At 44.9% G+C, this 57,671-nt stretch carries 53 protein-coding genes and 8 tRNA genes (1 of these 61 running past the window's edge); 37 read left to right on the top strand and 24 right to left on the bottom strand.

Annotated elements, in window-relative coordinates:
* The 10 genes from fabZ to AACT23_RS04510 form a co-directional block, all read left to right on the top strand.
* A protein-coding gene (fabZ, locus tag AACT23_RS04555) for a 3-hydroxyacyl-ACP dehydratase FabZ (RefSeq protein WP_026027636.1) crosses the window boundary here: on the top strand, nucleotides 1-430 show its 3' portion. The gene continues 2 nt to the left of window position 1, outside the view; only the last 430 of its 432 coding nucleotides appear in the window; the start codon is cut by the window's left edge — 1 of its three bases falls inside, at nucleotide 1; it ends in the stop codon at nucleotides 428-430.
* 1 nt (nucleotide 431) lies between these two features.
* Nucleotides 432-1,220: an acyl-ACP--UDP-N-acetylglucosamine O-acyltransferase gene (gene lpxA / locus AACT23_RS04550; protein WP_010320113.1), complete on the top strand. Its 789-nt coding sequence runs from the start codon at nucleotides 432-434 to the stop codon at nucleotides 1,218-1,220.
* 105 nt (nucleotides 1,221-1,325) lie between these two features.
* Nucleotides 1,326-2,474: a lipid-A-disaccharide synthase gene (lpxB, locus tag AACT23_RS04545; RefSeq protein WP_094129748.1), complete on the top strand. Its 1,149-nt coding sequence runs from the start codon at nucleotides 1,326-1,328 to the stop codon at nucleotides 2,472-2,474.
* A 43-nt stretch (nucleotides 2,475-2,517) separates the two neighbouring features.
* Nucleotides 2,518-3,129 carry a ribonuclease HII gene (rnhB, locus tag AACT23_RS04540; RefSeq protein ID WP_026027914.1) on the top strand — a complete coding sequence of 204 codons (612 nt, stop codon included), beginning with the start codon at nucleotides 2,518-2,520 and terminating at the stop codon, nucleotides 3,127-3,129.
* Between the two features lie 81 nt (nucleotides 3,130-3,210).
* Nucleotides 3,211-6,690 (top strand): DNA polymerase III subunit alpha, encoded by a 3,480-nt coding sequence (gene dnaE / locus AACT23_RS04535; RefSeq protein WP_094129745.1) that lies wholly within the window; start codon nucleotides 3,211-3,213, stop codon nucleotides 6,688-6,690.
* 47 nt (nucleotides 6,691-6,737) lie between these two features.
* Nucleotides 6,738-7,697, top strand: coding sequence for an acetyl-CoA carboxylase carboxyl transferase subunit alpha (gene accA / locus AACT23_RS04530; RefSeq protein WP_013856219.1), 960 nt, complete (start codon nucleotides 6,738-6,740; stop codon nucleotides 7,695-7,697).
* 132 nt (nucleotides 7,698-7,829) lie between these two features.
* Nucleotides 7,830-9,140, top strand: coding sequence for a tRNA lysidine(34) synthetase TilS (gene tilS, locus AACT23_RS04525; protein ID WP_094129742.1), 1,311 nt, complete (start codon nucleotides 7,830-7,832; stop codon nucleotides 9,138-9,140).
* Nucleotides 9,141-9,200: 60 nt separating this feature from the next.
* A complete protein-coding gene (locus tag AACT23_RS04520; protein ID WP_026028528.1) occupies nucleotides 9,201-9,512 on the top strand; it encodes a c-type cytochrome in 312 nt (103 codons plus the stop codon).
* A gap of 110 nt (nucleotides 9,513-9,622) precedes the next feature.
* Nucleotides 9,623-9,961 carry a nitrogen regulatory protein P-II gene (gene glnB / locus AACT23_RS04515; protein ID WP_010320105.1) on the top strand — a complete coding sequence of 113 codons (339 nt, stop codon included), beginning with the start codon at nucleotides 9,623-9,625 and terminating at the stop codon, nucleotides 9,959-9,961.
* A gap of 80 nt (nucleotides 9,962-10,041) precedes the next feature.
* Entirely contained in the window at nucleotides 10,042-10,884 is an 843-nt protein-coding gene (locus tag AACT23_RS04510) for an endonuclease/exonuclease/phosphatase family protein (protein ID WP_176428689.1), read from the top strand.
* Between the two features lie 7 nt (nucleotides 10,885-10,891).
* Here the strand turns inward: AACT23_RS04510 and AACT23_RS04505 are convergent, their stop codons facing one another.
* The 3 genes from AACT23_RS04505 to gloB all read right to left on the bottom strand — a co-directional run bounded on the left by AACT23_RS04505 (nucleotide 10,892) and on the right by gloB (nucleotide 13,977).
* Entirely contained in the window at nucleotides 10,892-11,578 is a 687-nt protein-coding gene (locus tag AACT23_RS04505) for a YIP1 family protein (protein WP_013856224.1), read from the bottom strand.
* Nucleotides 11,575-13,146, bottom strand: a complete 1,572-nt coding sequence (locus AACT23_RS04500; protein WP_064625806.1) for a lytic transglycosylase — start codon at nucleotides 13,144-13,146, stop codon at nucleotides 11,575-11,577. Before AACT23_RS04500 ends, AACT23_RS04505 begins: the two co-directional genes overlap by 4 nt.
* A gap of 72 nt (nucleotides 13,147-13,218) precedes the next feature.
* Nucleotides 13,219-13,977, bottom strand: a complete 759-nt coding sequence (gene gloB, locus AACT23_RS04495) for a hydroxyacylglutathione hydrolase (RefSeq protein WP_026027910.1) — start codon at nucleotides 13,975-13,977, stop codon at nucleotides 13,219-13,221.
* Between the two features lie 36 nt (nucleotides 13,978-14,013).
* Here gloB and AACT23_RS04490 point away from each other — a divergent pair, with 36 nt between their 5' ends.
* Complete coding sequence (locus AACT23_RS04490) at nucleotides 14,014-14,778, top strand: methyltransferase domain-containing protein (protein ID WP_013856227.1); 765 nt, start codon at nucleotides 14,014-14,016, stop codon at nucleotides 14,776-14,778.
* Here AACT23_RS04490 and rnhA read toward each other — a convergent pair.
* Complete coding sequence (gene rnhA, locus AACT23_RS04485) at nucleotides 14,763-15,230, bottom strand: ribonuclease HI (protein WP_013856228.1); 468 nt, start codon at nucleotides 15,228-15,230, stop codon at nucleotides 14,763-14,765. The two genes, AACT23_RS04490 and rnhA, sit on opposite strands and share 16 nt — an antisense overlap.
* Before the next feature lie 56 nt (nucleotides 15,231-15,286).
* Here rnhA and dnaQ point away from each other — a divergent pair, with 56 nt between their 5' ends.
* Complete coding sequence (gene dnaQ / locus AACT23_RS04480; protein WP_013856229.1) at nucleotides 15,287-16,030, top strand: DNA polymerase III subunit epsilon; 744 nt, start codon at nucleotides 15,287-15,289, stop codon at nucleotides 16,028-16,030.
* An 8-nt stretch (nucleotides 16,031-16,038) separates the two neighbouring features.
* Nucleotides 16,039-17,289, top strand: coding sequence for a TIGR03503 family protein (locus AACT23_RS04475; RefSeq protein WP_026029156.1), 1,251 nt, complete (start codon nucleotides 16,039-16,041; stop codon nucleotides 17,287-17,289).
* A 93-nt stretch (nucleotides 17,290-17,382) separates the two neighbouring features.
* Here AACT23_RS04475 and fadE read toward each other — a convergent pair whose 3' ends face one another.
* Nucleotides 17,383-19,827, bottom strand: a complete 2,445-nt coding sequence (gene fadE / locus AACT23_RS04470; RefSeq protein WP_094129736.1) for an acyl-CoA dehydrogenase FadE — start codon at nucleotides 19,825-19,827, stop codon at nucleotides 17,383-17,385.
* 347 nt (nucleotides 19,828-20,174) lie between these two features.
* Here fadE and lpcA point away from each other — a divergent pair, with 347 nt between their 5' ends.
* The gene (gene lpcA / locus AACT23_RS04465; protein WP_010320095.1) at nucleotides 20,175-20,750 is read left to right on the top strand and encodes a D-sedoheptulose 7-phosphate isomerase; all 576 of its coding nucleotides are present in this window, start codon (nucleotides 20,175-20,177) and stop codon (nucleotides 20,748-20,750) included.
* Nucleotides 20,751-20,813: 63 nt separating this feature from the next.
* Nucleotides 20,814-21,647, top strand: a complete 834-nt coding sequence (locus tag AACT23_RS04460; protein WP_010320094.1) for a class II glutamine amidotransferase — start codon at nucleotides 20,814-20,816, stop codon at nucleotides 21,645-21,647.
* Between the two features lie 111 nt (nucleotides 21,648-21,758).
* Here the strand turns inward: AACT23_RS04460 and purN are convergent, their stop codons facing one another.
* Both purN and purM read right to left on the bottom strand, forming a co-directional pair.
* The gene (gene purN / locus AACT23_RS04455) at nucleotides 21,759-22,400 is read right to left on the bottom strand and encodes a phosphoribosylglycinamide formyltransferase (RefSeq protein ID WP_013856233.1); all 642 of its coding nucleotides are present in this window, start codon (nucleotides 22,398-22,400) and stop codon (nucleotides 21,759-21,761) included.
* A 3-nt stretch (nucleotides 22,401-22,403) separates the two neighbouring features.
* Nucleotides 22,404-23,444: a phosphoribosylformylglycinamidine cyclo-ligase gene (purM, locus tag AACT23_RS04450; RefSeq protein WP_010320092.1), complete on the bottom strand. Its 1,041-nt coding sequence runs from the start codon at nucleotides 23,442-23,444 to the stop codon at nucleotides 22,404-22,406.
* A gap of 168 nt (nucleotides 23,445-23,612) precedes the next feature.
* On the opposite strand from purM, the gene upp reads away from it, so the two are divergent.
* The gene (gene upp / locus AACT23_RS04445; RefSeq protein ID WP_026027908.1) at nucleotides 23,613-24,239 is read left to right on the top strand and encodes a uracil phosphoribosyltransferase; all 627 of its coding nucleotides are present in this window, start codon (nucleotides 23,613-23,615) and stop codon (nucleotides 24,237-24,239) included.
* A gap of 138 nt (nucleotides 24,240-24,377) precedes the next feature.
* On the opposite strand, the gene rluF is transcribed toward upp, so the two are convergent.
* Nucleotides 24,378-25,355, bottom strand: coding sequence for a 23S rRNA pseudouridine(2604) synthase RluF (rluF, locus tag AACT23_RS04440; RefSeq protein ID WP_094129733.1), 978 nt, complete (start codon nucleotides 25,353-25,355; stop codon nucleotides 24,378-24,380).
* Between the two features lie 390 nt (nucleotides 25,356-25,745).
* Nucleotides 25,746-25,886, bottom strand: coding sequence for a DUF3149 domain-containing protein (locus AACT23_RS04435; protein WP_010319399.1), 141 nt, complete (start codon nucleotides 25,884-25,886; stop codon nucleotides 25,746-25,748).
* 275 nt (nucleotides 25,887-26,161) lie between these two features.
* Here AACT23_RS04435 and AACT23_RS04430 point away from each other — a divergent pair.
* Nucleotides 26,162-26,238: transfer RNA gene (locus tag AACT23_RS04430), tRNA-Pro, on the top strand.
* Nucleotides 26,239-26,271: 33 nt separating this feature from the next.
* Here the strand turns inward: AACT23_RS04430 and AACT23_RS04425 are convergent.
* The gene (locus AACT23_RS04425; RefSeq protein ID WP_176428688.1) at nucleotides 26,272-26,553 is read right to left on the bottom strand and encodes a hypothetical protein; all 282 of its coding nucleotides are present in this window, start codon (nucleotides 26,551-26,553) and stop codon (nucleotides 26,272-26,274) included.
* Nucleotides 26,554-27,064: 511 nt separating this feature from the next.
* Here AACT23_RS04425 and AACT23_RS04420 point away from each other — a divergent pair.
* Nucleotides 27,065-29,716 (top strand): beta-N-acetylhexosaminidase, encoded by a 2,652-nt coding sequence (locus tag AACT23_RS04420; RefSeq protein ID WP_094129727.1) that lies wholly within the window; start codon nucleotides 27,065-27,067, stop codon nucleotides 29,714-29,716.
* Nucleotides 29,717-29,782: 66 nt separating this feature from the next.
* Here AACT23_RS04420 and AACT23_RS04415 read toward each other — a convergent pair whose 3' ends face one another.
* Nucleotides 29,783-30,232: a DUF411 domain-containing protein gene (locus AACT23_RS04415; RefSeq protein ID WP_017049700.1), complete on the bottom strand. Its 450-nt coding sequence runs from the start codon at nucleotides 30,230-30,232 to the stop codon at nucleotides 29,783-29,785.
* A 13-nt stretch (nucleotides 30,233-30,245) separates the two neighbouring features.
* Nucleotides 30,246-32,771 (bottom strand): heavy metal translocating P-type ATPase, encoded by a 2,526-nt coding sequence (locus AACT23_RS04410; protein WP_176428687.1) that lies wholly within the window; start codon nucleotides 32,769-32,771, stop codon nucleotides 30,246-30,248.
* Between the two features lie 238 nt (nucleotides 32,772-33,009).
* On the opposite strand from AACT23_RS04410, the gene gltX reads away from it, so the two are divergent.
* Together gltX and AACT23_RS04400 are read left to right on the top strand one after the other, a co-directional pair.
* Entirely contained in the window at nucleotides 33,010-34,437 is a 1,428-nt protein-coding gene (gene gltX / locus AACT23_RS04405) for a glutamate--tRNA ligase (protein ID WP_017047302.1), read from the top strand.
* Nucleotides 34,438-34,696: 259 nt separating this feature from the next.
* Entirely contained in the window at nucleotides 34,697-35,683 is a 987-nt protein-coding gene (locus AACT23_RS04400) for an OmpA family protein (protein ID WP_026029039.1), read from the top strand.
* A 104-nt stretch (nucleotides 35,684-35,787) separates the two neighbouring features.
* Here the strand turns inward: AACT23_RS04400 and AACT23_RS04395 are convergent, their stop codons facing one another.
* From AACT23_RS04395 to AACT23_RS04385, 3 genes are all read right to left on the bottom strand, one after another.
* Nucleotides 35,788-36,294: a Fe3+-citrate ABC transporter substrate-binding protein gene (locus AACT23_RS04395; RefSeq protein ID WP_026027396.1), complete on the bottom strand. Its 507-nt coding sequence runs from the start codon at nucleotides 36,292-36,294 to the stop codon at nucleotides 35,788-35,790.
* A gap of 165 nt (nucleotides 36,295-36,459) precedes the next feature.
* Nucleotides 36,460-36,536 (bottom strand) — tRNA-Arg (locus AACT23_RS04390).
* A gap of 54 nt (nucleotides 36,537-36,590) precedes the next feature.
* Nucleotides 36,591-37,724, bottom strand: coding sequence for a flagellar assembly protein FlgT (locus tag AACT23_RS04385; RefSeq protein ID WP_094129721.1), 1,134 nt, complete (start codon nucleotides 37,722-37,724; stop codon nucleotides 36,591-36,593).
* Between the two features lie 161 nt (nucleotides 37,725-37,885).
* Between AACT23_RS04385 and AACT23_RS04380 the strand changes: the two genes are divergently transcribed.
* Both AACT23_RS04380 and flgP read left to right on the top strand, forming a co-directional pair.
* Nucleotides 37,886-38,521 (top strand): FlgO family outer membrane protein, encoded by a 636-nt coding sequence (locus tag AACT23_RS04380; protein ID WP_013856244.1) that lies wholly within the window; start codon nucleotides 37,886-37,888, stop codon nucleotides 38,519-38,521.
* Between the two features lie 9 nt (nucleotides 38,522-38,530).
* Complete coding sequence (flgP, locus tag AACT23_RS04375) at nucleotides 38,531-38,962, top strand: flagellar assembly lipoprotein FlgP (protein WP_017043110.1); 432 nt, start codon at nucleotides 38,531-38,533, stop codon at nucleotides 38,960-38,962.
* A gap of 97 nt (nucleotides 38,963-39,059) precedes the next feature.
* On the opposite strand, the gene AACT23_RS04370 is transcribed toward flgP, so the two are convergent.
* The 3 genes from AACT23_RS04370 to flgA all read right to left on the bottom strand — a co-directional run bounded on the left by AACT23_RS04370 (nucleotide 39,060) and on the right by flgA (nucleotide 40,712).
* On the bottom strand, nucleotides 39,060-39,485 hold the full coding sequence (locus AACT23_RS04370; RefSeq protein WP_013856246.1) for a flagella synthesis protein FlgN: 426 nt from the start codon (nucleotides 39,483-39,485) through the stop codon (nucleotides 39,060-39,062).
* A 31-nt stretch (nucleotides 39,486-39,516) separates the two neighbouring features.
* Nucleotides 39,517-39,837 (bottom strand): flagellar biosynthesis anti-sigma factor FlgM, encoded by a 321-nt coding sequence (gene flgM / locus AACT23_RS04365; RefSeq protein WP_013856247.1) that lies wholly within the window; start codon nucleotides 39,835-39,837, stop codon nucleotides 39,517-39,519.
* A 128-nt stretch (nucleotides 39,838-39,965) separates the two neighbouring features.
* Nucleotides 39,966-40,712, bottom strand: a complete 747-nt coding sequence (flgA, locus tag AACT23_RS04360) for a flagellar basal body P-ring formation chaperone FlgA (protein WP_013856248.1) — start codon at nucleotides 40,710-40,712, stop codon at nucleotides 39,966-39,968.
* A gap of 77 nt (nucleotides 40,713-40,789) precedes the next feature.
* Between flgA and AACT23_RS04355 the strand changes: the two genes are divergently transcribed.
* The 15 genes from AACT23_RS04355 to AACT23_RS04285 all read left to right on the top strand — a co-directional run bounded on the left by AACT23_RS04355 (nucleotide 40,790) and on the right by AACT23_RS04285 (nucleotide 56,736).
* Entirely contained in the window at nucleotides 40,790-41,716 is a 927-nt protein-coding gene (locus AACT23_RS04355; RefSeq protein WP_013856249.1) for a chemotaxis protein CheV, read from the top strand.
* 10 nt (nucleotides 41,717-41,726) lie between these two features.
* On the top strand, nucleotides 41,727-42,554 hold the full coding sequence (locus AACT23_RS04350; protein ID WP_013856250.1) for a protein-glutamate O-methyltransferase: 828 nt from the start codon (nucleotides 41,727-41,729) through the stop codon (nucleotides 42,552-42,554).
* A gap of 265 nt (nucleotides 42,555-42,819) precedes the next feature.
* The gene (flgB, locus tag AACT23_RS04345) at nucleotides 42,820-43,215 is read left to right on the top strand and encodes a flagellar basal body rod protein FlgB (protein WP_013856251.1); all 396 of its coding nucleotides are present in this window, start codon (nucleotides 42,820-42,822) and stop codon (nucleotides 43,213-43,215) included.
* 4 nt (nucleotides 43,216-43,219) lie between these two features.
* Nucleotides 43,220-43,636 (top strand): flagellar basal body rod protein FlgC, encoded by a 417-nt coding sequence (gene flgC / locus AACT23_RS04340; protein ID WP_010319383.1) that lies wholly within the window; start codon nucleotides 43,220-43,222, stop codon nucleotides 43,634-43,636.
* A gap of 16 nt (nucleotides 43,637-43,652) precedes the next feature.
* Entirely contained in the window at nucleotides 43,653-44,360 is a 708-nt protein-coding gene (gene flgD / locus AACT23_RS04335; protein ID WP_013856252.1) for a flagellar hook assembly protein FlgD, read from the top strand.
* Between the two features lie 43 nt (nucleotides 44,361-44,403).
* Nucleotides 44,404-45,708, top strand: coding sequence for a flagellar hook protein FlgE (flgE, locus tag AACT23_RS04330; protein WP_088732774.1), 1,305 nt, complete (start codon nucleotides 44,404-44,406; stop codon nucleotides 45,706-45,708).
* 197 nt (nucleotides 45,709-45,905) lie between these two features.
* Complete coding sequence (gene flgF / locus AACT23_RS04325) at nucleotides 45,906-46,655, top strand: flagellar basal-body rod protein FlgF (protein WP_094129718.1); 750 nt, start codon at nucleotides 45,906-45,908, stop codon at nucleotides 46,653-46,655.
* A gap of 21 nt (nucleotides 46,656-46,676) precedes the next feature.
* Nucleotides 46,677-47,465 carry a flagellar basal-body rod protein FlgG gene (flgG, locus tag AACT23_RS04320; protein ID WP_010319379.1) on the top strand — a complete coding sequence of 263 codons (789 nt, stop codon included), beginning with the start codon at nucleotides 46,677-46,679 and terminating at the stop codon, nucleotides 47,463-47,465.
* A 23-nt stretch (nucleotides 47,466-47,488) separates the two neighbouring features.
* Entirely contained in the window at nucleotides 47,489-48,268 is a 780-nt protein-coding gene (gene flgH / locus AACT23_RS04315; protein ID WP_017045947.1) for a flagellar basal body L-ring protein FlgH, read from the top strand.
* Between the two features lie 47 nt (nucleotides 48,269-48,315).
* Nucleotides 48,316-49,407, top strand: coding sequence for a flagellar basal body P-ring protein FlgI (locus tag AACT23_RS04310; RefSeq protein WP_013856256.1), 1,092 nt, complete (start codon nucleotides 48,316-48,318; stop codon nucleotides 49,405-49,407).
* A gap of 9 nt (nucleotides 49,408-49,416) precedes the next feature.
* Nucleotides 49,417-50,340: a flagellar assembly peptidoglycan hydrolase FlgJ gene (flgJ, locus tag AACT23_RS04305; protein WP_017045946.1), complete on the top strand. Its 924-nt coding sequence runs from the start codon at nucleotides 49,417-49,419 to the stop codon at nucleotides 50,338-50,340.
* 142 nt (nucleotides 50,341-50,482) lie between these two features.
* The gene (flgK, locus tag AACT23_RS04300) at nucleotides 50,483-52,357 is read left to right on the top strand and encodes a flagellar hook-associated protein FlgK (RefSeq protein ID WP_017045945.1); all 1,875 of its coding nucleotides are present in this window, start codon (nucleotides 50,483-50,485) and stop codon (nucleotides 52,355-52,357) included.
* A 10-nt stretch (nucleotides 52,358-52,367) separates the two neighbouring features.
* Complete coding sequence (gene flgL, locus AACT23_RS04295; RefSeq protein WP_013856259.1) at nucleotides 52,368-53,561, top strand: flagellar hook-associated protein FlgL; 1,194 nt, start codon at nucleotides 52,368-52,370, stop codon at nucleotides 53,559-53,561.
* A 395-nt stretch (nucleotides 53,562-53,956) separates the two neighbouring features.
* Complete coding sequence (locus AACT23_RS04290) at nucleotides 53,957-55,096, top strand: flagellin (protein WP_017045944.1); 1,140 nt, start codon at nucleotides 53,957-53,959, stop codon at nucleotides 55,094-55,096.
* 506 nt (nucleotides 55,097-55,602) lie between these two features.
* The gene (locus AACT23_RS04285) at nucleotides 55,603-56,736 is read left to right on the top strand and encodes a flagellin (RefSeq protein WP_094129715.1); all 1,134 of its coding nucleotides are present in this window, start codon (nucleotides 55,603-55,605) and stop codon (nucleotides 56,734-56,736) included.
* A 171-nt stretch (nucleotides 56,737-56,907) separates the two neighbouring features.
* Here the strand turns inward: AACT23_RS04285 and AACT23_RS04280 are convergent.
* The 6 genes from AACT23_RS04280 to AACT23_RS04255 form a co-directional block, all read right to left on the bottom strand.
* Nucleotides 56,908-56,992, bottom strand: a tRNA-Leu gene (locus AACT23_RS04280).
* Nucleotides 56,993-57,044: 52 nt separating this feature from the next.
* Nucleotides 57,045-57,121, bottom strand: a tRNA-Met gene (locus AACT23_RS04275).
* A 19-nt stretch (nucleotides 57,122-57,140) separates the two neighbouring features.
* Nucleotides 57,141-57,225: transfer RNA gene (locus tag AACT23_RS04270), tRNA-Leu, on the bottom strand.
* Between the two features lie 80 nt (nucleotides 57,226-57,305).
* Nucleotides 57,306-57,380, bottom strand: a tRNA-Gln gene (locus tag AACT23_RS04265).
* A gap of 25 nt (nucleotides 57,381-57,405) precedes the next feature.
* Nucleotides 57,406-57,490: transfer RNA gene (locus tag AACT23_RS04260), tRNA-Leu, on the bottom strand.
* A gap of 81 nt (nucleotides 57,491-57,571) precedes the next feature.
* A tRNA-Gln gene (locus tag AACT23_RS04255) sits at nucleotides 57,572-57,646 on the bottom strand.
* Nucleotides 57,647-57,671: the final 25 nt, after the last annotated feature.

Genomic DNA, 57,671 nt, shown 5'->3' with positions numbered 1-57,671 from the left:
GCACATCACTGAAATTCAGAGGCTGCTTCCTCACCGTTACCCATTTCTGTTGATTGACCGTGTAATTGACTTTGAAGAAGGCAAATACCTTGTTGGCTTGAAAAATGTGTCAGTTAATGAACCTCAGTTCACTGGTCATTTTCCGCAGTTACCTATTTTTCCAGGTGTGCTGATTTTAGAAGCAATGGCACAAGCAACGGGCCTACTAGCATTCAAAACCTTTGGTGCACCGAAAGATAACGAATTGTATTACTTTGCTAGTATTGATAATGCGAAGTTTCGTAAACCTGTAGGTCCTGGCGACCAACTGATCATCGAAGTGCAGTTCATTAAAGAGCGTCGTGGTATTGCGTTGTTTAATGGCGTAGCGAAAGTTGATGGTGAGGTTGTGTGTTCAGCTGAAATGAAATGTGCTCGTAGAGAGTTTTAATATGATTCATGAAACTGCACAAATCCACCCAAGTGCGGTGGTTGAAGATGGCGCTATCATCGGAGCTAACGTCACTGTTGGTCCATTTACTTACATCACCTCTGGGGTAAGCATTGGCCAAGGTACGGAAGTGATGTCGCATGTGGTCATCAAAGGAAACACCGTCATTGGTGAAGAGAACCGTATTTTCCCTCACGCCGTCATTGGCGAAGAGAACCAAGATAAGAAGTATGGTGGTGAAGATACGCGAGTTGTCATTGGTGATCGCAATGTTATTCGTGAAGCGGTGCAAATTCACCGTGGTACTATGCAAGATAAAACACAAACAGTTGTTGGCAACGACAACCTATTGTGTGTGAATGCCCATATTGCGCACGATGTGATTGTTGGTAATCATACGCACATTGGTAACAACGCAATTCTTGGCGGCCATGTGACGGTCGGTGACTATGCTGGTGTTATGGCGTTGTCGGCGATTCATCCTTTTTGTAGTGTTGGTGCTTATGCCTATATCGGTGGTTGTTCTGCAGTGGTGCAAGATGTCCCTGCTTACGTGTTAGCACAAGGTAACCATGCTTCACCATTTGGCCTTAACCTTGTTGGTTTGAAGCGAAATGGTTTTGAAAAAGCCGAAATTCGCGCGCTACAAAAAGCGTATAAAGAGATTTACCGATCAGGTAAAACGCAAGCAGAGGTCTTACCTATATTGGTTGAGATGGCGAAAGAGTACCCATCGATTCAGCGTTTTACTGATTTACTAGAAAAAACTGAGCGTGGCATTATTCGTTAGTTCGCCACTGAGTTTTGATTAATATCCGAAGATCGCTACTTGTTTAGCGATCTTTTGTCTTTTTGACGCCGCATAACGGCTGAGCGGATTCTGTTAGGAAACGATATGCACTCACATGAAAATCCCCTAAGAATCGGTATTGTTGCCGGAGAGCTTTCTGGCGATATATTAGGAGAAGGCTTCATTCAAGCCATCAAGCAGCAATACCCCAATGCACAATTTGTCGGTATTGGCGGCCCTAAAATGATTGCTCAAGGTTGTGAATCTTTATTTGATATGGAAGAGCTAGCCGTGATGGGTCTGGTTGAGGTGCTTGGCCGCTTACCGCGTTTACTGAAAGTTAAAGCGCAGTTGGTGAAGTATTTTAAAGCCAATCCGCCGGATGTGTTTGTTGGTATTGATGCACCAGATTTTAATTTACGACTAGAGCTTGATCTCAAAAAAGCGGGCATCAAAACCGTCCACTACGTGAGCCCATCTGTATGGGCATGGCGTCCCAAACGTATTTTTAAAATCGATGCGGCGACCGATTTAGTGTTGGCATTTCTTCCGTTTGAAAAAGCGTTTTACGACAAGTATCAGGTTGCGTGCGAATTTGTCGGCCATACACTGGCCGATGCCATTCCACTGCAACCCGATAAAATCGCCGCTCGTGAACTGTTGAAATTAGAGACAGATAAACAGTGGCTGGCTGTGCTACCCGGTAGCCGAGGGGGAGAAGTCGGTTTAATTGCCAAGCCATTTATTGAAACATGTCGACAAATCAAACAGAAATACCCTGATATTGGTTTTGTGGTAGCTGCCGTCAATCCCAAACGTAAACAGCAGTTTGAAACCATTTGGCAGGAGATCGCCCCAGAGCTCGATTTTGTTATTATTGAAGACACCGCGCGTAATGTCATCACGGCTGCAGATGCTGTGCTGCTTGCCTCTGGCACAGTCGCACTGGAATGCATGTTGCTCAAACGGCCGATGGTGGTGGGATACAAAGTGAACTGGCTTACCGGATGGTTGGTTCAGAAGCTTGCGATAACCGAATTTGTTTCACTGCCCAATATTTTAGCCGGAGAAGAACTGGTTCCTGAGTTCATTCTTGATGAATGCGACCCGCAACATCTGTTTCCTGCGGTCGATAGCATGCTTAGCCGTGATAATTCCTCTTTAATTGAACGTTTTACTGAAATGCATCACTGGATCCGCAAAGGCGCCGATCAACAAGCTGCCAAAGCGGTTTTAAGCTTGATTAACCATTAACGATTAAGAGCGATTGAAAAATAACGAGAGGAAAATAGACAAGATGGCAGAACAAACACTGACTCCTTTTGAATACCCTAAGGGCTATGTTTTGATTGCAGGAGTGGATGAAGTTGGTCGAGGTCCATTAGTGGGCGACGTAGTGACTGCCGCAGTAATCTTGGATCCGAATAATCCGATTGAAGGTTTAGCAGACTCGAAAAAGTTATCAGAAAAAAAACGCCTAGCGCTTTTTCCTGAAATTCAACAAAAGGCGCTCGCTTGGTCTGTTGGCCGCTGTTCACCAGCTGAAATTGATGAGCTTAATATTCTTCAAGCGACTATGGTGGCGATGCAACGCGCGATTGCAGGTCTAGCGATTCAACCTGATTTGGCTTTAATTGATGGCAACCGTGTCCCACAATTACCGATGCATGGTATCGCAGTCGTCAAGGGTGATATGCGTGTGGCGCAAATCAGCGCCGCCTCAATCATTGCTAAAGTGGTACGCGATAAAGAGATGGAAGCGCTCGATAAATTGTACCCACAATTTGGCTTTGCTCAACATAAGGGCTATCCAACTAAAGCGCATTTTGCCGCGATCGAACAGCATGGCGTCATCGCAGAGCACCGTAAAAGCTTTAAGCCAGTGAAACGCGTGCTGGGAATTGACTAATTGCGGGTGTCAGCCACGAGCAGATTCGCGTAGAATAACCGCCAAATCTTGTACCAAACCTAGCATCTAGGATTTTATTGCATGCCAGAACCAAAGTTTGTCCACCTCCGTGTCCACAGCGACTTTTCTATGATCGATGGCTTGTCCAAAGTGCCACCGCTTGTGAAAAAAGTGGCCGAGATGGGGATGCCTGCCGTAGCGTTGACTGACTTCACGAACTTATGTGGTTTGGTCAAATTTTATGGTACCGCTCATAACTGTGGGGTAAAGCCGATTATCGGTGCAGATTTTGTCATGCAATCCGAGGAGTTTGGTGATGAGCTCACCAAGCTGACGGTTCTAGCGAGTGATAATGTTGGTTACAAAAATCTGACCTTACTGATCTCCGATGCTTATCTACGCGGTCATGTGCAACACCTACCTGTGATTGATAAAGCGTGGCTAGTGAAATATGCCGAAGGCTTGATTGTGCTTTCGGGTGGAAAAAGTGGTGAAATAGGCAAAGCACTGCTTAAAGGTAATCAGGCATTAGTCGATAAATGTGTCGAGTTTTATCAAACTCATTTTGTCGATCGTTTTTACCTTGAATTGACTCGCACAGGGCGAGCCGACGAAGAGAGCTATCTGCACTTTGCTCTAGAATTGGCTGAAAATAACGATCTGCCCGTCGTTGCAACCAATGAAGTGGTGTTTCTCAGCGAAGAGTTTTTTGAAGCGCATGAAATTCGAGTAGCGATTCATGATGGCTACACCATGGAAGATCCTCGTCGGCCAAAAAATTACAGCCCACAGCAATATTTGCGCACCGAAGCGGAAATGTGTGAGCTGTTTGCCGACATTCCTGAAGCGCTGCAAAACAGTGTTGAGATTGCCAAACGGTGTAATGTTACCGTCCGTTTGGGGGAATATTTCTTGCCCGCCTTTCCAACGGAAGGAATGAAAGAAACCGAATACTTGGTGATGAAATCACAAGAAGGCCTTGAAGAGCGTCTTGAATTTCTGTTCCCCGATCCTGAGGTTCGCGCACAACGTCGCCCTGAATATGATGAACGGCTGCAAATTGAGCTCGAAGTGATTAATAACATGGGGTTCCCCGGTTATTTCTTGATTGTGATGGAGTTCATCCAGTGGTCAAAAGATAACGATATTCCGGTGGGACCGGGGCGCGGATCGGGTGCGGGTTCATTGGTGGCTTACGCGCTCAAAATTACCGATTTAGATCCACTACAATATGATTTACTTTTCGAACGTTTTTTGAACCCAGAACGGGTCTCAATGCCTGATTTTGACGTCGATTTCTGTATGGATAAACGTGACCAAGTTATTGATCACGTTGCTGAAATGTATGGTCGTGATGCGGTATCACAGATCATCACCTTTGGTACTATGGCTGCCAAAGCGGTCATTCGTGACGTGGGACGCGTGCTTGGTCATCCGTTTGGATTTGTCGACCGCATTTCAAAGCTTATTCCACTAGATCCAGGAATGACACTCGAAAAGGCGTTTAAGGCTGAACCCGCGTTACCTGAGCTGTACAACAATGACGAAGACGTCAAAGAGCTGATTGATAAGTGCCGAATTCTAGAAGGTTGCACGCGTAACGCTGGTAAGCATGCGGGTGGGGTAGTGATCTCCCCAACCACAATTACCGACTTTTCGCCGATTTATGCGGATGCTGAAGGGCATTTCCCCGTTACTCAATTTGATAAGAACGATGTTGAAACCGCAGGCTTAGTCAAGTTTGACTTCTTAGGTCTACGTACCTTAACCATTATCGATTGGGCACTAGGGCTGATTAACCCGCGCTTACAACGAGAAGGCAAAGAGCCCGTTCGTATTGAAGCTATCCCGTTAGAAGACCCAGTTTCATTTCGTGTATTGCAAAATTCTGAAACCACCGCGGTATTCCAGTTAGAATCGCGCGGCATGAAAGATCTGATCAAACGTCTCCAGCCAGACTGCTTCGAAGATATCATTGCACTAGTGGCCCTGTTTCGCCCAGGGCCTTTGCAATCGGGTATGGTGGATAACTTTATCGACCGTAAACATGGCCGAGAGGCGATCTCCTACCCAGATGAAAAATGGCAACATGAGTCATTAAAAGAAATTCTAGACCCAACCTACGGCATCATCTTGTACCAAGAGCAAGTGATGCAGATCGCCCAAGTCCTAGCCGGATACACACTAGGCGGCGCGGATATGCTGCGCCGTGCGATGGGTAAGAAAAAGCCAGAAGAGATGGCCAAGCAGCGGGCGATTTTTGAAGAAGGTTCGATAAAAAACGGCGTGGATGGCGAATTGTCGATGAAAATCTTCGACTTAGTAGAAAAATTCGCCGGTTACGGGTTTAACAAATCGCACTCTGCGGCTTATGCTCTGGTTTCTTATCAAACCTTATGGTTAAAAACCCACTACCCAGCCGAATTTATGGCGGCAGTAATGACGGCCGACATGGACAACACCGAAAAGGTGGTTGGCTTAGTGGATGAATGTTTACGCATGAATCTTAAAGTGTTACCACCGGATATTAACGCCGGCTTGTACCGCTTTAACGTCGATGAAAATGGCGCGATTGTCTATGGTATTGGCGCGATCAAAGGTGTGGGTGAAGGGCCGATTGAAGCGATTTTAGAAGCGCGCACAGCAGGCGGCCATTTTAAAGATTTGTTTGATTTTTGCGCCAGAATTGATCTGAAAAAAGTCAATAAGCGTGTGATTGAAAAGCTTATTTATGCGGGTGCTTTGGATCGTTTAGGCCCACACCGTGCTGCAATGATGGCCTCATTAAATGATGCTGTGAAAGCGGCCAGCCAATTCCACCAAGCTGAAGCCTTTGGTCAGGTTGATATGTTTGGTGTATTGACTGATGCGCCAGAAGAAGTAGAACATAAATATACGCAAGTCCCCGAGTGGCCTGAGAAAGTTTGGCTTGAAGGTGAGCGCGATACATTAGGCCTTTATTTGACCGGGCATCCAATAAACGCACATATTAAGGAACTTGCGAAGTACACCAGTTGTCGACTAAAAGATGCCACGCCAACGCGACGCGATCAATCCGTCACTTTAGCGGGGTTAGTGATTGCTGCTAAAGTCATGACCACCAAGCGTGGCACGCGGATTGGCATCATGACGTTAGATGATCGTTCAGGACGTATGGAAGTGATGTTATTCTCTGATGCGTTAGAGCGGTATGCAGAGCTGTTAGAAAAAGATAGAATTTTAGTGATTTCTGGACAGGTCAGCTTTGATGACTTCAATGGTGGCCTTAAAATGTCGGCGCGCGAAGTCATGGACTTGGGCAGTGCGCGTGAAAAATATGCCCGTGGCTTGTCGATATCGATTGAACAATCACAGATAGACAGCCAGTTTTTTGAGCGCTTTAGTCAGATCTTAGAGCCTCACCGAGCAGGGACTATACCTGTCAATGTATACTACCAACGCGCAGAGGCGAGAGTGCGACTCACTCTTGGTACGCAGTGGCGTGTAACCCCAAGTGATACATTGTTAGACGAATTGAAACAGCTACTTGGCAAAGATCAGGTAGAACTCGAATTTAACTAAAATTTGGCGTCAAATATGTTGAACGCTGAGTATAAAAGGATCGGTAGATGAGCCTAAATTTTCTAGAATTTGAAAAACCAATTGCTGAACTTGAGGCTAAAATTCAGGCGCTACGCGACGTGTCTCGCCATGGTGGTGATAAGTCCGTTGATCTCGACAAAGAGATCGAACAGCTAGAAAAGAAAAGCTTAGAGCTTAAGAAGAAAATCTTTGGTGATTTAGGGGCATGGCAAGTAGCTCAATTGGCACGCCATCCACAACGCCCTTACACGCTTGATTACATCAACCATGTCTTCACTGAGTTTGACGAGTTGGCTGGTGATCGCGCTTTTGCTGATGACAAAGCGATTGTCGGCGGCATTGCTCGTTTAGAGGGACGTCCGGTGATGGTGATTGGTCACCAAAAAGGACGTGAAACGAGAGAAAAAGTAAGACGTAACTTCGGAATGCCAAAACCAGAAGGTTATCGTAAAGCACTGCGTTTAATGAAAATGGCTGAACGTTTTGGCATGCCTATTATTACCTTCATTGATACCGCAGGTGCTTATCCTGGTGTTGGCGCTGAAGAACGTGGCCAATCTGAAGCGATTGCTACAAACCTAAAAGTGATGTCAGGCTTGAAAGTGCCTGTAATTTGCAATGTTGTTGGTGAAGGTGGCTCTGGTGGTGCTTTGGCGATTGGCGTGGGTGACTACGTGAACATGCTGCAATATTCCACTTATGCGGTAATTTCGCCAGAAGGATGCGCTTCAATCTTGTGGCGAGATTCAGATAAAGCACCGCAAGCGGCTGAAGCGATGGGCTTAGTCGCTCCTCGCTTAAAAGAGCTTGAGCTGATTGATGAAATTATCGAAGAACCATTAGGTGGCGCGCATCGCGATCCAATACAAATGGCCGCCAATATGAAAGCAACACTGCTAAAACAGCTTGCTGATTTAGAGCCGCTGAATGAAGAAGCATTATTGGCTCGTCGTTATCAACGTTTGATGAACTACGGCTACTGCTAAACAGCAGATCGGACAATAAATAAAAAGGGTTGGATTCTGTCCAGCCCTTTTTTATCTGCCCGATTTCAAGGCTGGTTTGCTTGGCGCGTTTCAAGGTAAACTGGCATCAATTCCTCTTAGCACTGAAAACCCATGTCTGAACTTTATTCGCTATTTTCACACGTTATCAATCGTCATCGCTTAGCAAGCAGCCAATTAGTCTTGGGTTTTAGTGGTGGCATGGACTCGCGGGTGATGCTTGAACTATTGGCGCAATATCGTGACGAAACCTCCTGTGAGTGCTGCGCTGTTTATGTTCATCATGGATTAAGTCAACATGCAGATGCGTGGGCCAAACAGTGCCGGCGCTGGGCCCAACACGCCGCGATCCCTTTTTTTATTGAACGGGTGCAACTCGATACCGCTAGCGGTGAAAGTGTGGAGTCATTGGCGCGTACGGCGCGTTACCAAGTTTTAGCGAAATACATTAACACTGACGATTTGTTACTAACTGGACAGCATAGCGATGATCAGATCGAGACATTTTTGCTCGCGTTAAAGCGTGGTAGTGGACCCAAAGGACTCTCTTCGATGGCACAAGCGATGCCATTTGGAGCGGGGAAAATCGTCCGTCCTTTGCTTGCGGCGACTCGCGTACAGATCGAAAGCTTTGCCGTAACCCAGAATTTGGATTGGGTCGAGGACGAAAGCAACCAAGATACCCGTTTTGATCGTAATTTTATCCGCCATCACATCACGCCAGTTCTTACGCAGCGCTGGCCGCATATTCACCAAGCGGTTGCTCGTAGTGCGACATTGTGTGCTCAGCAGCAGGTGTTGCTTGAAGAGCTGCTACAAGAGGCAATGCAAGAGGCAAAAATGCCTGATGGTAGTTTATCAATTACCGCGCTTTCTCATCGCAGCGAATTAGCACGCTATCAATTGCTAAGAATGTGGCTTGCTCAATTGGGGGAGCCAATGCCGACTCAAGAACATTTAGCGATGATTTGGCAACAAGTGGCGTCTGCGCGTATTGATGCGAATCCTCGTCTTAAACTAGGGCAAAGTGAGATCCGCCGCTTTGACCAAAAGCTATATTGCATCCAAACTTATCAAGACATTTCAGATTGGCAGGCGATGATCGTGCCCGATCAATCATTAACCTTGCCTGATGGACTAGGAAATCTGAGGTTATCGTCTCATGGTGGTAGCAAGGAAATAGCCTTGCCTGATAATTGCCATCAATTAAGCGTTACGTTTAATCCTGAAGGGCTGGCAGCATGCCCTGTCGGACGAGTGGGAAGTCGAAAGCTAAAAAAATTGTTCCAAGAGTATGGCGTGCCCAGTTGGTTACGACGAAGAACGCCAATATTGATGCATCGGAATCAAGTGGTTGCGATTGCAAATTTATTTGTTGATCGTGACTTCAGTGGGCAAGATTGTGAACTCATCTGGGACAAATGAACGCTTTTCATGCAAAATTCGTATAAAACATACCATGAATATGGACATAAAGGTGGAGCAATGAAAAAAGTCGCGATTGGAATAGTTATGGGTTTAACGTTGTTAGCGGGAAGCGCGTTTGCTGGGGACCCAGCCGCAGGGCAAGCCAAAGCGGCTATCTGCGCGGCGTGTCACGGCGCAGACGGGATTGCCCTTATTCCGGGATATCCAAATCTAAAAGGGCAAAATGAGCAATACCTTATCTCATCAGTTAAAGCCTACAAGAATAAAGAGCGTAATGGTGGTTTAGCCGTCGTAATGCAAGCGCAAGCGGCAATGCTCAGTGATGCCGATATTGAAAACTTAGCGGCCTATTTCGCAAGTCTTAAGTAAATGGCAGTGAACGGGTTTCAATCAGCCCAGGCGTTGCTTGGGCTTTTTATTGATTGTTTTTTTTTGCTAGCAGATAATGCCACCAATTGACGAAAGTGTAAGGGATGAACATGAAAAAAATCGAAGCCATTATTAAGCCATTTAAACTTGATGACGTCCGCGAAGCGTTAGCTGAAGTCGGGATCACGGGTATGACTGTTTCTGAAGTAAAAGGATTTGGTCGTCAGAAAGGGCATACTGAATTGTACCGTGGCGCTGAGTACATGGTGGATTTCTTACCTAAAGTGAAGCTTGAAATTGTAGTGACTGACGATGTCGCTGATCGCTGCGTTGACACCATTATTGAGACGGCGCAAACGGGAAAAATTGGTGATGGTAAAATTTTCATTACTAATATTGAACGAGTGGTACGAATTCGTACCGGTGAAGAAGACGAAGACGCTATTTAGCCGTACACCGAGAAGAAGGGAGCCAATGGCTCCTTTTTTGTCTCTTTATTAATACATCCCTACCAATTTTGTTGAACGTTATGAAAAGAAAATATCTGCTTGTTTTGCCGCTGTTGCTGATTACCGCGGCTGTGATTAGTTTTTTCTCTATTTTTACTATTCCTTCAACGCCGCAATTGTTGACTATTGATGGGAAAAACGCTTCATCTCCACTGATTTGTTACGATAATCCAAACGCTCGCGCAATTGATGTGCGTGGTCAGCTTAATGTACTGGTTTGGAATATCTATAAACAAAATAGAGCAACATGGCAAAGTGAGCTGGATAAATTCAGCCAAGATGCCCAATTGGTGTTGCTACAAGAAGCGAGCATGACCTTGTCATTGAAAGAGTGGATCAGCCAAAAGCAGTGGGGGGGGACGCAAGCGGATGCTTTTCGTGTTTTTGGTGAATCAGCCGGAGTGTTAAATCTTGGCAGGCAGATGCCAGTATTAGCGTGTGCTTACACCGAATTAGAGCCTTGGTTGCGCTTACCCAAATCGGCGATTTACGCCCTGTATCGTTTAAGTGATGGTCAGACTCTGGCGGTTGTAAACCTGCATGCAGTGAACTTTACCTATGGAACGCAAGAGTATACCAATCAGCTGGAAGCGTTACTCGTTCAATTAAAAACACATCAAGGGCCGGTGATTGTCGGTGGTGATTTTAATAGCTGGAGTCAAGCAAGAATGGACACATTAACCACTGCATTAAATCGTGTGGGTTTGAAGGAAGTGTTGTTCGAACCCGATCACCGTGTTCAGTTTGTGACGGGCTTGGTGCTTGATCATCTTTTTTATCGCGGTTTAACACTGCTCAATGCAAAAGCGCCCGTAACGGACGCTTCTGATCATAACCCACTATTGGCGAGTTTTAGTTTATAACCACTTTCTAACTGATGGCGATGTACAGCGCCCAAATCAGGTAATAGCCAATCCAAGGCAGCGCCGAAATCACCAGAGCTTGGCCGCGTTCAAGCTCTGTCCATGCGCCCACCGCCGCGTAGCCAAGTACGATGTACCAAGGCAAAAGTAGTGGGAAGGAGCTGGCAAATTGAGACCAATCATTAGTCAGTGGCAACTTAATTAGGCCATTTAAACTGTTAAGATCAGCAGCGTAAGTCATCACGTGGCCATGTTTGAGTAATAAGCTCGCGTAACTGGCGAGATCGCCCAACACGGCTGGGAAAGTGATGACAGCACTTGCGGCAAACCAACGCCAGAAACCGTGCTGATGTTGGCTCTGCTTGGTCGCCAAATTGAACCACAATGCCAACATGAAAATCGTTAGCGTGCGGCCTACCACATCGCTGATAATTTCGCTGGCCATCAAGGTGTTGGCATCTAACATTTCAAGCTGAGCGGGATTGATCATAGCCAACTGCGCCGAGAGCCCAGCTTTTAACCATTCAAGGTTAACCACGTCAAAATAAGCCCCCCAAAATAGAAAGGGACTCAGGATTAAAAAGAGATAAGGTTGCCAACCCCACATGCCGCGTTGATAAAGGGCTAAAAAACAAGACGTGGGGGAACGGAAAATATCCACCAACATGATTAACGGGTTACTGGAAGGATTCATACACTGACCTTAGTGACATCGACGTAGAGCTTGAGTTTTTGACCCGGCTTTAAGTACTTTTGGTTTGCAAGCTCGTTCCATTTTACAATGTCGAGGCTTTTGACTTTAAACTTATTAGCGATGGCGCTGAGTGTATCGCCGCTACGCACTTGATAAAAGACGGTGCGAATGATGGCACCCTCACTGCTATTTTTCCAAATGACCAGTTTTTGGCCAATCTTCAACGTGTCTCTTGGCCCCATACCGTTCCATTTTGCTAAGGACTGATGGGAAACATTGTGCTGTTTGGCAATGCTCCATAAGCTATCACCTTTGGCTACCGTATGAGACAGCTTATACTGACCACGGGCCATCGCTTGCGTTTTTGCTAAGCGGTTACTGGCACTGAGTGCGTATGCTTTTTCGTCTTTTACGGATGTTGGGATCATTAAATACTGCCCAACGCGAATGACGTTGCCATTGAGATTGTTGGCCGTCTGAATCACTTTGCTGGTGGTATTGTGCTGTTGAGCAATCACACTCAAGCTATCGCCGGATTTTACCTTGTAGCGTACTAACTTCATCCCCTTACCGCGATTCTCTTCAACTTTCTGAGCAAAGCGTTCCACTTTATCTACTGGGATAAGCAGTTGATGAGGTCCCGTTGGCGAGGTCGCCCATTGATTGTAAGCTGGGTTGTAACTTTGCAACTCTTTCACGCTCATTCCGGCGTAATTGGCGGCAATGGCAAGATCAAGCTGTTCTTGAGGGTCGACTAACGTTAGCACTGGTTTGTTAGCGATCGCTGGGATTTCAATGCCATATTTTTCTTGATTGGCAACAATATCGGCCAGTGCGAGTAATTTAGGGACGTAGCCTGTGGTTTCATCGGGTAAGTCGAGTGAGAAAAAGTCGGTTGGTTTACCAGCCTTGTGATTTTTACGAATCGCGCTAGAGATCCGCCCACCACCGCTATTATAGGCGGCAATCGCATGGCTCCAATCACCATCAAAACGCTTATTTAATGCAGTGAGATAATCCAAAGCAGCATCGGTGGCGGCGTCTACATCTCGTCTTCCGTCATACCAAAAATTTTGCTCTAGGCCATACATCTCTCCCGTGCTCGGCACAAATTGCCACAGCCCCGCAGCGCTACCGTGTGAGTAGGCAAAGGCATCAAACGAGCTTTCAACAATGGGTAAGAGTGCTAACTCAAGTGGTAAGCCGCGCTGCTCAATTTTCTCAGTGATAAGGTAAAGAAATGGCTTTGCTCGCTCGGCAACAGTTTGTAGGTGATTTGGGTGTTTAAGATACCAAGTTCGATAATAATTCACTGATTTATGATCTGGGATATCCATCGACAACTGCATTGCGATGCGCTGCCATACGTCCGCTTGCTCTTGTGGCGTGATCACTTTCGGCGTTGTCTTTTTTGCAGATGACGACTTTTGTTTAGCCATCTCTTTTTGTGTCTGAATCTGAGGGCTATTTGCCTCTTTGGCATTTGGCGCTGTTGTTTGGTCTGTTGGCTGAGTGATTTGGCACCCCGCTAACAAGAGCACCATCACCCAGCTAAATTGAAATCGCATCTATCTCAGCCCTTTGACTTAATGGCTGCTGATAATACTTGGCACTTTATTGCTATGACAAGCAGCAAATCGTCAAAATTCGTTCTTCCACTCACGTAACGCGGTAAAAATTGATAGAGGATCGGTTTGTTGAGTACGATTCGCGACTGATTTCATCACACTCTCTTGCTGGGTCCGCAAAAATGGATTGATCCATTTTTCTTGGCGGATCGTGGTCGGTAATGTCGATTTCTGCTGGGCTCGGAGCCGGTTGACGGTATCTCGATACTGTTGAAGTTGGTCATTATCGGGCTCAACGGCTAAAGCAAATGCGACGTTACTTGCGGTATATTCGTGCGCGCAATAGACCTCAGTCTCTTCTGGCAATGCGGCAAGTTTACACAGTGACGTAAACATTTGCTCCATTGTGCCCTCAAAAACACGGCCACACCCTGCGGAGAACAGTACATCGCCACAAAACAGTTTATTGTCACCGACATAGCCAATGTGACCTTTTGTGTGTCCTGCGAGATCAAGCACCATAAAGATTTCATCGAATAGTTCTAGCTGATCGCCAGCTTCAACCGCGTGCGTTAAGGTAGGAATAGGTTCATGAGCGGGACCAACAACGTTAATGCTGGGAAACTGGCGAACCAGTTCTGCAACACCACCAATGTGATCATGGTGATGGTGGGTAATTAATATTGCTTCGAGCGTTAATTGATGCTTCGAGAGGTACTCAAGCACTGGTGCTGCATCACCGGGATCGACCACAGCACAACGCTGATCGCTATTTTGGATCAGCCAGATGTAATTATCATTAAATGCGGGTATGCTTTTGATCTGTAACATGAGTATCTCCAATCACCGAGGTGAAATAGGTTATCGATGAAGCCAGCGCGTAGCGAAAAAAAATTAGATAAGCCTCATTCTTGGTCCCAACTTAAAAATGGCCAGTGGGTTAGTGATTCTATTCAGACTCGGCTTGATGAATGGTGCTCTAAATTATTTGGCTATCATATGCTTAAGCTCGGTGGTTTGAGCTGTGAGCTTGCCAGTTGCAACTGCAATATTCAACACCAAGTTCATCTTGATATTGAAAACCCACTCCATACGGTGATTGCCGATAGCTACGAACTGCCTTTTCTCGAAAAGAGTTTTGATGTGGCTATTTTAGCGCACCAACTGGATTATTGTGGCGATCCGCACCGTATCTTACGCGAAGTTGATCGCGTGATGATGGATGATGGCTACATCATTATTACGGGGTTTAATCCAATCAGTTTTACGGGGATCGCAAGTTTGATGCCTTGGCGAAAACATAACTTACCTTGGAGCGGTCGTATGTTTACCGCTAACCGGATTAAGGATTGGCTGAGTGTCTTGAACTATCAAGTGATTGACTGTGACCAATATGCCCTTTTCCCGATGCAAAAATATCAACCCATGTGGGCGTGGTTGGAAAATGGTATTGGCGACTGGGCCGCTCCATTTGGTAGCCTGTATTTCATCGTAGCGCGCAAACGTACTTATCCCTTGAAACCGATTAAACCTCATTGGCGTTTTAAACGGCGTCTTTCGCCAGTTAGCCTGAACTACCGTTTATCAACTCAGAACCAAGATAAGGCCTGTGACCCTTATTCGGATGCTTGATACCCAATATCGTCTTCGGTTGGGTTTTCTGCTGCATTGCGTGCTAATTCATCGCACATTTCATTTTCACGATGACCCGCATGGCCTTTCACCCAGCGCCAGTCAATGGTGTGGCGGGCGCTTTCTTTATCAAGTGCTTGCCATAAATCGGCATTCTTCACTGGTTTTTTATCCGATGTTTTCCAACCGCGTTTTTTCCAGTTGTGGATCCACTGAGTAATACCTTGACGAACGTATTGGCTGTCTGTGGTGAGAATAACATTACATGGCTCTTTCAGTGTTTGCAGTGCAACCACTGCCGCTAACATTTCCATTCGGTTGTTAGTGGTGAGTCGGTAGCCTTTGGCTAACGTTTTTTCGGTTTCTTTGTAACGAAGGACAACCCCATAACCACCCGGGCCAGGATTACCTAAGCAAGATCCATCAGTGAAAATTTCCACCTGTTTTGTCATGATTTGATACTATTAGGTTACGCACATTATTGGCATAGTCTGACATACATATCCTTATGAATACTAGCAGCAATTCCCAATCCCAACGTATCGTCGTTCTCGATACGGAAACCACGGGTATGAACCGTGAAGGCGGCCCTCACTATGAAGGACACCGCATTGTTGAAATCGGTGCCGTTGAAATTATCAACCGCAAGCTGACAGGCCGCCACTTCCATGTCTACCTGAAACCCGATCGTGAGATTCAGTTAGAAGCGATCGAAATCCACGGTATTACCGATGAGTTTTTGATGGACAAACCGCAATATCGCGATGTGCATCAAGAGTTTTTAGATTTCATCAAGGGGGCTGAGCTGGTGGCGCACAACGCTCCCTTCGACGTCGGTTTTATGGATTACGAGTTTCGCAAGCTCGACGCTAAAATCGGTAAGACGGAGCAGTATTGCAAAGTGACCGATACGCTTGCTATGGCAAAGCGTATTTTCCCCGGCAAACGCAACAATTTGGATATACTTTGTGATCGTTATGGTATCGATAACTCACATCGTACCTTGCACGGTGCATTGCTCGATGCGGAGATATTAGCGGACGTTTATCTGCTGATGACTGGCGGGCAAACCTCGTTACAGTTCAGTGCCGGAACGCGCAGTGATGGCAGTGTGGGAGGAGAGTCAATAAAACGAGCTGTCGCAGGTCGGAAAAAGCTAAAGGTTTTGCAGGCTTGTGCCGATGAATTACAAGCACACCAAGAAAGATTGGATCTAGTCGAAAAGAGCGGAAGCTGCCTTTGGCGTCAGTAGGAGAAAATATGTTGAGGATAATGGCAGCAGTGATTGCGCTGATGTGGAGTACAGGCGTTTTTGCGGTGAATTCCTCCTCGATGTCGCTGCTCGACAATCGTTTCCGTGTGGATCCAACCATTTCACAAATTACTTTTGTTGTGTATCGCGAAAAGTCATCCCAACCCGTGGTGCTTGTGCGGCCTGATGGTAAGAAATATTACGCTTGGCAACATAGCGATAATGTGCGTTGGTATCAAGAACCCACAATGGATATTATTTCAATTGATAAGCCAATGCCTGGCCCTTGGCAGGCCATAGGCAAGGTTTCCTCACAAAATAGCATCAAGCTTATTTCTCATCTGCAACTTGATACTGATCTGTTTCCTACGCGCTTATACCTTGGTGAAGTGATAAAATTTACCGCGCGATTAACCTCCGACGGTAAGCCTTTATTGTTGAGAGACTTTCTCGATAGAGTCAACTTAAAAGTAACCTTTACTAAATACGTTGAAAATGAAGAAGATCTTATTAAAGAAGCGCGTCCATTACCGGAAGTGATTGGTGAATTTGCCGATGATGGACGTGGTTTAGATGAACAGCCAGGTGATGGCATTTTTACTGTAGCGCTGCCTATCACTCCAATGCCGGGTAAGTATCGCGTTAGGATCACCTCTGGCAACGGCGTGTTTTTACGCGCCCAAGAGCAAGAGGTGCTGGTTTACCCAGCTCCAGTCTCAACCACCTTTATCCAATCTCGTGTTGATGGTGCGCCACATCAAATTGTTTTTTCGGGTGAGCAAGGAATGATAGCCCCAGGCTCCATCGTTGCCCATGTCGAACATGCGAATATTTATGATGATATCTTTATTACTGAGGGGCAGTCAGAAAAAGAGGCGCTAAAGTTAAGTTTAGAAATTCCATACAATGGAGACAACGGTAACTATCGTTGGTCTGGAAAGTTGTATGCGACAGAGCTTGCCAGCCAGCGTCCACTTTACTTCCCGCTTGCTGAGCATACTTACAGCGTGGTTGATGATGTCAACATTGAGGAGACTCGCCGCTTACAGATTGAAGAAGAAATCCAGCAGCGTAAGCTTGAACAAGAGCAGTTGATTATTCAGATGAGAGAGGAAGCAACGAGCCGCAGTATTATGTTCATCGTGATTGGTAATATTGGTGCGATATTGATTGGGCTTTTGGCGTGGTTTGTGATGCGTAAGATTAAAGCGAAAAAGGCGTTGCAACCCGAATTACAGTTGAATATGCCGAAGAAATAACAAGGGATGTTGCCGAGTTGGCAACCTCTTGATTCTGTATTCCAGTCATAAAAAAGGGCGTTTAAAACGCCCTTTGACATTCAATAGATTGACTTACGCAACATCATTCATTGCCGGATATTGAGGCTTTGCGGCCAGTTCCTGTGGCGCAAAATCATCGACATTAATGGTATACAAACGATGAGCCTCAGCTTCCGTTAATAGCTGTGCTTCTTGTTCGGTTAGAATTTTTTGTTGTAAGCCAATGGCAGCCACTTCATCTAAACGCAAAAATGGACGGCGTTGATTGGTGACGCTGCACACTTTATCGAACAAAGGCTCTGCACGTAAAATGATGTCCAGTGCTTGTTCAATCTTACCCGCCGCATTATGCGCCGTTGGGGCGAGATATTGGTTGCGACCAATGCGTGAACGAGTTTCACTCGGTGTTTGCAGGATCTGCGCAACTTGGCTATCTAATTTATCACTAGGTGCTTTGCGTACTCGACCAATCGGCATCAACAATATACGAAGTACCTTACCAATCGCTTTATTCGGGAAGTTGGCTAAGAATTCATCAATGGCGACTTCCGTCTGCTTCAAACTGTCTTGCAGACCCCAATGAACCAAAGGAAGATCCTCCACGGGACGACCATCATTTTCAAAACGCTTAAGTGTGGCAGAACTGAGGTAGAGTTGGCTCAAAATATCGCCAAGGCGTGCTGACAAACGCTCTTTACGTTTGAGAGAGCCTCCCAATACAGCCATCGAAATATCAGAAAGCAGTGCTAAGTTAGCGCTGTAACGGTTTAGTTGTTGATAGTAGCGTTTGGTTGCATCATTAGTCGGTGCAGATGAACCAAAACCATCGGTAACACCAAACCAAATACTGCGCACAAGATTACTCATGGTGAAGCTGACGTGACCTGCAAGAGCGGCGTCAAATTTCTCAACGGCATCAGAATCTTGTGAATAAGCGGCGTTCATTTCTTCTAAAACATAAGGATGACAACGGATAGCGCCTTGACCAAAGATGATCATTGAGCGAGTCAGAATATTGGCCCCTTCGACGGTTACGGCAATCGGTGCACCTTGGTAGCTGCGAGCTAAAAAGTTAGCAGGACCAATACAAATGCCTTTCCCGCCCACGATATCCATTGCATCAATAATGCTGCGTTGACCACGGTGGGTACAGTGGTATTTGACTATAGCGGAAATGACCGAGGGTTTTTCGCCCAGATCAATACCAGCTACGGTTAAATTGCTCGCCGCATCCATCACATAAGCGTTACCACCTAAACGTGCTAATGGCTCTTCGACACCTTCCATATGGCCAATTGGTTGCTTAAATTGACGACGAATCCGAGCGTAAGCTCCTGTTGCTAGCGCCGCAGTTTTAATTCCGCCCGTCGAGTTAGAAGGTAACGTAATGCCACGTCCAACCGATAAACACTCTACAAGCATGCGCCAGCCTTGCCCTGCCATGCTTGGTCCGCCAATAATGAAATCAAGCGGCACAAATAAGTCGTTAGCACGTGTCGGACCATTTTGGAATGGAACGTTCAATGGCATGTGGCGATTGCCAATTTCAACTCCTTTTAAGTGGGTTGGGATGAGCGCACAAGTGATGCCAAGCTCTGTTTTATCCCCAAGTAAGCCGTCAGGATCGCGCAGTTTGAATGCTAGGCCTAATACGGTTGCAACCGGGGCGAGCGTGATGTAGCGCTTGTTCCACGTTAGGCGCATCCCTAACACTTCTTTTCCTTCCCATTTCCCTTTACATACCACGCCAAAATCAGGAATTGAACCTGCATCGGAACCTGCTTCTGGGCTGGTTAATGCAAAGCAGGGAATCTCTTTACCTTCCGCTAAACGTGGCAGGTAATGGTTTTTCTGATCTTCAGTACCATAATGTTGTAAAAGTTCGCCCGGGCCTAAAGAGTTCGGTACACCAACGGTGGATGAAAGCACTCCAGATACACCCGTTAGCTTTTGTAGCACAATGGATTGTGCATAAGCTGAAAATTCCAAGCCGCCGTATTGTTTTTTAATGATCATGGCGAAGAATTTATGATCTTTTAAATATTGCCAAACCTCAGGAGGTAAGTCGGCTAATTCATGCGTAACTTGATAATCGCTAACCATGGCACACACTTCGTTGACTGGTCCATCAATAAAGGCTTGCTCTTGTGCACTTAATGTCGGCGCTGCAATTTTGTGTAGTTTGTTCCAGTTCGGTTTGCCTTTAAACAGTTCAGCTTCCCACCAAACGGTTCCTGCATCTAATGCCTCTTTTTCGGTTTGTGACATTGCTGGCAGCACTTTTTTGAACAGTGTTAATGCTTTTTCGCTAATCACGCTTTGACGGATAGAGGGAACGGCTAATAAAGCGATAGCCGCTAAATACAGCAACCATCCAATCACCCCGGTGTAATCCAGCAGGGTAAGAACCACCATGGTTACCGTTAGCGCAACTAATGCGCTAAAAAGTGACATTCGGTGGTAGAGGCACACACCGAACACGGTGAGAAAACCAAGTATAGAGAGCAAGATGTCCATAATTTCATTCCTTTGAGACTGTATTCACGCCATTGCGGCTGATTTTTCTCAGTGCATTGGGAAGTGTTGTTAGTCGTCTCGTTTGTGTAAGTGGTCTAACCAGTGCTAAGTGTAATCAAATTATTAACGAAATGTAAAACCTTGTATTGTTCAAAAAGTGATCCATGTAGGGCAAAACCTCAAAATAAACAACCCATAGAGGGCTTTCTGGAGTAGGAAGCGGGAGAAAACAACAATTCTTGAAGTCGAACTATCGACAGAAAGGATGGTTTGGGTAAACTCAAGCCTGTTACTGGCTCTTGATTGATGGAGCCTATCGGTAAACAGATTAAAAAGAGAATATATCTATGTACCAGGATTTAATTAAAAGTGAATTGACCGAAGCGGCTGACGTGCTAAACAAATTTCTTAATGATGAGCATAACATCGCTCAAATTGAGGCCGCCGCAAAACTGATTGCCGACTCATTTAAGCAAGGCGGAAAAGTGCTCTCTTGCGGTAATGGCGGTTCCCACTGTGATGCAATGCACTTTGCTGAAGAGCTAACGGGGCGCTATCGCGAGAATCGTCCGGGTTATCCTGGTATTGCTATTTCAGATCCAAGCCATTTGTCTTGCGTTAGCAATGATTTTGGTTACGATTTTGTATTCTCTCGCTATGTGGAAGCGGTGGGTTCAAAAGGCGATGTCCTGTTTGGCCTATCGACTTCTGGTAATTCAGGGAACATTTTGAAAGCGATTGAAGCGGCCCAAGCCAAAGGGATGAAGACCATTGCACTGACCGGTAAAGACGGTGGGAAAATGGCAGGTTTAGCGGATATCGAGATTCGTGTCCCGCACTTCGGCTACGCGGATCGTATCCAAGAAATCCATATCAAGATCATCCACATTGTTATCCAACTGATTGAAAAAGAGATGGCGTAAGAAGTTCAACACCGTTCTTTTCTTTTAATGTGTTTGTGGTTGCAAAAGGGAGTGCATTAAACCATGTGTGAATTGCTCGGTATGAGTGCCAATGTGCCGACTGATATTTGCTTTAGTTTTACTGGGTTGATTCAGCGTGGCGGCAACACGGGGCCGCATCGTGATGGTTGGGGAATCACTTTCTATGAAGGGAAGGGGTTTCGTACCTTTAAAGATCCTAACCCTAGCTTTCAGTCAAAAATTGCAGAGCTTGTGCAGAGTTACCCTATAAAAAGTCGGGCAGTGGTTAGCCATATTCGTCAAGCAAATCGGGGTGGGGTGAATTTGGAAAATACTCACCCATTCACTCGAGAATTGTGGGGGAGATATTGGACGTTCGCTCACAATGGACAATTGGCGGATCACCAGCAGCTAGAAACTGGGCGCTATCGCCCTGTTGGTGAAACCGATAGCGAGCAAGCTTTCTGTTGGTTGTTAAAGCAGTTAGAAGCGCGTTATCCTGAACCGCCTCAAGATATGCTCAGCATGTTTCAATTCGTTGCGAAGTGTTGCGATCAACTTAAGCAGCAAGGTGTGTTTAATATGCTACTTTCTGACGGTGAGTTTGTGGTGACCTATTGCACGAATCATCTGTACTGGATTACTCGACGCGCCCCCTTTGGGAAAGCAAGTTTACTTGATGAAGATGTCGAGATTAACTTCCAAGAAGAAACAACGCCTGATGATGTTGTGTCAGTGATTGCGACTCAGCCACTGACGGGAAATGAAACTTGGCAACGAATGAAGCCAGGCGAATATGCGATTTTCCATTATGGCGAATACGTTGATGGCAATGCGCAGTCCTTAGCTGACATTCCGTTTGCCGCGGCAAAGCCAGGCTGCCAAGCACCTATTTAAGGTTTTTATTCTTAAGCTTGTTCTATTTACTGCTGTTTGAATTGTATTTGAGATGACAATAAAAAAGGTTGCTGTTGAGGCAACCTTTTTCGCACTATTTAGAGATACGATTTATTCATCGAAAGCATAACCATGCATGCCAAGTAATTGGCCATCTAAATAGGCTTTACCTTCACGCATTTCCAAGCGTCCTTCAACGAACCATTGTGCCACTAGTGGGTAAATTCGATACTCTTGAGCTTGGACACGTTGAGTCAAAATCTCAACGGTATCTTCATCAAAAATAGGCACTTTTGCTTGTAGAATGACTGGGCCACCATCAAGTTGTTCAGTCACAAAATGCACACTGGTGCCGTGCTCTTCATCACCCGCGTGAATCGCGCGTTGGTAGGTATTCAACCCAGGATATTTAGGAAGTAAAGAAGGATGAATATTGAGCATCCGTCCTAAATAGTGACGCACAAACTCACCACTCAGAATACGCATGTAGCCAGCAAGAATGATTAAGTCAGGCGCGTATTGGTCAATTTGCTCCATCAATACCGCATCAAACGCATCTCGCGTGTCAAAGGCATTTGGGTCAATATGCACCGCCGCCGCACCTGCTTTTTTAGCTCGTTCTAAGCCATAAGCAGTTGCTTTGTTTGAAAAAACAGCCGTTACTTTGCCATCTTTAATTTTCGTTTCACACGCATCAAGGATAGCCTGTAAGTTGGTGCCATTTCCTGAAACTAAAACAACAATACTTTTCATCAGTTATTTGATCTCTACTTGCTCTTCATCGAGTTGAGCTTCAGCAATATGACCGATAACCCACGCATTTTCGCCTTCCGCTTGCAGTAATTGAACGGCCGCTTGTGCTTGATCCATTGGAAGCGCAACAATCAGTCCTACACCACAGTTAAATGTGCGGTACATTTCGTGAGTGGTTACATTCCCTTTTTCTTGCAGCCATTGGAAAATAATTGGCCATTCCCAGCTATTGCCGTCAATCACCGCTTTCGTCCCTTGCGGAAGAACGCGAGGAATATTTTCCCAGAAACCACCGCCAGTAATGTGTGAAATGGCGTGAATATCGTGCTCGGCGATCATTTTAAGCGCTGATTTGATGTAAATTTTGGTTGGTGTCAGTAAGTGCTCACCAATCGTTTTGCCAGCCAAGTCTTCATTTTTGTCGGCACCTGATACTTCGAGGATCTTGCGAACTAATGAATAGCCGTTTGAGTGAGGGCCGCTAGAGCCAACCGCAATCAGAGCATCACCTGCTGCTACTTTTGAGCCATCGATGATCTCTTCTTTTTCAACCACACCGACACAAAAGCCAGCGACATCGTAATCTTCACCTTCGTACATACCCGGCATTTCAGCAGTTTCACCACCGATCAAAGCGCAACCTGCTTGCACACAACCATCGGCAATACCCGACACCACATCAGCAGCTGTATCTACATCCAATTTGCCCGTGGCGTAGTAGTCCAGAAAGAAAAGCGGTTCAGCACCTTGAACAATCAAATCGTTAACACACATTGCAACCAAGTCAATGCCAATGGTGTCGTGCTTATTCATATCCAATGCGAGGCGAAGTTTTGTGCCAACTCCATCGGTGCCAGAGACTAAAACAGGATGTTTATATTTGGTTGGTAGCTCGCAAAGCGCGCCAAAACCACCAATGCCACCCATAACTTCAGGGCGACGAGTGCGTTTGACGGCGCCTTTAATTCGTTCAACAAGTGCATTGCCTGCATCAATATCTACGCCAGCATCTTTGTAACTAAGAGAAGTGTTATTACCGCTCACGGGGAAGTCCTCGGTCATAAGTTGGATATGAAAACGGCGCTATTCTAACAGGGCTTAAAACAAAAAGGAAAACGTTTGCGTCAGTTTTTTTGTTTATAATTGGCACTGAAATTAGCATAAAAAGTGTGTACAATTCGAAGGTTTGTTTAAATGTCGTCGGAGATGAAAATGAAAGTTGTTGAAGTTAAACACCCTCTAGTTAAGCATAAACTTGGGTTAATGAGGGAAGGGGATATCAGCACTAAGCGTTTTCGTGAGTTAGCTACAGAAGTGGGTAGCCTACTAACTTATGAAGCAACCTCAGACTTTGAAACAGAAAAAGTGACGATTGAAGGCTGGAATGGCCCAGTTGAAATTGATCAAGTCAAAGGTAAAAAAGTAACGGTAGTACCTATTTTGCGTGCTGGTCTTGGCATGATGGACGGCGTTTTGGAGCACATTCCAAGTGCGCGGATTAGTGTTGTTGGCATCTATCGTGATGAAGAAACGCTTGAGCCTGTCCCTTATTTCAACAAACTCGCTTCTAATATTGAGGAGCGAATTGCGCTTGTGGTTGACCCAATGCTGGCAACTGGCGGTTCCATGATTGCGACGATCGATTTGCTCAAGGAGCGCGGCTGTAACCAATTTAAAATTCTCGTTTTAGTTGCAGCGCCTGAAGGCATCGCGGCGTTAGAAAAAGCGCACCCTGATGTTGAGCTCTATACGGCGGCAATTGATGAGAAATTGAATGATAAAGGTTATATCGTTCCTGGTCTTGGCGATGCTGGTGATAAGATTTTTGGTACGAAATAAGCGTTAATTTTATACTGTCTTAAAGGAGAAACGAAAGTTTCTCCTTTTTTATAGTTGCTTCGGTTTTTTATCGTTGCTTCAGTGATGCGTCATTACGGTCATTTTATTGCTCAACAGAATTAACGCATTGTTCGATGATTATTTTTTAAGGCTTAACGTACTGCTTTTTCTGTGGCCATTAGCTGGCGCACCTTGTGATGAATTTGTGGGTCGGCGCGGTGCTCTTTTTGTATTTGGAGCATGGCGAAATTCATCGGCATTGCGCCCTTGGAACGTTTTGGGCTTTTGATTTCTGCGTGCCGTCGAGGTTTGATTTTGCTCACGACTATCAAATAGTTTTGCATCGGTAGCTTTGCGAATACGCTTACCCGTCACATCAAGCTTGGACGCGCCTTCCGTACCGCAAGAACTCTCACACATTGCTAATATTTCAGCGACTTCCTCGTCGCTTAAATAACGCCATTCACCATTAGGGATGCCGTCTAGGCTGATGTTCATAATACGAACTCGGCGTAGTTTAAACACTTCGTAACCTAAGGCCTCACACATACGACGAATTTGACGGTTTAACCCTTGTGTTAACACAATTCTAAAGGAGAACTTCGTTTCTTGGGTTACTTTGCAAGGCAGTGTCACCGTATCAAGAATTTCCACACCAGAGGCCATCTTATGTAGAAATTCGTCGGTGATGGGTCTATCTACTCGGACGACGTACTCTTTTTCATGGTTATTACCAGCACGTAATATCTTATTGACTATGTCACCATCGTTAGTCAGAAAGATCAGTCCATCAGATGGTTTGTCTAATCGACCTATCGGGAAAATACGTTTGTGGTGGCCAATAAAATCAACAATGTTACCTGGAATATCGCGCTCTGTTGTGCAGGTGATTCCAGTCGGTTTGTTAAGGGCAATGTATATCGGTTTTTCTTTTGATTTTAATGGATTACCATCAATACACACCTCATCGTTCGGCGTGACTTTAGTGCCCATTTCCGGCAATAGTCCATTGATGGTTACTCGGCCTTGTTCAATTAACTTATCGGCCTCTCGACGAGAACAAAAACCAGTTTCACTGATGTATTTGTTTAAACGGATGGTGGCTTGTTGTGACATAGGTTGCTCTTACGTTTCCCAACGGCGGTGAATAAAAAGAAAGCAACACTCTGAGTGTTGCCTAGTAACGTTGCGATATTTTAGCAGTTAATATTAATTAACCAAGGCGTTTTTAATGACACTCATGGTTTCCAGCCTTTCCCCATCACTTTTCCTCAACAAGATATAGACGGCATTGACGTCTTTATTTATATGCTGAGGGAATGCTTTTATTTGCATGAGAAAATGGAAACTATTTTGAGACAGGTGTTCTTATCGAACCGTTCTTGAGTAGCGAATGATGCCATTCATCAAGAAGATAGAGTTATTAACGCGATAAAAAACCGGAGCAGACAGATAATCCACCCCGGTGCATAGCGTCACACTATTTTTCAATAGGTGCTAAGCGATCTAGTGAGGAGATTTGTCATTCATCACTTTATAAATGAAGAAACCGCCATAAAACAGCATAAGACCAAAAGCACCAAAGATTACTATCATTGAAGATAGTCCCACAGCATTACCAAATAGGAGATCAAGCCAAAAGTCCATGTTTCCTCCAAAGTTTCGAAGACACAGCCAAGTTAAAGTTTGCTCTGTTTGCTGACACTGATCTGGATCAATTATGTTGCATAGGTTAACTTGATGTTTCTATTGGTGTGTAATTAGTCACGTTTTTATGTGTATTTGATGGTGATTTAGCCAATGAGTTTGTTATTTGATGGAAATAAGATTAAAGGCTTGCGTCTTAGTTTTAGATGAGTAATATACGCATCCGTTCTAGGCAAAAAGCTCGGAACTGCTTGCTAAGTGCAGAGCAAAAATTTCGGTGAATAGCGCAGCTTGGTAGCGCATCTGGTTTGGGACCAGAGGGTCGGGGGTTCGAATCCCTCTTCACCGACCATACTTAAAAGCCTCGCAGTAATGCGGGGCTTTGTTATATCTGGAAGCGGTGAGTTTTTTCGTTACCAAAGAGAAAAGGGTTCGCCTCTTTCACTATCTGGCTCTTCACCGACCACATTAAAAGCCTCGCAGTAATGCGGGGCTTTGTTGCATTTGGAAGTGGTAAGTTTTCGTTACCAAAGAGAAGGGGGTTCGCCTCTTTCACTATCTGGCTCTTCACCGACCACATTAAAGGCCTCGCAGTAATGCGGGGCTTTGTTGCATTTGGAAGTGGTAAGTTTTCGTTACCAAAGAGAAAGGGGTTCGCCTCTTTCACTATCTGGCTCTTTCACTGTTCACCCTTCTCCGAGCAAATTCAACTATTGAAAATAGCAGTCAATATTCCACGATAATAAATAGCATTAGGATGTGTAAAAAACGTCACTTTAGCGCATTTTGACGTTTGATGAGTCATTACAATTTATGACCTATATCACGATTTAACCTGTCAAATCCCTTTAATGAACTTCTCGCCTTGTAGTGAGTAGTGATCTCTATTCATAAATTCATTTTTGTTATGCATTTTTATGTGATCTTTCTCAAGTTAAACTCGTCAAATAATAAATTACGGTTTTGACGTCAAGTTTAATCTATTGATTTTAAATGGTTTTGTTTTGATTGTATTTTAGAGGATTTGAACTGGATCACTTCGTGTAGCTAATTATTTTACGCTTAGAAATAACTCCTTGTATGGTGAATGCCTTAGGTCACAAGCCTTTATGCTTGTTGCTGTTTTGAGTCCTTTAAACAGGATATTGGGTTTTTATTTTAAAGGTAGGGTGAGTCAAATGTTGAAACCTAGTTTGATTGCTGTTTCGGTTATCGCCACATTATCAGGTTGCTCTTTGTTGCAATCACCAGAGCAGAAAGTAGTCGATGCGCTGGCGGAAAATTTGGATATTCATTACACCGTATTAACGAATCACGGGGCAGATGAAGGATTGGCATGTCAGGTTCTCGAAGCAGAATGGGCATCGTGTAATAAAGTGAACATGACCTTGGTTAACCAAGGTGAAGCCGTGAATTCAAAGCAGTGGGCTATCTATTTCCACAGTATTCGACTGATTCTGGATGTTGAAAATGATCAATTCAAAATTACCCGTTTAACGGGTGATTTACATAAGCTTGAACCTACTGATATATTTGATGGTTTTGCTGCGGGCGAAGAGGTTGTTTTGCCTCTGGTCGCTGAATATTGGCAGTTGTTTGAAACGGACTTTATGCCGCGTGCATTCGTTGCGGCACCTAATACAGAGCCTAAACTTATTGTATCTCTCAACACAGAGGACACGTCGTCATTTGTGCGTGGGCTTGAGGGCGACAATATCAAACGCACCACCAGCGATAATAATGTGTTTGCCACGGCCATCAGCCGATTTGAGAGAAATAGCGATGTATCACTGCAAGATGTATCAACGGCTCTGTTACCAACGCCTCTAAAAACAACGCTTGGTCAAGGTGTTGTTGATATTACTCGCGGCCTTAAGCTTGATGTGAAGGACTTTGCGACGGATCAGTTTTCAGCATTGCAGGCGCGTGCTAAAACGATTGGGCTGAAGCTTGATGGAGAGTTGGCGGTTGGTGTTGCGATTACACCGAGCGAATTTTCTGACCAGATGGCGACATCGGGTGCTTATGAGTTGGATATTGCACCGAATGCTATCTCTATTCGTGCATTTGATGAGGCGGGAGCTTTCTACGCCGTTCAATCTATTTTGGGTTTAGTGGATAGCCAGAATGTCACAGCGCTGCCGGTGATCCACATCAAAGATGCTCCACGTTTTGATTACCGTGGTGTGATGGTGGATGTCGCACGTAACTTCCATTCTAAGCAAGCGATTTTGGCCACGTTAGATCAAATGGCGGCTTATAAGATGAATAAATTACATCTTCATTTGACCGATGATGAAGGTTGGCGTTTAGAAATTCCGGGCTTACCTGAATTGACCGACATTGGTGGGCAGCGCTGCTTTGATTTAGATGAGAAAAACTGCTTGCTGCCACAGCTTGGCTCCGGTCCAAATTCTGATAACTTTGGCTCGGGTTATTTTAGTCGAGCCGATTACATTGAAATCCTCAAGCACGCTAAAGCGCGCAATATTGAAGTGATCCCTGAAATTGATATGCCAGCCCATGCTCGCTCTGCGGTTGTTTCAATGGAGGCTCGTTTTGATCGTTTGAGCCAAGAGGGGAAAACCGAACAGGCTAGCCAGTATCGCTTGATGGATCCTCAAGACAGCTCCAATGTTACGACGGTTCAGTTTTATGATAAGCAGAGTTTTATTAACCCTTGTTTAGACTCGTCTAAACGTTTTGTGGATAAGGTGATCACTGAAGTGGCCTTGATGCACAGTGATGCGGGCATGCCTTTATCGACTTGGCATTTTGGTGGCGATGAGGCGAAAAACATCAAATTAGGCGCGGGTTTCCAAGATATTAATGCGACGGAAAAAGTCAGTTGGAAAGGTAACTTAGATCTTTCACAACAAGATAAACCATTTGCGAAATCGCCACAGTGCCAAGCATTAGTCAGCCAAGGAGTAGTAAGTGACTTTGCTCATTTACCGAGTTATTTTGCTGAGCAAGTGTCGGAAATTGTCGCCGATAAAGGGATTGAGAATTTCCAAGCATGGCAAGATGGCTTGAAATACAGCGAGGGAGAATCCGCTTTTGCCACGCGCAATACACGTGTGAACTTTTGGGATGTCCTCTATTGGGGCGGTACAAGCTCTGTTTATGAATGGGCAAAACAAGGTTACGACGTAATTGTTTCTAACCCTGATTATGTCTACATGGATATGCCTTATGAAGCGGATCCTAAAGAGCGCGGTTATTACTGGGCCACCCGTGCGACCGATACGCGCAAAATGTTTGGTTTTGCACCGGAAAATATGCCGCAAAACGCTGAAACTTCATTAGATCGTGATGGTAATGGTTTTGTCGGTAAAGGAGAGGTGACGTCGAAACCATTCTACGGCTTGTCAGCTCAATTGTGGTCAGAAACGGTTCGTAATGATGAGCAGTATGAGTATATGGTTTTCCCTCGAGTGTTGGCTGCCGCTGAACGTGCTTGGCATAAAGCGGAGTGGGAAAACGACTATAAAGTAGGGGTTGAATACTCTCAGCAAACGAACTTAGTCAATAAGTCTGCACTGAATCAAGATTGGACTCGTTTTGCTAATATTGTTGGGCAACGTGAGCTGGCGAAACTGGAAAAAGCTGGCATTGATTATCGCCTGCCAATTCCCGGAGCTAAGATTGAAGCGGGTAAATTGTCGATGAATTCGTCATTCCCAGGCGTTGAGCTGCAATACTCATTAGATGGTCAACAATGGCTTACTTACTCGAGCATCGAACAACCGAAGGTGTCCGGTGAGGTCTGGATCCGTTCTATCTCTGCTTCAGGCGAGCGAGTCAGCCGAGTAACTAGTGTTAAATAACTCGTAGCCATATCAATGCACCCAAATGAAAGCCTCCGCATCTGTCGGAGGCTTTATTACATAAAATCAATTACCTTCGTGGTGAGCAAATTCAAACACCTGACCTTGCTCGTTAAAAGCAAAAACCGAATAGGCTTCTTTCTTATCACCAGATTCCATACCTGGAGAACCGATTGGCATGCCGGGCGCGGCTAACCCTTTGGCATTTTTCGGTGGATTAGCGAGAAAGGCTTGAATGTCTGTGGCTGGAATGTGACCTTCGAAAACATAGCCGTCGATAACGGCTGTATGGCAAGAGGCGAGCTTGGGTGTAATGCCCAATTGTTGTTTTATCGCCGTCATATCTTCTTGCAATTGCTCGTTAACCTTAAATCCTGCTTGTTGCATGTGAGTGGACCACTCAGTACAGCAGCCACAATAAGGGGATTTGTAATTGGTCACCTCGGTCACCGTGGCGAATGCGGAGTAGCTCATAAGAGACAAGGTGCTAAGCATAGCGGCTGTGATCATTTTCATTTTTATCTAACCTCTAAGAGTGAAAAGGGGATTTAAATAGACGTAAGCGGTTAGCGTTGCTCACGACTGTGATTGAGGACAAAGCCATTGCCGCTCCTGCAACTACAGGGCTGAGTAAAAAGCCAAAAGCGGGATAAAGCACGCCAGCGGCAATGGGAATGCCGAAGGTGTTATAAATAAACGCGCCCAATAGGTTCTGCTTCATGTTTTTTACCGTTGCTTTAGAAAGAGCGATAGCATTGACTACGGCAAGCGGTGAGGAGTTGAGCAATGTCATTTGCGCACTCTCTATTGCGACATCACTGCCACTGCCCATTGCGATACCAATATCGGCTTGCGCAAGGGCTGGCGCATCATTAATACCATCACCGACCATGGCGACGATTTGGCCTTTCTCTTGTAACTGCACGATTTTTTGTGCTTTTTGATCCGGAAGTACTTGAGCCATCACTTGCTGTATGCCCAGTTGTTTTGCTATTGCAGTGGCCACGCTTTGGTTATCTCCAGTTAGCATCACGGTACGAATGTTCATTTTGTTCAGTGTGCTGATAGCTTGTGCAGCATTAGGTTTGATTGGATCAGCAATAGCGATGAGACCTTTGAGTTCACCGTTAATGGCAACCGCGACTGGCGTCCAAGCTTGTTCTGCGTAGTGTTCAATGGCCGTTTGTGCTTGAGTAAGAGGAACGCCCAGTGATTCAAGGTGCGATAAAGAGGCAACGACGACGGAATCACCGCCAATATTTGCCATTAGCCCTTTGCCTCTTAGGTTGGTAAATTGCTCGACTTCGGCGCTGGTTGATACCAGCGGTTGCGCATAATGGCAGATAGCCTTGCCAAGAGGATGTTCAGAGCGCAGTTCCAAAGCGTAAACAAGGGTTAACAATTTGCTATCTTCAATTCCCCACGTGACTAAGTTCTGAACGGTTGGCTTGCCTTGAGTGAGCGTACCTGTCTTATCAAATACTACAGTGGTGATTTTGCTTGCCGATTGCAATACATTGGCATCTCTGATCAAAATACCCATTTCAGCGGCTTTGCCAACTCCTACTGTAACCGAGAGTGGAGTAGCTAGACCCAAGGCACAAGGGCAGGCAATGATCAATACTGTTGTCGCAACCACTAGCATATAACTGGCCTTAGGTTCAGGGCCTACAAAGTACCAAATCAGAGCGGAAAACAGGGCAATCATAACCACTGTCGGTACAAAAATAGCGGATATCTGATCTGCCAGTTTGGCGATGGCTGGTTTACTGCTTTGCGCCTGACGCACCATTTGGATGATGCGCGAGAGCATGGTTTGCGCCCCTACGCCGGTGGCTTCGATGACTAAGCTGCCATCATGATTGATGGTACCTGCCGCAATGGCATCGCCTGCCACTTTTAGGACGGGGATCGGCTCGCCAGTGAGCATGGATTCATCAACATAAGATTCACCGCTGATGACTTTGCCGTCTATCGGCACTTTTTCTCCCGGTTTTATGCGCAGTTGCATACCAAGTTGTACTAATTCAACTGCAATCTGTTGATCGCCTTGCGCCGTGATGCGTGTTGCTTGTTGTGGCTGCAAGTTAATTAAGGCTTGCAAGGATTGGGTTGTCTTTGCTTTGGCTTTCGCCTCAATGTAGTGGCCCAGTGAAATCAAACCGATAATCATCGCGCTGGCTTCAAAATAAACATGACGCGAGGCGACGGGAAACCAAGTTGGGTAAATCACTACCAACATTGAATAGGCCCAAGCCGCTCCGGTTCCTAGGGCAACTAAGCTATCCATGGTGGCGCGCCTATGGGTTAACGCAAGCCAAGCATGGCTAAAAAAGTGGCGGCCAGCGGTGGCCAATAGGGCTAAGCACACAATGCCGATAACGCCCCAGTATATTTGCTGCTGAGTGGTCACAATCATCATGCTGCCACCAAGAAGGCCCCAGAGCATTAACGGAATACCCATTATTAAACCGAGTAATGCATTGGTTTTATGTTGCTTTTGTAAATCAAGTGATTGCTGTTTTTGTTTTTCTTGTTGTTGGGCAGGGTCATCGACTCGCTCTGCACGGTAGCCTGCATGAGTAATGGCATTGAGCAATTGCCGTTCAAGGTCAGCGATATCCGCTTGCGAGAGCACTAAGGCGCTTTGTTCCGCTAAATTGATTTGCGCTTTTTGTACACCGTTAACGCTTAGAAGTGCTTTTTCCACCGAAGAGACACAGCTTGCGCAAGTCATTCCTTGGATCAGTAAGTGGGTACTAACCAAACCCGTTATTGAGGCTTCTGTCTCTTGTGCGAGTAGCTGTGTATCGCTAACCAAGGTTGTGGGTTGCGATGAGGGCAGAGGATCGCTGTTCGTGCTGAGCAAGGCTTGATAGCCTAAGGATTCGATAGCGGCGATGAGTTCACTTAAAGAGGCCGAAGTGCTCAGTTCGATGAATGTGGGTGACAGCTGGTGGATTTGTACCTCAAATTCTTGCTTGAGATGCTGCTCAAGTTTCTTCGCGCAACCCATGCATTTCAGCCCTGATAAAGGCAATTGAAAGCGTTTCATTGATAAATTCCCCGTAAACCAACTCAATAGCTAGAAGCATAAACCTTACCTTTAGGGTAAGGTCAAGTTCCACTAAAGGAAAGTTAAGCGAATTTTAAGCGTTATTCTTGAGCGCAGAAAAACGAAAGGCAATCGAGGATTGTAGATTTAGCCGTCAGTGGTAAAATGTCGCCACTTTTTATCCTGGTACTTGCAGTGGACATGTTCTCCGCTGTCTTTTTATCCCTAAGGAAATCAAATGACGGTTAAAACTCGTTTTGCTCCTAGCCCGACAGGCTATCTTCACGTTGGTGGTGCGCGTACTGCGCTTTACTCTTGGCTTTATGCAAAAAGCCAAGGTGGTGAGTTTGTTTTGCGTATTGAAGACACCGACCTAGAGCGCTCGACGCAAGAAGCCGTAGACGCGATTCTTGAAGGTATGACTTGGCTAGGTTTGAATTGGGATGAAGGCCCATATTTCCAAACTAAACATTTTGATCGTTATAATGAAGTTGTCGATAAGCTGCTTGCTGAAGATAAAGCCTACAAATGTTACGCCTCTAAAGAGCTGTTAGATGAAGTTCGTGCCGAGCAAGAAGCGAACAAAGAGATGCCGCGCTACGATGCTGATCACCCAAAAATCAAAGCGGTTAACGACGCCGCAAAAGAAGGGGATCCGTGTGTTATCCGTTTCCGTAATCCTAAAGAAGGCAGCGTAATTTTTGACGACCAGATCCGCGGTCGTATCGAAATCTCCAACAGCCAGATGGATGATCTGATCATTCGCCGTACCGATGGCTCACCCACCTATAACTTCTGTGTGGTGGTGGATGACTGGGATATGGGGATTACTCATGTCGTTCGTGGCGAAGATCACATCAACAACACACCTCGTCAAATCAACATTTACGAAGCGTTAGGTGCTCCTGTACCTGTGTTTGCGCACTGCGCAATGATCTTAGGTGACGACGGCGCGAAGCTATCTAAACGTCATGGCGCTGTTTCTGTGATGCAGTATCGCGATGAAGGTTATCTGCCTGAAGCACTGAATAACTATTTAGTTCGTCTAGGTTGGTCTCATGGCGACCAAGAAATTTTCTCGCGTGAAGAGATGATTCAGTTCTTCAGTTTAAATGCTATTAGCAAATCGGCATCTGCATTTAATACTGATAAGTTGTTGTGGCTGAACAATCACTACATTAAAACATCAGAGCCTGAATATGTTGCAAAACACCTTGAATGGCACTTTGAGCAACAAGGCATAAGTAAAGACAACGGCCCAGCATTAGCTGAGATCGTTAAACTGGTTGGTGAACGCTGCAATACCTTGGTTGAACTTGCTGCTCAATCTCGTTACTTCTTTGAAGATTTTGCTGAGTTTGATGCTGATGCGGCGAAAAAACACTTGCGCGGTGTGGCGAAAGAGCCGCTAGCACTTGCTTTAAGCAAATTAGAAGCATTGAGTGACTGGACAACGGAAAACCTGCACGCTGTCATCGCTCAAGTGTGTGAAGAGCTTGAAATCGGTATGGGTAAAATAGGCATGCCGCTGCGCGTTGCTGTCACTGGCGGTGGTCAATCGCCATCGGTTGATGCTGTTATGCAACTGATCGGCAAAGAGCGTGTCATTGCTCGTATCAATATGGCATTGGCCTTTATTGTTGAGCGTGAAGCGAACGCTCAATAAGTCAATCATACGAACAACGCTTTGAACCGCAGCTTATGCTGCGGTTTTTCTTTATATCGGCTTTGTTAAATCCTTTGGTGTAGAGCACTGACAATATTTCACAAAACGATGACAGAGAATAAACTAATGCGCTATTTAAGCTTTCTTTACATACAGTATAGTGGTTCCGAGTTATGCAGGTATGTGTGTAGGCGAAAAGTAAACCGTTTTTGGGTACCGCAACCGCATTATGATAACGATAAATAGGAAAGGAAAAAGTATGAAAAAGTTAGCAGCAGCAGTTTCAATGGCGCTTGTTTTTGCATCTTCTGCCGCAATGGCTGAAGTATACGTAGGTGCTAAAGTTGGTAAATCTTGGCTTGATGACGCTTGTCGTGCTGGAGATGTGTGTGAAGATGAATCTTCTACCGTCGGTGCTTACCTTGGTTACCAAGCGTTTAATTGGCTTTCATTAGAGGCAGGTTACGATTACTTGGGCAAATTTAGTGGTGCGGGGCTGAATGATGAAAAAGTAACGGCCATTACACTCGCACCGAAAGTCAGCCTTCCTTTGACTGATGCCATTGCCTTATATGCTAAAGTCGGCGGTGCTTATGTTGATTATGGCAATAAAGATGATTACTCATATTTAGGTGCCGCTGGTATTGAGTTCAACACCGATAATAACGTCACTTTACGTTTGGAATATCAAAGCCTCACCGATATTAATAACGATCTTGTCCGAGCGGCAGGTAACTCGGCTACCTTAGGTGTTTCGTATAAATTTGGTGGAAGTAAAGCAGAACCTGCGCCAGTCATCGTGCAAGAGGTGTTTGTTGAAGAAGTTGCACAGCCAGTGGTTGAGCCTGTCGTTATTCCCCAAGAACCTGAAACAGTTGTTAAGCATGTGCCATTTCAACGTTTGGACAGCAGTAGCTTTGCCCATAACAGTACTAAGCTAACAGCAGAGAGTACTAACCAGCTTGATAAACTAGTGAAATATTTACAAGCTTACCCACAAGCCGATGCTGAAATTATTGGTCACACTGACTCAACTGGCGCTGCGGCTTACAACCAGAAACTATCAGAAAAACGCGCACAAGTTGTTGCTGATGTTGTGATTGCTAAAGGTGTGGATGCGAACCGTCTTACCGTAAAAGGTGAAGGGGAAAATAGCCCAATCGCATCGAACGATACAGTAGAAGGTCGAAAGCAAAATCGTCGTGTTGATATCGTTATTCCAAGCTTTGATTATGAAGTGAAATAATAACGCTTAAGTATTAGAAAATAGAGAAAGCCCGTGAAAAACGCGGGCTTTCTTCTTGTAAAACAATGGATTTGAGCCTCTAACCGCTCCGGTATCACGCCACGTTATTTCAAATCAATACTATTCAATCGGCCCATGTAGATAAGAATATCCAAGTCTTCTTTATAAGCCTCTAATAGCGCCTTTTTCGTCTTGGTATAAGCGGCAAGCTTGCCATGCTTGTTGATCGAACAAACGACGCTTTGAAATATACAGTTACCTTTTTCATCATAGTGTCTCCAAGCCGCGATATAACAAGGATCCCGAGCTTCCGGGTTATCGAGCGTTGGTCTGGGTTTGTATATAATTTTAGGTTCTAAACTGTGTGGTAGGCGAGTCATCAAATAGGGATCTTTGAGCAGACGACGCCAATGTTTGCCCCACATCTCTGAACCTAATTCATTACGCAGCTTTATCGCCTTTTTAAGCCCTTTTTTCTCACCAATACGGATATAGCCGACAGAACGGTGCAGCACCGTATCATCCGGCGTATGGATATGAATTTTATAGGCGGTCTTTGCTTTAGAGATAAAGCGGTGACCAGTATTCGTGATTAGATTGCTCTTTTTCATGATCTTATCTATCGATAAATCTGTTAATACTAATTCTAGATTATTTGACATAGAACTTACAGTAATCACTGTATATGAATAGTAGTGGCTCAAATCAATATTAGGTCAATTTTTCGTCAGAAAAAAAAGCCTCAATACCGGTTGGGTGTTGAGGCTTTATCAAAATGGCGCTCCCGACAGGAGTCGAACCTGTGGCCTGCCCCTTAGGAGGGGGCCGCTCTATCCTACTGAGCTACGGGAGCAAGGAGGGCTAGTTTACTCAATAATTTTGTGAAGTTAACTAGTTAAAACGAAAATTAAAGCTGTTTGTGCATAACATCGCCAATTTGTATGCTAGAGGCGAGATTTTCTTGATCAACACTCAGCTCTGCTTCATTTTCATAGACGCGAGTAACCGTAAGGGTAATATCACTTTGAGTCACTTTATTTCGTGGTAGCCCTTTCTGATCAATGAATGAACCTGTATGCCACAACTGCAATTGGTCACCGGTTTTAACGCCATGAATACGTCCTAAATCTATCGTGATGGTATTACCATATTTAGCCACAACTTCGGGGAGAGTTATTTTACATGAAAGCTCCGATTCAAGATCGAGCATGATATTTCGGCTGACACGCAGCATCATGCTGCCAAAGGTTGAAGCCCAAAAACGTGCACTGCGCGTATCTATCTGACTGGTTTTGGCGAAGGGCCATTTAGCGACTTCTCTATAATGCCTAGTCATGACTTCTTGGCCTGTTTTGCCATCAAACACTTGGATTTGCATAGCAAATTGACGGTTAATCACATCATCGGCGAGTAATTTTTGCTCTATCGTGGCAGTTAAATCTGTGATGGTTCCCCCCAAAATGTACTGTGCCCCCGTGTCCTCTGCAATCATGGTTAAGCGTTCTGGGTGCTGTTTTTCAATTGCATAATCTGTGGTGCCAACCGACACAAAACTGCGAGATTCTTGATCGAGTTGGCGGTTGAGTACCTGTGCAAAATCATCTCCCACACTGTAAATTTGCCCCATAACCGCCTGTTGTGGCGATGCAAGATCAATGTTACCCACTAAAAACGTTTTCTTATATTGGCTAACGTGGCAACCTGTTGCCGAAGGATAAATATCAATTCGAGCTTTAACATACATCACTCCCCGACGTGTTTTATTCTCTTCAACTAACACATAGCGTACTTCATGGTTAGTAAACTGGTACTCTTTACGGTCTGATTCCAGCAGTGGTCGCAAGTTACTGATACTACCGATGTCTGCCCCGGCAAAGTTTACCGCCTTATAGATGGCATCTTCCAATGCATTGAGGCGAGCGACTTCCTCTGAGGAAACAATGGCTGACGATCCGGTCACTTCATACCAAGCAGCATTAACGGCTTGAGAAAAGGTAATGGTGCAACATATTGAAAATAAAGCAGAAATAATTTTTTTCATTGTTATTTACCAGTTGGGTATAAATTTTGCTTTTAAAATCTTAGCTGATGTAGGCAGTGCGTTTTGAAAGTGTAACAAGTTTTGAAAAGCAAAGAGTGTTCCAAGTTTTTTAATCTGAAGTTTGGAATCAAGATTGCCTCAGTATATCTGGAGATAAGAGAATGAAAAAATGGCTTTCGATAGTGCCAGCAGTTTTGTTAACTGCTTGTGCCTACGCCCCGATTTATAACGGTAAAGAGCCATACAATGGTTCACAGTTTATGCTAATGGAGAGCCCACGTCACACGTTGGACTTCTTTGTTGAAAGCATGACAGAAGATTTGATGGTGTCCAATACTAGTGTTTCTGCTCGCACTCCTATTGCTGTAACATCGTTTGTGGACCTGCAAAGTATGGACGCGACTAACTGGTTGGGTAACTCGGTTTCTGAAGGATTTATCCATCAGTTTCAGCGTCGAGGATTTAAAGTGGTTGATTTCAAAACCACAGGCTCGATTCAGGTAACGCAGCAAGGTGATTTTGCTTTCAGTCGTGACTGGAAAGACCTCGCTCAAGAGCAAGAAATCCAATACATACTGACAGGGACAATGCTTCGTCAAGAAGGCGGTGTATTAGTCAATGCTCGTGTTGTGGGAATGCAGTCTCGTGTTGTGGTTGCTACCGCACAAGGCTTTTTACCTGCTGATCGTATTGGTCGTGATCTTGATACGCTCAACAGTATCCGTACACAAGATGGTGTGTTAATTCGCTCTGACCCTACGATTAAGCAGCCGTATACTGTTATCTTGCGTCCATAGGAGAAACCAATGAAAAAATGGCTATTACTTCTAGTGACTATCATGATGGTGGGTTGCCAGCCATTACAAACCATGCGCGCTGATGAATGGTTGACGGCGGTAGGTTATGCCAATATCAGTGAGCAAACTGGGCGTAGTGTGGATGAAAAGCAAGTCCGTGCAATGCGTGCCTCTAAAATCGATGCTTATCGCGAACTGGCAGAGCAAGTCTATGGAATGCGAGTGAGTGGTCGTGCTGAACTACAAGATCAGCGATTGGGCACAGAGCTGACGTCGGGAGCGGTTGATGGTGTTATCCGCGGAGCAGAAGTGGTCCGCAGTTATAAGGTGGGTGACAGTTATGTCACTGAGTTACGTCTCGATATCCGTAAGATGGATAAACTGCGTGACTACGGCGAAGTTCAGCAAGTACCAGAAAAACGTCAACAAACACTCTTCTAAATCTTCCTTCTCTCCAGATCGAAAAAGCGGCAAATTTTGCCGCTTTTCTGTTTAATTCGTTTCAGCTTAAAAGTTTAGTAACTCAGCTGCATGTTGATTACGCTTTAATATTGGTCCCTAAAGTGGACACAGTGTGGGTTTGCCCACCAGCGTTATACGTCATGCCAATTTTTCCGTGGCTTTGCTGCATCAAATTATTGAGTTTATTAAAACTGAGTTGTGCACGTTGTAGCGCTTCACCATTAACAAGGTTTGCTTGCTGGCAATCGTGAACAATGGAACGAATCTGATCAACGATTTGCGACAGGAGTACATCTTCAGCCAGGCTCACGACATGGGGATGTTTCGCAATTCGGAGGTCAGTTTGTTGAAGTTGTCCAACTAAGGTCATCTTTTGTTTGGCAATAGCTTCGATTTCACTTGATGAACGGCTCGTAATTGCTAACTTTTCTTGTTCAAGTAGCGAAGAGAGTTCTAGTGCATTTTTCAATTGGAAATCGACTAAGTCTTTTAATACAGCCATCGTATGTTGCCTTAATTAGTCAAAAGTAGGGCTAGTTAAAACCACCCAACTCTTTTTCAAATTTAATCATATTATCAGCCAACTTTTCTGGGTCGACTCTATATGAGCCATTGGCTATCGCATCTTTAATTGCAGCGACTTTGGCACTATCAAAACTTGGCTGAGATACCATTTGGTTGTGCATTTCACCAATGGCCTTACCTTGGGTACTAAGTGATACCGCATCTTGATTTTGAGGTGAACGAGTGACCGAGCCGGATGTCGATGGAGATGCATTCGATTCAGTACGAGCATTACTACGATTTGTCGTCGTTAATGTTTGCCCCGAACGTATGTTATCAATACCTGCCATATGTGAGCCTTATTAATAATAATGGAAACCTGTACAGTCAATATCGACGGTGCTTGTGATTACTTTAGCTTTTTTTTCTGTTTCACTTTCTTAACAACGTAAACACATTTAGAAGTGTAATGAAAGCGTTAAAATTGAACCGTGACTTCGCCAATACCGGTTACTTGTGCATCTATTATACGGTTTGATTTATCATTTTTCACTTTTATCTGCTCACCAAAAATACCATCACTTAAAGCGGTTCCTTTGGTTGTGATGATCATTCCCTGCTTGACTGCTTGAATCATAACGTTTTCATTACGACATACGACGCATATATCATCTTGCTCAACGACATCGCCAATACGCATGTTTTTTTTCACTTTAGCTCCGACGATACGATTTATATCGGAAAAACCTTGTCGTCTAAAGCGGTGTAAGTCTACCATTGTAATCAAGACATCTTGCTGCGTAATTTGCTGCCCACGAGAAATGGGTACGGCAACGGTGACAAGTGGCAGTGAAATGGTCAGTCTTACAGGAACATAAATTTTCCAGTTATCTTCAATGCATTCAACCAGAACTGTGATATTACTTGCAGAACCATTACTGGATGAGGAAGAGGTCGATAACGGTGTGGGGCAGTCGGTGGCATAAATTCGGTCATCAACATTTGCCGCTTTTACGTTTAACTCCCCGCTGGGAGGCCACTCAATAGTTTCTAAAACATGTTGTTCCGCAGCTTGTTGAATGGCTTCAACTTGCGGCAAAGTGGCAGAATGAAGAGAAAAATTAAAGAAAAACAATAAAAAGCCGATAGAGAGATAAAAATTTCTATAGAAAGCTCTACACTTAGTTATGGAAAGTAGATGTAAACATATTTTTGTATGCATCATTCTGTTTCTCTGGTTTCTTCATAGCCTGTAGTAGACTACCACTTTTTTGCATAAAAGTTTGAGATGGAGATGAGCTTATGACGGGTATTCTTGATTCTGTGAATCAGCGTACGCAACTCGTTGGTCAAAACCGATTAGAACTCTTAACGTTTCGTCTAATGGGACGGCAACGTTATGGTATCAACGTATTTAAAGTTAAAGAGGTGCTCCAGTGCCCGAAGTTAACTTTGATGCCCAATTTACATCGCCTAGTCAAAGGTGTTGCTCATATTCGTGGTCAAACCGTTTCTGTCATTGATTTGAGTTTGGCCGTGGGTGGACGTCCCACCGCGGACCTTGATAAGTGTTTTGTGGTCATTGCTGAATTCAACCGATCTATCCAAGCTTTCTTGGTCAGCTCGGTGGATCGAATTGTAAACATGCACTGGGAAGCCATTCTTCCTCCACCAGATGGCTCAGGCAAAGATAACTACTTAACCGCAGTCACCAATATTGATAACGAATTGGTGGAAATTCTCGATGTAGAGAAAATTTTGGCAGAGATTTCTCCGGTTAATGAGACAATGGATTCATCGATTGGTGAATCGATCGCCCAAGTAGAAACAGAAAAAGAGATCATCCGTCGAATTTTAATTGCCGATGACTCAACCGTTGCGCGTAAACAGGTTCAAAGAGCAGTAGAATCAATAGGTTTTGAAGTCGTTGCGGTTAAAGATGGTAAAGAAGCGTATGAAAAATTGATCGAGATGGCAGCAGAAGGGCCAATTTACAATCAAATATCTTTAGTGATCTCTGATATTGAAATGCCTGAAATGGACGGCTATACATTAACAGCAGAGATACGTAGAAATTCAGATTTGAAAGATCTATACGTTATTCTTCACTCTTCACTGAGCGGCGTTTTTAACCAAGCCATGGTTGAGCGAGTGGGTGCAAACTCATTCATTGCTAAATTCAACCCTGATGAGCTTGGGAATGCGGTGAAAGCTGCACTAGTTAACTAAAGAGAAATTAATGACTGCTATAACTATAAGCGATCAAGAATATCGCGATTTCAGCCGTTTTTTGGAATCTCAGTGCGGGATTGTACTTGGAGATAGCAAACAGTACTTAGTGAGAAGTCGCTTAAGTCCACTGGTTGCTAAATTCAAGTTAACCTCTCTTTCTGACTTGTTACGTGATGTGGTTACGGGGCGAAACCGTGAGCTACGAGTTGCAGCGGTCGATGCCATGACCACCAACGAAACACTGTGGTTCCGTGATGCTTACCCATTCACCGTTTTAGCGGAACGTCTATTACCCGAGGTCGCTGCAAATAAACGCCCTATAAAAATTTGGTCAGCGGCAAGCTCTTCAGGTCAAGAGCCTTACTCAATGGCGATGACGGTGCTGGAAACTCAACAGCGCAAGCCGGGTATGTTGCCGAGCGTAGCCATCACCGCGACGGATATTTCTGCCAGCATGCTGGATATGTGTAAAGCGGGGATTTATGACAATTTAGCACTTGGCAGAGGGTTATCACCGGAGCGTCGCAAAATCTTTTTTGAGGATGCTGGTGATGGCCGAATGAAAATCAAAGATAACGTTAAGCGTTTAGTTAACTTCCGTCCTCAGAACTTAATGGAGAGCTATGCCTTATTGGGTAAATTCGATATTATTTTCTGTCGTAACGTTTTGATTTATTTCTCACCTGATATGAAGTCGAAAGTATTAAATCAAATGGCTAGTAGCTTAAACCCCGGTGGCTACTTATTGCTCGGCGCATCGGAGTCACTGACAGGATTGACCGATAAGTTTGAAATGGTTCGTTGTAACCCTGGCATCATTTATAAACTCAAATAGCCACATTCTTACGTTGAGTTACTTGCTTACGTTTAGTTATTTGCCCAGCTTTTGCTGGGCTTTTTCTTTCCCCTAATTTCGTTTTGATTGTTGAGATTTACTGAAGTTGTGGGCGACAAGTGGATAAAGCGGCGTATATTTTGCTTACATTTCGACGGATTCTTATTTAGATAAAATTGTTGTAAACACGGTTCGTTTTTTAAGTTGGTACGTTAATTGCTTTTAATATGAGTAGTAACAGTCAGTTTTTAGTGTAGAGGCAAACATGGCTATTTCTTTTGACAACGCATTAGGTATTCACCAACACACGGTTGGTGTACGTGAGCGCAATGCTGAGGTGATTTCCACCAATATTGCACAGGCGAACACACCGGGCTTTAAAGCAAAAGGAATGGACTTTCAAAAAGCATTGCAGGCGGCAAGTTCAGGGGCAAGCATTGGTCTTAGCCGTACGGATGGTCGGCATATATCTGCCTCCACGAAAGTAACTGGCGAGAGTCTCTATCGAATTCCGACTCAACCTGATACGGGTGATGGCAACACGGTGGACGTAGATTTAGAGCGTAACTTGTTTATGCAAAACCAGATCAGACACCAAGCCTCACTGGACTTCTTAGGAAGTAAATTCAAGAACTTAACGAAAGCAATCAAAGGGGAATAAGTAGATGAGCTTATTTAATGTGTTCAATGTGACTGGTTCTGCAATGAGTGCTGAATCTGTTCGTCTAAATACGACCTCAAGTAACTTAGCCAATGCGGATAGTGTGAGTAGTTCGGCGAAAGATACTTACAAAGCGCGTCACGCGGTGTTTGGTGCAGAGTTAAGTAAAGCGCGTTATAACCGTGATCATAATGTACCTGTAAAAGTATTAGGTATTGTTGAAAGCGATAAACCGCTTAACGCAGAATATAACCCAGATCACCCACTTGCTAACGATGAAGGCTATATTTACAAGCCTAATGTCAATGTGATGGAAGAGATGGCTAACATGATTTCGGCTTCTCGTTCTTATCAAACGAACGTGCAGGTGGCTGATGCAAGTAAACAAATGCTGCTGCGCACGCTGCAGATGGGTCAATAGGATAAGGAGGTAGCGTATGGCCGGAATAAATAACATTGGTCAAAGCGGCTTGTCTTATATTGACCAGCTGAAAAGTCTTCAAGACCAAAAGAAAACAGAAGAGACAACGGGGAAGCAAGATCTTAAACAAGAAGACTTCCTATCGTTACTCACCAAACAACTGGCTCAGCAAGATCCTTTTAAACCGGTCAGTAATGACCAGATGATCGCCCAAATGGCGTCATTTGCCACAGTTGATGGTATCGGCAAAATGAACACTCAGTTTGAGAGTCTCAACTCGTCGATGACATCCAACCAAGCTCTACAGGCTTCATCACTGGTTGGCCGTGATGTGTTAGTTCCGGGAGCAGCAGGGATCAAAAAAGAGGGTGCTGGGATGGCTGCGATGGTCAAACTTCCTCAAAGTTTAGAGAACTTGTTTGTCCGAATAGAGAATGAAGCTGGACAATTGGTTCGTACCTTTGATGTCGGGGCTAAATCAGCCGGTGATAATCGCGTTGAATGGGACGGTAACGATCAAAACGGTAATCCATTGCCGGGCGGCAAATACCAAGTGAAAGCTTCGGGTTTGCTCGATGGAGAAAGCAAGGAGTTTGCGGTATCGACTTACGCAAACGTCAATAGCGTTCTGCTGGGTAAAGGTGATGGTAACGTACTGCTCAATCTGGCTGGATTTACATCGCCAGTTAAACTTGCTGAAGTACTAGAAGTTGGCAAAGCGTAACTCTTTATAGAGTAGATATGCTAGCTAGATAGGAGATTTTGGAATGTCGTATATATCATTAAGCGGTTTATCCGCAGCTCAGTTAGATCTGAACACCACCAGTAACAACATTGCTAACGCGAATACCTTTGGTTTTAAAGAGTCGCGAGCTGAGTTTGGTGATGTTTACTCAACCTCATTGTTTACCAACTCCAAAACGACTCCTGGTCAAGGTGTTCAGGCGAACAAAGTGGCACAACAATTCCACGAAGGTTCCAGTATTTATACTAATAACCCGATGGACTTGCGCGTTGCGGGAACGGGGTTCTTTGCGGTTGCGAAAGATAAGCTGACGCCTCAACAAAATGAGTTGACCAGAAATGGTGCTTTCCACCTCGATAAAAATGATTACATGGTAACGTCAAATGACGAGTTTTTGCTTGGCTATGATGTTAACCCTGATACTGGTGATGTTCTTTCGTATGAGCCAAAACCTATCAATATTCCTGCTCAGTTTGGTAAACCTAAACAGACTGCCAATGTTGAACTTGGCGCGAACTTGCCAGCTAATGGCAAGTTAAAAGACCCAACCTTGTTTGATATTACTGATCCTGAGACGTACAACCGTACCACCTCATCGACAGTCTACGATTCGATGGGTCAGCCTTATAAGTTGACATCCTATTACCTCAAAGATCAGACGCAAGCTAACACATGGCAAACCTATTACACCGTGACGGATAAAACTGGTGAGAAACCAATCAATGTAGTTGGTGGTGATGCTACTACGCCGACGGGTCATATTGGGCATACCATGAAGTTTAATAATGATGGTACGCTAGCCAGCATGAATAATGGTCAGCAAATTGTAACCGAGCCTTTAGGTTTGGGGGCAAACCCAGTTGAACTCAACGGTGCTGATGCCAACCAAACATTGTCGTTCAGTCTCGATTCGGCTACGCAATTTGCTGCTCCATTTGAGTTGACTAAATTTGTACAAGATGGTGCAACCACGGGCTTTTTGACGAAGATCGATTTCGATGAAAATGGCAGTGTGCTAGCCACTTACTCAAATGGTCAAAATACCATTCTAGGACGTGTGGGGCTTGTCCGCGTAGCCAATGAACAAGGCTTAGATAAAAAAGGTGGTACGCAGTGGGATTCGACTCAATTCTCAGGTGATAAAATTTGGGGTGAATCAAACAAAGGCTCATTTGGTACCATCAGCAATGGTGTTATTGAACAATCCAACATTGATATGACTCAAGAGCTGGTGGATCTTATCTCTGCTCAGCGTAACTTCCAAGCGAACTCGCGTGCGCTTGAAGTTCACAACCAGCTACAACAAAACATACTACAGATCCGTTAATTCCTTTAACGTCATCAATGGCAATACCAAGTTAGCGGCAATGTTAGCTTGGTATTGTTGCCATCTGTTTGCGGCAATCTTCGTTATATCCTCCCTATTTTTTGTGAAATTACATTTAACCTATTGATTTTTAGTTTAAATATAAGTTGGCACGTCAATTGCTTTTAATGATCGAACGATGATTATTGGAGCAGATTATGGATCGCGCACTGTTTCTCGCCATGAGTGGCGCAAAGCAAAACATGCAAGCCATGCAATTAAGAGCGAACAATTTAGCAAACGTCAGTACCACGGGGTTCCGTGCTGATTTGGCGCAAGCTCGCTCAATGCAAGCTTATGGCGAAGGGTTACCGAGCCGCGTGTTTAGCATGACAGAACGTCCGGGACATAATTTTGCGCAAGGCAGTGTCATTACCACAGGGCGCGATCTCGATATCACCATTCAAGGTGACGGTTGGATTTCCATGATGGATAAAACCGGCAAAGAGGGGTTAACCCGTAGTGGCAACCTAAGCATTGACCAAAATGGCATGCTCATAAATGGTAGCGGCCATCTAGTGCTAGATGGAACGGGCGCGCCAATCACTCTACCTATTCCATTGAGTAAAGTAGAAATCGGTAATGACGGTACTATTTCCGTTCGTCCGCAAGGCGCTCCAGCCGATGCGATGGAAGTGGTAGGCCGAATTAAACTGGTTCGCCCCAATAATCAATCCCTATACAAAGATACGAATGGTTTATTCCGTGCTAAAGATCCTAATGCAGCATTCGAAGCAGATACTAGCGTAAAGCTATTAAAAGGTGCGCTGGAAGGCAGTAATGTCAATGCGGTGGGTGAGATGACTAGCTTGATTGAGCTACAACGTCAGTTTGAAATGCAAGTCAAAATGATGAGCACCGCAGAAGAGATGGACAAATCGTCCGATTCATTACTTCGTATGAGCTGATAAGCGTTAAAGGAGATTACTATGCAACCTGCATTATGGGTAAGTAAAACCGGGCTTGATGCCCAACAAACCAATATTGCCACTATCTCAAACAACCTAGCGAACGCCTCGACTATTGGTTTTAAAAAGGGTCGTGCGGTATTTGAAGATCTGTTTTATCAAAATATTAATCAACCGGGCGGTCAATCTTCGCAAAATACCAAACTGCCAAGCGGTTTGATGCTTGGTGCGGGTTCTAAAGTCGTGGCAACACAAAAAGTGCATACCCACGGCAACGTACAAACCACGACCAATAGCCTCGATATGATGATTGAAGGTGACGGCTTTTTCCAAATCCTGATGCCAGATGGCAATATCGCTTATAGCCGCAATGGTCAATTTACCCTCAACGACGAAGGGGCAATTGTGACTTCCGGTGCTGGATATAATTTAGAGCCGGAAATTGTTATTCCACCTGATGCAATCTCTATTACTGTCGGTAATGATGGTGAAGTGTCAGTTAGGCTTCGTGGCCAGCAAAATAACCAAGTGGTTGGACAAATTACCACGGTTGATTTTATCAACCCAGGCGGTCTAGAGCCGATTGGTCAAAACTTGTATCTACCGACCGGTGCTAGTGGTGATCCACAAGAAGGGGTGCCAGGGCTTGACGGCCTCGGTGATGTTCGTCAATCCATGCTTGAAACCTCTAACGTGAACGTCACAGAAGAGTTGGTCAACATGATTGAAGCGCAACGCGTTTACGAAATGAACTCAAAAGTCATCTCAGCAGTCGATAAGATGATGAGTTTTGTGAACCAACAACTCTAATCATTAACTAAGAGAATGCTGCGATGAAACGTCTATTGAGTCTTGTATTGGTTACTGCTTTGTCTGGTTGCTCGTTAATGCCGCCACCGGTCGATACTCCTGAAGTGGTTCAAGGTACAACCGTGGTGGACGCGGTTGAAGGGGATAAGTCTGCAGAAGAAGGTTCTGGTTTACTGGACTCAATGCGTAAGCGTTCCGATCCCGTAGCCGGTGATCCTGCTTGGGCCCCTATCCACCCAAAACAGAAACCGGAACATTATGCCGCGGAAACTGGTTCACTGTTTAATTTGGCACAAATGAACAGTCTTTATGATGATTCAAAACCGCGTGGCATTGGCGATATTATTACCGTCAATCTTGATGAAAGTACTAAAGCGGCCAAGAGTGCTGATGCGGATCTATCCAAATCCAATGATGCGTCGATGGACCCACTCGCTGTCGGCGGTAAAGATCTCACTGTGGGTGATTACAATTTCTCTTATGCGTTGAAAAATGATAACAAGTTCAATGGCAGTTCTGCAGCCAACCAAAGTAACAGTATTTCTGGTTCGATCACGGTTGAAGTGATTGAAGTACTCGCCAACGGCAACTTAGTCATCCGTGGTGAAAAATGGCTCACACTGAACACTGGCGATGAATACATTCGCTTAAGCGGTACCATTCGTCCCGATGATATCGACTTTGACAACACCATTGCTTCTACTCGTATTTCTAATGCCCGCATCCAATATTCAGGTACAGGCACCAATCAAGATATGCAAGAACCTGGATTCTTGGCACGATTCTTTAATGTCTCTCTGTAACGCCGGAGTTCTGGCGTAAAGAAACGTAGAAATTAAGGTACTAGACCATGAAAAAATTTACCCTGCTTGTTTTAAGTTTGTTGCTCATCGCAACCCATGCACAAGCGGCCCGTATCAAAGATGTCTCTCAAGTTGCGGGCGTGCGGAGTAACCAATTAGTGGGTTATGGTCTAGTCACTGGGCTACCGGGAACGGGTGAATCGACACCGTTCACCGACCAAAGTTTTAACGCCATGTTGCAAAATTTCGGCATTCAATTGCCGCCGGGCACTAAACCGAAAACAAAGAACGTTGCCGCCGTGATTGTGACGGCCGAATTACCGGCGTTTTCCAAGCAAGGTCAAAGTGTCGATGTCACCGTTTCTTCTATCGGCTCTGCTAAAAGTTTACGTGGCGGCACTCTAATGCAAACCTTCCTTAAGGGGTTGGATGGTCAAATTTACGCCGTGGCCCAAGGTAATTTAGTGGTCAGTGGTTTTAGTGCCACCGGTGCTGATGGTTCTAAAATTGTCGGCAATAACCCAACGGTTGGCCTGATTTCAGGCGGCGCTATGGTGGAACGCGAAGTACCAACACCTTTTAGCCGTGGCGATTTTATTACCTTCAATTTGCTTGAATCTGACTTCACCACAGCGCAACGTATGGCAGATGCAGTGAATAACTTCTTAGGCCCAGAGATGGCGACCGCGGTTGATGCAACGTCAGTACGTATCCGTGCACCGCGAGATGTAGGGCAGCGCGTCGCGTTTCTTTCTGCAATCGAAAATGTTGAGTTTGATCCAGCGGATGGCTCAGCCAAAATTATCGTTAATTCACGAACGGGAACTATTGTTGTCGGCCAGCATGTGCGCTTAAAACCTGCTGCGGTGACGCACGGTGGTATGACTGTTGCCATTAAAGAGAATTTGAATGTCAGTCAGCCCAATGCGTTAGCGGGTGGTCAGACAGCTGTGGTGCCTAATAGCCAAATAGAAGTGTCTGAAGCACAAGGTAAAATGTTTAAATTTGAACCGGGTTTGACCTTGGATGATTTAGTGCGCGCGGTCAACGAAGTGGGAGCAGCTCCTTCAGATTTGATGGCGATTTTGCAAGCATTGAAACAAGCTGGCGCGATTGAAGGCCAACTGATCATTATCTAGGAGAGGAAGATGATTAATAATCCCAATGATATTGGCTTTATTCATGATATTGCTAGCTTAGATAAGCTACGTCAGCAAGCAAAAACCGGTGATAAAGAAGGCGAGTCAGCGGCGCTCAAGGCCGCAGCCAAACAGTTTGAAGCGATTTTTACCTCAATGTTGTTCAAATCGATGCGCGACGCCAATGCCGATTTTAAATCTGAGATGTTCAACAGCCAAAACGAAGATTTCTATCGACAAATGCTTGATGAACAAATGTCGAGCGAGCTCAGTGCCTCCGGTTCTTTAGGGCTTGCCGATATGATTGTGGCGCAGCTCAGTCAGGCTAACGGCACCTCGAAAAACGATCCATCAATAACCGACCCGACGCAAGATGGTTTCCAAGAAGCCATGCGCCGTATCGAACGCAGTAACAACCGCCGCCTCTCAACGCAAGAAACGATCGAACCTAGCAAGGTCGAATCGAGTCGATTTGATTCGCCGCAAGCGTTTGTGGCTTCAATGAAACCTTATGCTGAAAAAGCAGCGCGGGCATTAGGTGTTGACTCTTCACTGCTGCTTGCTCAAGCGGCATTAGAAACCGGATGGGGACAAAAAGTTGTTCAAAATGCTCGTGGTAGCAGTAATAACTTATTCAACATCAAAGCGGATAAAAGTTGGTTAGGTGAGAAAGTGGCGACGCAAACTCTTGAATATCATGATAATACACCAGTGATGGAAAAAGCTGCGTTCCGTTCTTATGGAAATTATCAAGACAGTTTTAATGACTATGTTCGTTTTCTCAATGACAATCCGCGCTACACCGTGGCGCTGAACCATAATGGCAGCGATGAGTCTTTCATTCGTGGCCTGCACGCTGCTGGTTACGCGACGGACCCGTACTATGCTGAAAAAGTGCTGAGAGTAAAATCTCAAATTGAAGCAATGGAATAACCCCTCTAAAGCCAGCCTTGCTGGCTTTTATCTTTCCTTTATTTTGTCTAATCTCTTCTTTGAAACTCCTTTGGCATACATATTGCAATTACTAACTTAGATATTCAGTAACCACTGATTTGATTAGGTTTTCGGGGGCAGTATGGCGTCGGATCTTCTGAATCTAGGTACCCAAAGTGTACTTACCGCTCAGAGACAACTCAGCACCACAGGTCATAACATTTCTAATGTTAATACAGAAGGTTACAGCCGTCAGTCTGTGATCCAAGGGACCAATACGCCTCGCCAATACGGTGGTGAAACCTACGGTATGGGCGTACATGTGGAAAAAGTTCGCCGCTCATGGGATCAATTTGCCGTTAATGAATTAAACCTATCTACCACCAGTTTTTCCTTTAAGCGTGACGACGAAGAAAATTTAGACATGCTCTCAAAGTTATTGTCGTCAGTGGCCTCGAAAAAAATCCCTGAAAACTTAAACGAATGGTTTGATGCGATTAAAACCCTCGCCGACAGCCCGAATGATGTAGGTGCGCGTAAAGTTGTACTTGAGAAAGCGGATCTGATCACTCAAAACATGAATGATTTTCACGAGAACATTCGCCGCCAATCTGATGCGACCAACAAAGGGCTAGATGTTGCCGTTGAGCGTATTAACCAATTGGCGCTTGAGCTGCGAGATTTACAACGCTTAATGATGCGTACTCCTGGTCCTCACAATGACTTAATGGACCAGCATGAAAAATTGGTGGCTGAGTTGTCTGAATACACCAAGGTCACCGTGACGCCACGTAAAAATGCTGAAGGGTTTAACATCCATATCGGGAGCGGGCACACGCTCGTCTCAGGTACAGAAGCCAGCCAAATGAAGATGGTTGATGGTTATCCTGATGTGAGTCAGCGCCGCTTGGCCATGATTGAAGGCAAAGGGATCAAGACCATTACCACTGAGGATATTGGTGGTAAGTTAAGTGCGCTGTTTACGATGCGAGATAAGCACATTCCTTACCTAATGGATGAACTTGGCCGCATGGCAACATCTTTCTCTTATGAAGTTAACAAGTTGCAATCACAAGGCTTGGACTTACGTGGCAATGTGGGAAGAGCGTTGTTTACGGATGTGAACTCTGAAGTCAATGCCCGCTCGCGAGCGATCATCGCTGGCAATTCAAAAGCTGATATGGCGGTCTATATCGAAGATACTTCAGCGTTGAAAAGTGGTGAATACTCCCTACAGTACAACGGCAGCAATTATACCGTATTAAAGCCAACGGGCGAGCGGGTTAACGTTCCGGTCGTTGGCAGCAGTTTATTTTTAGATGGAATGCGAGTTGAGATTCGCAACGCCCCTCAAGCCGGGGAGCGCATATTACTGCGCCCAACGCGTAATGGTGCCGCTATTATGAAAATGGCGACCAACGATCCGACAGCCATTGCCGCACAAAGTTATGAAGCCTCCACCACTTTTGCCCAAGGGCAGGCAAAATTTAATATTTTATCGGCAGGTGGGCTGCGTGAATTTGAAGTGGTGATCTCACCAACGGGCGATCAATTTGCGGTCACGGATACCAAAGGCAACGTGCTGCTAGAACCACAGGCCTACCCACCATCGAATTCGATTACTGTGCTTGGTACAACGTTTGAATTGACGGCTGGCGCGCTACCCAATGATAAATTTACGGCAAACCTTGTCCCCTCAGAAGGTGATAACGGCAATTTACGTAAGATGCAGCAAATTCAAACGGAGAAAAAACTCAACGACGGTGAAACGACCGTGCTCGGGGTTTATCACGATCTCAATACTGATTTTGGTTTGCAGCTGGCCACCGCGTCACGCTTAAGTGACGTGGCCAGGCTTGAAAAAGAGTCAGCGCAGGAGCGCATTGCGTCCATTTCCGGAGTCAACCTTGATGAGGAAGCCGCGAACATGATGAAATTCCAACAAGCTTATATGGCTTCCTCACGCATCATGCAGGTGGCTAATGATACTTTCAACACGATTTTGCAGCTGAGATAGGAGGCGATAAATGTTAACCAGAATATCGAGCTTCCATAACTATCAATCGGTGCAAAACGATATGCGCCGTCAAGAATCAAAGATCCATCATAACCAAGCGCAGCTAGCGTCAGGTAAGAAGTTGCTTTCGGCCAGCGATAGTCCATTAGCCACTCATTACATCCAAAAAGTAGGGCAGCAAGAAGAGCAATTACGCCAATATCTTGATGCAATCGTGCTGGTTCGAAACCGCTTAGAACATCAAGAAGTAATCATTGCCAATGCGGAAAGCTCGACCGATGAGGCAAAGCGTACGGTCATGGAAATGATTAACGGCTCATTCTCTCCAGAAGATAGAGAAGCGAAAGCGCGTGAGCTGCAAGAGATGTTCAACAACTTAATTGAACTAGCAAATACGCAAGATGAGTCCGGTAACTACATGTTTGCCGGAACCAAGCCGAAGAATCAGCCATTTTTTAGAGATAATGCCAGTAACGTGACTTATTCCGGCGATGATTATCAGCGCAAAATGCGTATCTCCAACAGCTTAGAGATCCCGTTCAATAATCCGGGTAATAAAGTGTTTATGGAGATTGATAACCCGTTTGGTAACTACGAACCAAACTATCAATTAAACGAAGGTTCAGAGTTACTGCTCGAGCGTGCAACCAATTTAGACTCGAATGATACATCGCGCTATACCGTGACGTTTGTTGATATGGCTAACGGCAAATATGGTTACCAATTAGAGAAAGATGGCAGCGTGGTACAGGCCGATGAGTTTGATCCACAAAAAGGCATTCGATATCAAGATCTGACGGTGCACGTAAAAGGGCAAATTTCGAAAGGTGATGTGTTAAGCCTAGAGCCGCGTTCAACCTTTACCTTATTTGATAGCTATAAAGACGCAATTGAGCTCTCGCAGGGCTCCGTATCGGATGCGTCGACGACAGCGAAACTGCACCAAATTACGGAAGAGTTTCATGCCGCCTTTATTCATCTCAATAAAGTGCGTACTGATGTCGGTGCACGCTTGAGCACTTTAGATATTCAACAAGAACAGCATGAAGATTTCAAAATCAGTTTAGCGAAATCAAAAAGTAACTTTGAAGATCTCGATTACGCAGAAGCGGTGATTGAATTTAATGAGAATTCACGTGCGTTGCAGGCTTCACAACTGGCTTTTGGTAAAACGAAAGATTTGACCCTTTTCAACTATATCTAATCTTCAATGCCTTATGTGCTAAGCCATATGCGCGAAGAGTGGAATGTGTTGAAAAATTGGCCTGGAAATTGCTCATCTATTATCGAGAGATAAAGAGGCAATAGAGCGGCAAACGAAAGTGGCAACTCTGTTGCTAACGAGAAAGAACTGGATGCTCACTCACAAAGATAGAATGATTAAATTTCTTCTAAGTGATTAAAAAACAAAGAATATTAATTTTAATATCAGATGTTTTAAAAGTTGGCATACTAATTGAATTGTCTATATCAGAGTTGATACAACAAGTTTTTAAATCGGCAAATAGCGGATTTAGCAAGTTCACGGTCAGTGCTTCCAAATGAGAGTAAAGCTGGCCGCTTCGCAAAAAGCTTGCGAACTCACTAGGAGAGCAAACTATGACCATTACAGTAAATACTAACGTCTCAGCAATGACTGCTCAGCGTTACCTTAATAAAGCGACGGGTGAATTAAATACCTCGATGGAACGTTTATCATCAGGTAATAAAATCAACAGCGCTAAAGATGATGCGGCAGGCTTACAAATTTCAAACCGCTTAACCGCTCAGTCTCGTGGCCTAGATGTGGCAATGCGTAATGCCAACGACGGTATTTCGATTGCTCAGACCGCGGAAGGGGCAATGAATGAGTCGACCAGTATCTTGCAACGTATGCGTGATCTTGCTCTTCAATCAGCAAACGGCACCAACTCGGCGTCAGAGCGACAAGCTTTGGATGAAGAGTCGACCGCATTGCAAGATGAGTTAAACCGTATTGCAGAAACGACCTCATTCGGTGGACGTAAACTGCTCAACGGTTCGTTCGGTGAAGCATCGTTCCAGATTGGTGCGAGCTCAGGTGAGGCGATCATTATGGGGCTTACCAGCATACGTGCTGATGACTTCCGTATGGGCGGCCAATCGTTCCTTGCAGAGCAAGGAAAGGACAAGGATTGGGGAGTGCCAGCGGGCGCGCGTGATTTGAAATTTGAATTCACCACCCAGGCAGGTGAGCTTGTTACTCTCGATGTGTTAGCCAAAGATGGCGATGATATTGAAGAGCTAGCGACTTACATTAATGGTCAAACCGACAAGCTTAAAGCATCGGTTGATCAAGACGGTAAACTGCAAATTTTTGCCGCAGAACCGAATTTACAAGGTGACCTTGCCATCTCTGGTGGTTTGGCAACCGAACTTGGCCTAAACGGTGGGCCGGGCGTTAAGACGACGGTTCAAGATATTGATATCACCTCAGTTGGTGGTTCTCAAAATGCAGTGGGCGTTCTGGATGCTGCGTTGAGATATGTGGATTCACAACGGGCAGAGCTCGGTGCGAAGCAAAACCGTTTAAGCCATAGCATCAACAACTTGGCCAATATCCAAGAGAATGTTGAAGCATCCAACAGTCGAATTAAAGATACAGATTTTGCGAAAGAAACCACGCAAATGACGAAAGCACAGATTCTGCAACAAGCGGGTACCTCCATTCTCGCTCAAGCAAAACAGTTGCCAAATTCTGCAATGTCACTATTGCAGTAATGTTAGGACCCTTCATCCAACAGCTCAGACGTGGGTTAGGTGAAGGAATCCTTGGCAAAGTATGATTATGGCCGAATATAAAGCTCTCTCAAGATGTACCCTGCTTTATAGTCATAGATAATCATGCGCCCCGGTCAGTCGGTAATGTGTTCATTTCTCTGATCTCCACATTGGCTCTGGCTACCAACTAGCCCCGGTTCTCTCAAAGGAAAAGGGGCTTTTCTTTATCTATAACTTCTTGCTCTCATCAATGCTCCTCAATCGCCCGTGAAGCCGACCAATCACGTCAAATCTTTAATGCTATTTTTGTATTTCAGCCAGTTTTGCAGCGTTTATCCCACTTTTAATCGATATTGGTTATTTTTTACGAAATCGTCGTTTTCCCGTTAAAGGATTCCTAACCGCAGTCGCTAATAATAGTACTTTGAGAGAACTACTTGGTTTTCCGAGACGTCGGAAACCGTTTGTCTATGACGCTAAGTCGGAAAATCAATAGGAGAACCACTATGGCGGTTAATGTAAACACTAACGTTTCAGCTATGACAGCACAACGCTACCTAAACAGTGCTAGCAATGCGCAACAGTTATCAATGGAACGTTTATCATCAGGCTTCAAAATTAATAACGCAAAAGATGACGCAGCAGGTTTGCAAATCTCTAACCGTTTGAACGTTCAAAGCAGAGGCTTAGATGTTGCCGTGCGCAACGCAAATGATGGCATTTCAATTGCGCAGACAGCTGAAGGTGCAATGAACGAAACCACCAATATTTTGCAACGTATGCGTGACTTATCTCTACAATCGTCAAATGGTTCGAACTCGAAAGCCGACCGCGTAGCGATTCAAGAAGAGATCACCGCGCTGAATGACGAACTCAACCGTATTGCTGAAACTACATCGTTTGGTGGTAATAAGTTGCTCAATGGTACTTTTGAGACGAAATCATTCCAAATCGGTGCGGATAACGGTGAAGCGGTCATGCTAAGCCTAAATAATATGCGCAGCGACAACGCAATGATGGGCGGTAAGAGTTACCAAGCGGCAAATGGACAAGATAAAGATTGGACCGTTAAAGCGGGTGCTAATGACCTTACCATTACGTTGACTGACAAACGTACTGGCGAGCAAACCATCAACCTAAGTGCAAAAGATGGCGATGACATCGAAGAGTTGGCCACTTACATCAATGGTCAAACCGACATGTTAAAAGCTTCTGTTGACGATGAAGGCAAATTGCAAATCTTTACTGATAGCAACCGTATTGATGGCGTAGCAACCTTTGGTGGCAGCTTAGCGGGTGAGCTGAGTTTCCAAGCGGCAAAAAATGTGACAGTCGATACCATTGATGTCACCTCTGTCGGTGGTTCGCAAGAATCAGTTGCCATTGTTGATGCGGCACTGCAATTTGTAGACAGCCATCGTGCTCAACTGGGTGCATTCCAAAACCGTTTCAACCATGCGATTAACAACTTAGATAACATCAACGAAAACGTAAATGCTTCTAAGAGCCGAATCAAAGACACTGATTTTGCGAAAGAAACCACTGCCTTGACTAAATCGCAGATCCTTTCTCAAGCATCAAGCTCAGTGTTGGCACAAGCTAAACAAGCGCCTAATGCTGCTCTTGGTTTGCTTGGTTAAGTCGTTAACTTTTAAATTAAAAATCCAGCTTCGGCTGGATTTTTTTATGCCTCACTTTTCACGTGATCAAAGAATGGATCTGAAAAATGAATCAACGGTTAAACGGGAGGAAAGGATATATTGTTATGAGGCTAATAAAACAAAACCCAGCCTAAGCTGGGTTTGAATTGATGGTGCGGAAGGAGAGACTTGAACTCTCACACCTTGCGGCGCCAGAACCTAAATCTGGTGCGTCTACCAATTTCGCCACTTCCGCAACTTGTACTGTAGATAGATTGAACATTGGTTATTCAAACTATCGTTATAAATGGTGGCTACGACGGGATTCGAACCTGTGACCCCATCATTATGAGTGATGTGCTCTAACCAACTGAGCTACGTAGCCATTTGACAATCTTAAATCATGGTGCGGAAAGAGAGACTTGAACTCTCACACCTTGCGGCGCCAGAACCTAAATCTGGTGCGTCTACCAATTTCGCCATTTCCGCAGCGTATTCTTTAAATAAACCGAATGTTATTGATTTAGCTTATCTTTTTACGGTCAGCTTATCGCTAATCCTACAAATAATGGCAGGGCTACCTGGATTCGAACCAGGGGATGGCGGCATCAAAAGCCGCTGCCTTACCGCTTGGCGATAGCCCTACAAGATGATTGCTCATCTAAATAATGGTGCGGAAGGAGAGACTTGAACTCTCACACCTTACGGCGCCAGAACCTAAATCTGGTGCGTCTACCAATTTCGCCACTTCCGCAACTTATGCTGTAGATAAACTGAGGATTGGTTACTCAATTTATCGTTGTTATGGGTAGCTTATCGCTAGCCATATGAAATATGGCAGGGCTACCTGGATTCGAACCAGGGAATGGCGGCATCAAAAGCCGCTGCCTTACCGCTTGGCGATAGCCCTACAGGATGATTGCTCATCTAAATAA

The sequence above is a fragment of the Vibrio sp. V09_P4A23P171 genome (assembly GCF_963875615.1).
In the GTDB taxonomy this organism is placed as follows: Bacteria; Pseudomonadota; Gammaproteobacteria; order Enterobacterales; family Vibrionaceae; genus Vibrio; species Vibrio anguillarum.
Note: the sequence above shows the minus strand (reverse complement) of the source record. Positions and strands in the feature narration are given on the sequence as shown.

Coding starts and splice junctions, on each gene's coding strand:
- lpxA (WP_010320113.1), top strand. CDS start 432: ATGATTCATGAAACTGCACAAATCCACCCAAGTGCGGTGGTTGAAGAT.
- lpxB (WP_094129748.1), top strand. CDS start 1,326: ATGCACTCACATGAAAATCCCCTAAGAATCGGTATTGTTGCCGGAGAG.
- rnhB (WP_026027914.1), top strand. CDS start 2,518: ATGGCAGAACAAACACTGACTCCTTTTGAATACCCTAAGGGCTATGTT.
- dnaE (WP_094129745.1), top strand. CDS start 3,211: ATGCCAGAACCAAAGTTTGTCCACCTCCGTGTCCACAGCGACTTTTCT.
- accA (WP_013856219.1), top strand. CDS start 6,738: ATGAGCCTAAATTTTCTAGAATTTGAAAAACCAATTGCTGAACTTGAG.
- tilS (WP_094129742.1), top strand. CDS start 7,830: ATGTCTGAACTTTATTCGCTATTTTCACACGTTATCAATCGTCATCGC.
- AACT23_RS04520 (WP_026028528.1), top strand. CDS start 9,201: ATGAAAAAAGTCGCGATTGGAATAGTTATGGGTTTAACGTTGTTAGCG.
- glnB (WP_010320105.1), top strand. CDS start 9,623: ATGAAAAAAATCGAAGCCATTATTAAGCCATTTAAACTTGATGACGTC.
- AACT23_RS04510 (WP_176428689.1), top strand. CDS start 10,042: ATGAAAAGAAAATATCTGCTTGTTTTGCCGCTGTTGCTGATTACCGCG.
- AACT23_RS04505 (WP_013856224.1), bottom strand. CDS start 11,578: ATGAATCCTTCCAGTAACCCGTTAATCATGTTGGTGGATATTTTCCGT.
- AACT23_RS04500 (WP_064625806.1), bottom strand. CDS start 13,146: ATGCGATTTCAATTTAGCTGGGTGATGGTGCTCTTGTTAGCGGGGTGC.
- gloB (WP_026027910.1), bottom strand. CDS start 13,977: ATGTTACAGATCAAAAGCATACCCGCATTTAATGATAATTACATCTGG.
- AACT23_RS04490 (WP_013856227.1), top strand. CDS start 14,014: ATGAAGCCAGCGCGTAGCGAAAAAAAATTAGATAAGCCTCATTCTTGG.
- rnhA (WP_013856228.1), bottom strand. CDS start 15,230: ATGACAAAACAGGTGGAAATTTTCACTGATGGATCTTGCTTAGGTAAT.
- dnaQ (WP_013856229.1), top strand. CDS start 15,287: ATGAATACTAGCAGCAATTCCCAATCCCAACGTATCGTCGTTCTCGAT.
- AACT23_RS04475 (WP_026029156.1), top strand. CDS start 16,039: ATGTTGAGGATAATGGCAGCAGTGATTGCGCTGATGTGGAGTACAGGC.
- fadE (WP_094129736.1), bottom strand. CDS start 19,827: ATGGACATCTTGCTCTCTATACTTGGTTTTCTCACCGTGTTCGGTGTG.
- lpcA (WP_010320095.1), top strand. CDS start 20,175: ATGTACCAGGATTTAATTAAAAGTGAATTGACCGAAGCGGCTGACGTG.
- AACT23_RS04460 (WP_010320094.1), top strand. CDS start 20,814: ATGTGTGAATTGCTCGGTATGAGTGCCAATGTGCCGACTGATATTTGC.
- purN (WP_013856233.1), bottom strand. CDS start 22,400: ATGAAAAGTATTGTTGTTTTAGTTTCAGGAAATGGCACCAACTTACAG.
- upp (WP_026027908.1), top strand. CDS start 23,613: ATGAAAGTTGTTGAAGTTAAACACCCTCTAGTTAAGCATAAACTTGGG.
- rluF (WP_094129733.1), bottom strand. CDS start 25,355: ATGTCACAACAAGCCACCATCCGTTTAAACAAATACATCAGTGAAACT.
- AACT23_RS04435 (WP_010319399.1), bottom strand. CDS start 25,886: ATGGACTTTTGGCTTGATCTCCTATTTGGTAATGCTGTGGGACTATCT.
- AACT23_RS04420 (WP_094129727.1), top strand. CDS start 27,065: ATGTTGAAACCTAGTTTGATTGCTGTTTCGGTTATCGCCACATTATCA.
- AACT23_RS04415 (WP_017049700.1), bottom strand. CDS start 30,232: ATGAAAATGATCACAGCCGCTATGCTTAGCACCTTGTCTCTTATGAGC.
- AACT23_RS04410 (WP_176428687.1), bottom strand. CDS start 32,771: ATGAAACGCTTTCAATTGCCTTTATCAGGGCTGAAATGCATGGGTTGC.
- gltX (WP_017047302.1), top strand. CDS start 33,010: ATGACGGTTAAAACTCGTTTTGCTCCTAGCCCGACAGGCTATCTTCAC.
- AACT23_RS04400 (WP_026029039.1), top strand. CDS start 34,697: ATGAAAAAGTTAGCAGCAGCAGTTTCAATGGCGCTTGTTTTTGCATCT.
- AACT23_RS04395 (WP_026027396.1), bottom strand. CDS start 36,294: ATGAAAAAGAGCAATCTAATCACGAATACTGGTCACCGCTTTATCTCT.
- AACT23_RS04385 (WP_094129721.1), bottom strand. CDS start 37,724: ATGAAAAAAATTATTTCTGCTTTATTTTCAATATGTTGCACCATTACC.
- AACT23_RS04380 (WP_013856244.1), top strand. CDS start 37,886: ATGAAAAAATGGCTTTCGATAGTGCCAGCAGTTTTGTTAACTGCTTGT.
- flgP (WP_017043110.1), top strand. CDS start 38,531: ATGAAAAAATGGCTATTACTTCTAGTGACTATCATGATGGTGGGTTGC.
- AACT23_RS04370 (WP_013856246.1), bottom strand. CDS start 39,485: ATGGCTGTATTAAAAGACTTAGTCGATTTCCAATTGAAAAATGCACTA.
- flgM (WP_013856247.1), bottom strand. CDS start 39,837: ATGGCAGGTATTGATAACATACGTTCGGGGCAAACATTAACGACGACA.
- flgA (WP_013856248.1), bottom strand. CDS start 40,712: ATGATGCATACAAAAATATGTTTACATCTACTTTCCATAACTAAGTGT.
- AACT23_RS04355 (WP_013856249.1), top strand. CDS start 40,790: ATGACGGGTATTCTTGATTCTGTGAATCAGCGTACGCAACTCGTTGGT.
- AACT23_RS04350 (WP_013856250.1), top strand. CDS start 41,727: ATGACTGCTATAACTATAAGCGATCAAGAATATCGCGATTTCAGCCGT.
- flgB (WP_013856251.1), top strand. CDS start 42,820: ATGGCTATTTCTTTTGACAACGCATTAGGTATTCACCAACACACGGTT.
- flgC (WP_010319383.1), top strand. CDS start 43,220: ATGAGCTTATTTAATGTGTTCAATGTGACTGGTTCTGCAATGAGTGCT.
- flgD (WP_013856252.1), top strand. CDS start 43,653: ATGGCCGGAATAAATAACATTGGTCAAAGCGGCTTGTCTTATATTGAC.
- flgE (WP_088732774.1), top strand. CDS start 44,404: ATGTCGTATATATCATTAAGCGGTTTATCCGCAGCTCAGTTAGATCTG.
- flgF (WP_094129718.1), top strand. CDS start 45,906: ATGGATCGCGCACTGTTTCTCGCCATGAGTGGCGCAAAGCAAAACATG.
- flgG (WP_010319379.1), top strand. CDS start 46,677: ATGCAACCTGCATTATGGGTAAGTAAAACCGGGCTTGATGCCCAACAA.
- flgH (WP_017045947.1), top strand. CDS start 47,489: ATGAAACGTCTATTGAGTCTTGTATTGGTTACTGCTTTGTCTGGTTGC.
- AACT23_RS04310 (WP_013856256.1), top strand. CDS start 48,316: ATGAAAAAATTTACCCTGCTTGTTTTAAGTTTGTTGCTCATCGCAACC.
- flgJ (WP_017045946.1), top strand. CDS start 49,417: ATGATTAATAATCCCAATGATATTGGCTTTATTCATGATATTGCTAGC.
- flgK (WP_017045945.1), top strand. CDS start 50,483: ATGGCGTCGGATCTTCTGAATCTAGGTACCCAAAGTGTACTTACCGCT.
- flgL (WP_013856259.1), top strand. CDS start 52,368: ATGTTAACCAGAATATCGAGCTTCCATAACTATCAATCGGTGCAAAAC.
- AACT23_RS04290 (WP_017045944.1), top strand. CDS start 53,957: ATGACCATTACAGTAAATACTAACGTCTCAGCAATGACTGCTCAGCGT.
- AACT23_RS04285 (WP_094129715.1), top strand. CDS start 55,603: ATGGCGGTTAATGTAAACACTAACGTTTCAGCTATGACAGCACAACGC.